General features: G+C 54.7%; 37 protein-coding genes (1 of these 37 running past the window's edge). 25 read left to right on the forward strand and 12 right to left on the reverse strand.

Annotated elements, in window-relative coordinates; translation table 11 throughout:
• The 8 genes from uvrA to AMR42_RS07535 all read left to right on the forward strand — a co-directional run.
• A protein-coding gene (gene uvrA, locus AMR42_RS07495; protein WP_099532834.1) for an excinuclease ABC subunit UvrA crosses the window boundary here: on the forward strand, positions 1-2,405 show its 3' portion. The gene continues 598 nt to the left of window position 1, outside the view; the window shows 2,405 of its 3,003 coding nt (coding positions 599-3,003); its start codon lies beyond the left edge, outside the window; the stop codon is at positions 2,403-2,405.
• A gap of 127 nt (positions 2,406-2,532) precedes the next feature.
• The gene (locus AMR42_RS07500) at positions 2,533-3,468 is read left to right on the forward strand and encodes an N-acetylmuramoyl-L-alanine amidase (RefSeq protein WP_099532835.1); all 936 of its coding nucleotides are present in this window, start codon (positions 2,533-2,535) and stop codon (positions 3,466-3,468) included.
• Between the two features lie 53 nt (positions 3,469-3,521).
• Positions 3,522-4,316, forward strand: coding sequence for a DUF1997 domain-containing protein (locus AMR42_RS07505; protein WP_234406770.1), 795 nt, complete (start codon positions 3,522-3,524; stop codon positions 4,314-4,316).
• Between the two features lie 869 nt (positions 4,317-5,185).
• Complete coding sequence (gene ssuD / locus AMR42_RS07515; RefSeq protein ID WP_099532837.1) at positions 5,186-6,355, forward strand: FMNH2-dependent alkanesulfonate monooxygenase; 1,170 nt, start codon at positions 5,186-5,188, stop codon at positions 6,353-6,355.
• A 102-nt stretch (positions 6,356-6,457) separates the two neighbouring features.
• Complete coding sequence (locus tag AMR42_RS07520) at positions 6,458-7,477, forward strand: aliphatic sulfonate ABC transporter substrate-binding protein (protein ID WP_099532838.1); 1,020 nt, start codon at positions 6,458-6,460, stop codon at positions 7,475-7,477.
• 151 nt (positions 7,478-7,628) lie between these two features.
• Positions 7,629-8,468 carry an ABC transporter permease gene (locus AMR42_RS07525; RefSeq protein WP_199858116.1) on the forward strand — a complete coding sequence of 280 codons (840 nt, stop codon included), beginning with the start codon at positions 7,629-7,631 and terminating at the stop codon, positions 8,466-8,468.
• Between the two features lie 148 nt (positions 8,469-8,616).
• The gene (locus AMR42_RS07530; protein WP_099532840.1) at positions 8,617-9,363 is read left to right on the forward strand and encodes an ABC transporter ATP-binding protein; all 747 of its coding nucleotides are present in this window, start codon (positions 8,617-8,619) and stop codon (positions 9,361-9,363) included.
• A gap of 80 nt (positions 9,364-9,443) precedes the next feature.
• Positions 9,444-10,664, forward strand: coding sequence for an acyl-CoA dehydrogenase family protein (locus AMR42_RS07535; RefSeq protein WP_099532871.1), 1,221 nt, complete (start codon positions 9,444-9,446; stop codon positions 10,662-10,664).
• A gap of 238 nt (positions 10,665-10,902) precedes the next feature.
• On the opposite strand, the gene AMR42_RS07540 is transcribed toward AMR42_RS07535, so the two are convergent.
• Positions 10,903-12,468 carry a mechanosensitive ion channel gene (locus tag AMR42_RS07540; protein ID WP_099532841.1) on the reverse strand — a complete coding sequence of 522 codons (1,566 nt, stop codon included), beginning with the start codon at positions 12,466-12,468 and terminating at the stop codon, positions 10,903-10,905.
• 21 nt (positions 12,469-12,489) lie between these two features.
• Here AMR42_RS07540 and AMR42_RS07545 point away from each other — a divergent pair, with 21 nt between their 5' ends.
• The 3 genes from AMR42_RS07545 to AMR42_RS07555 all read left to right on the forward strand — a co-directional run bounded on the left by AMR42_RS07545 (position 12,490) and on the right by AMR42_RS07555 (position 16,261).
• On the forward strand, positions 12,490-12,681 hold the full coding sequence (locus AMR42_RS07545) for a hypothetical protein (protein ID WP_099532842.1): 192 nt from the start codon (positions 12,490-12,492) through the stop codon (positions 12,679-12,681).
• A gap of 552 nt (positions 12,682-13,233) precedes the next feature.
• Positions 13,234-14,676: a DUF3370 domain-containing protein gene (locus AMR42_RS07550; RefSeq protein WP_099532843.1), complete on the forward strand. Its 1,443-nt coding sequence runs from the start codon at positions 13,234-13,236 to the stop codon at positions 14,674-14,676.
• Positions 14,677-14,758: 82 nt separating this feature from the next.
• Positions 14,759-16,261, forward strand: coding sequence for an MBOAT family protein (locus AMR42_RS07555; protein ID WP_099532872.1), 1,503 nt, complete (start codon positions 14,759-14,761; stop codon positions 16,259-16,261).
• Between the two features lie 76 nt (positions 16,262-16,337).
• On the opposite strand, the gene AMR42_RS07560 is transcribed toward AMR42_RS07555, so the two are convergent.
• Both AMR42_RS07560 and AMR42_RS07565 read right to left on the reverse strand, forming a co-directional pair.
• Positions 16,338-17,336 carry a heme o synthase gene (locus tag AMR42_RS07560; protein ID WP_099532844.1) on the reverse strand — a complete coding sequence of 333 codons (999 nt, stop codon included), beginning with the start codon at positions 17,334-17,336 and terminating at the stop codon, positions 16,338-16,340.
• Positions 17,337-17,445: 109 nt separating this feature from the next.
• Positions 17,446-18,411, reverse strand: a complete 966-nt coding sequence (locus AMR42_RS07565; protein WP_099532845.1) for a heme A synthase — start codon at positions 18,409-18,411, stop codon at positions 17,446-17,448.
• Positions 18,412-18,996: 585 nt separating this feature from the next.
• Here AMR42_RS07565 and AMR42_RS20305 point away from each other — a divergent pair.
• The 9 genes from AMR42_RS20305 to AMR42_RS07605 all read left to right on the forward strand — a co-directional run bounded on the left by AMR42_RS20305 (position 18,997) and on the right by AMR42_RS07605 (position 32,066).
• On the forward strand, positions 18,997-19,146 hold the full coding sequence (locus tag AMR42_RS20305; protein ID WP_158234395.1) for a hypothetical protein: 150 nt from the start codon (positions 18,997-18,999) through the stop codon (positions 19,144-19,146).
• A complete protein-coding gene (locus AMR42_RS07570; RefSeq protein ID WP_099532846.1) occupies positions 19,143-20,144 on the forward strand; it encodes a cytochrome c oxidase subunit II in 1,002 nt (333 codons plus the stop codon). Before AMR42_RS20305 ends, AMR42_RS07570 begins: the two co-directional genes overlap by 4 nt.
• Before the next feature lie 94 nt (positions 20,145-20,238).
• Complete coding sequence (ctaD, locus tag AMR42_RS07575; protein WP_099532847.1) at positions 20,239-21,915, forward strand: cytochrome c oxidase subunit I; 1,677 nt, start codon at positions 20,239-20,241, stop codon at positions 21,913-21,915.
• Positions 21,916-22,289: 374 nt separating this feature from the next.
• On the forward strand, positions 22,290-22,904 hold the full coding sequence (locus tag AMR42_RS07580) for a heme-copper oxidase subunit III (RefSeq protein WP_099532848.1): 615 nt from the start codon (positions 22,290-22,292) through the stop codon (positions 22,902-22,904).
• Between the two features lie 308 nt (positions 22,905-23,212).
• Positions 23,213-24,985, forward strand: a complete 1,773-nt coding sequence (locus AMR42_RS07585; protein ID WP_099532849.1) for a cation:proton antiporter — start codon at positions 23,213-23,215, stop codon at positions 24,983-24,985.
• Positions 24,986-25,124: 139 nt separating this feature from the next.
• Positions 25,125-26,135: an NAD-dependent epimerase/dehydratase family protein gene (locus AMR42_RS07590; protein WP_099532850.1), complete on the forward strand. Its 1,011-nt coding sequence runs from the start codon at positions 25,125-25,127 to the stop codon at positions 26,133-26,135.
• A 685-nt stretch (positions 26,136-26,820) separates the two neighbouring features.
• Positions 26,821-29,112: an ATP-binding protein gene (locus AMR42_RS07595; RefSeq protein ID WP_099532851.1), complete on the forward strand. Its 2,292-nt coding sequence runs from the start codon at positions 26,821-26,823 to the stop codon at positions 29,110-29,112.
• Between the two features lie 262 nt (positions 29,113-29,374).
• Positions 29,375-30,745: a DUF4912 domain-containing protein gene (locus AMR42_RS07600; RefSeq protein WP_099532852.1), complete on the forward strand. Its 1,371-nt coding sequence runs from the start codon at positions 29,375-29,377 to the stop codon at positions 30,743-30,745.
• Positions 30,746-31,643: 898 nt separating this feature from the next.
• Positions 31,644-32,066 carry a hypothetical protein gene (locus tag AMR42_RS07605; RefSeq protein ID WP_099532853.1) on the forward strand — a complete coding sequence of 141 codons (423 nt, stop codon included), beginning with the start codon at positions 31,644-31,646 and terminating at the stop codon, positions 32,064-32,066.
• A 520-nt stretch (positions 32,067-32,586) separates the two neighbouring features.
• Here the strand turns inward: AMR42_RS07605 and AMR42_RS07610 are convergent.
• From AMR42_RS07610 to glmU, 4 genes are all read right to left on the reverse strand, one after another.
• Positions 32,587-32,724 (reverse strand): photosystem II reaction center protein K, encoded by a 138-nt coding sequence (locus AMR42_RS07610; protein ID WP_099532854.1) that lies wholly within the window; start codon positions 32,722-32,724, stop codon positions 32,587-32,589.
• A 462-nt stretch (positions 32,725-33,186) separates the two neighbouring features.
• On the reverse strand, positions 33,187-33,405 hold the full coding sequence (locus AMR42_RS07615; protein ID WP_099532855.1) for a hypothetical protein: 219 nt from the start codon (positions 33,403-33,405) through the stop codon (positions 33,187-33,189).
• A gap of 177 nt (positions 33,406-33,582) precedes the next feature.
• Positions 33,583-33,765 (reverse strand): hypothetical protein, encoded by a 183-nt coding sequence (locus tag AMR42_RS21095; RefSeq protein WP_099532856.1) that lies wholly within the window; start codon positions 33,763-33,765, stop codon positions 33,583-33,585.
• Between the two features lie 75 nt (positions 33,766-33,840).
• Complete coding sequence (gene glmU, locus AMR42_RS07625; RefSeq protein WP_099532873.1) at positions 33,841-35,196, reverse strand: bifunctional UDP-N-acetylglucosamine diphosphorylase/glucosamine-1-phosphate N-acetyltransferase GlmU; 1,356 nt, start codon at positions 35,194-35,196, stop codon at positions 33,841-33,843.
• Positions 35,197-35,794: 598 nt separating this feature from the next.
• On the opposite strand from glmU, the gene AMR42_RS07635 reads away from it, so the two are divergent.
• Positions 35,795-36,172, forward strand: a complete 378-nt coding sequence (locus tag AMR42_RS07635) for a phasin family protein (RefSeq protein ID WP_099532858.1) — start codon at positions 35,795-35,797, stop codon at positions 36,170-36,172.
• Here AMR42_RS07635 and nrtS read toward each other — a convergent pair.
• A complete protein-coding gene (gene nrtS, locus AMR42_RS07640; protein WP_143472977.1) occupies positions 36,169-36,531 on the reverse strand; it encodes a nitrate/nitrite transporter NrtS in 363 nt (120 codons plus the stop codon). The genes AMR42_RS07635 and nrtS overlap by 4 nt on opposite strands.
• A 213-nt stretch (positions 36,532-36,744) precedes the next feature.
• Here nrtS and AMR42_RS07645 point away from each other — a divergent pair, with 213 nt between their 5' ends.
• The gene (locus AMR42_RS07645; protein ID WP_199309156.1) at positions 36,745-38,046 is read left to right on the forward strand and encodes an HhoA/HhoB/HtrA family serine endopeptidase; all 1,302 of its coding nucleotides are present in this window, start codon (positions 36,745-36,747) and stop codon (positions 38,044-38,046) included.
• A gap of 113 nt (positions 38,047-38,159) precedes the next feature.
• Here the strand turns inward: AMR42_RS07645 and glcD are convergent, their stop codons facing one another.
• Positions 38,160-39,647 (reverse strand): glycolate oxidase subunit GlcD, encoded by a 1,488-nt coding sequence (gene glcD, locus AMR42_RS07650; protein ID WP_099532860.1) that lies wholly within the window; start codon positions 39,645-39,647, stop codon positions 38,160-38,162.
• Positions 39,648-40,011: 364 nt separating this feature from the next.
• Here glcD and AMR42_RS07655 point away from each other — a divergent pair, with 364 nt between their 5' ends.
• The gene (locus tag AMR42_RS07655) at positions 40,012-42,531 is read left to right on the forward strand and encodes an NACHT domain-containing protein (protein ID WP_099532861.1); all 2,520 of its coding nucleotides are present in this window, start codon (positions 40,012-40,014) and stop codon (positions 42,529-42,531) included.
• Positions 42,532-42,560: 29 nt separating this feature from the next.
• On the opposite strand, the gene AMR42_RS07660 is transcribed toward AMR42_RS07655, so the two are convergent.
• Positions 42,561-44,501, reverse strand: coding sequence for an ABC-F family ATP-binding cassette domain-containing protein (locus tag AMR42_RS07660; RefSeq protein WP_099532862.1), 1,941 nt, complete (start codon positions 44,499-44,501; stop codon positions 42,561-42,563).
• Here AMR42_RS07660 and AMR42_RS07665 point away from each other — a divergent pair.
• Positions 44,472-45,032 (forward strand): hypothetical protein, encoded by a 561-nt coding sequence (locus AMR42_RS07665; protein ID WP_199858117.1) that lies wholly within the window; start codon positions 44,472-44,474, stop codon positions 45,030-45,032. The genes AMR42_RS07660 and AMR42_RS07665 overlap by 30 nt on opposite strands.
• Positions 45,033-45,120: 88 nt before the next feature.
• Here AMR42_RS07665 and AMR42_RS07670 read toward each other — a convergent pair whose 3' ends face one another.
• Positions 45,121-45,480, reverse strand: coding sequence for a XisI protein (locus tag AMR42_RS07670; protein WP_099532864.1), 360 nt, complete (start codon positions 45,478-45,480; stop codon positions 45,121-45,123).
• On the reverse strand, positions 45,468-45,884 hold the full coding sequence (locus AMR42_RS07675) for an element excision factor XisH family protein (RefSeq protein WP_099532865.1): 417 nt from the start codon (positions 45,882-45,884) through the stop codon (positions 45,468-45,470). Before AMR42_RS07675 ends, AMR42_RS07670 begins: the two co-directional genes overlap by 13 nt.
• Before the next feature lie 218 nt (positions 45,885-46,102).
• Here AMR42_RS07675 and AMR42_RS07680 point away from each other — a divergent pair.
• On the forward strand, positions 46,103-47,866 hold a 1,764-nt coding region (locus AMR42_RS07680), incomplete at its 3' end, for a CHAT domain-containing protein (RefSeq protein ID WP_158234396.1).

Raw genomic sequence — 47,866 nt, forward strand, 5'->3', positions numbered from 1 at the left:
ATGGGGAAGTGCGCGAGCTGAGCGATGCGATCGAACTGGATAAAAACAAATTTCACGACATTGAAATTGTGGTCGATCGCCTAATTAAAAAAGAAGGCATCCAAGAGCGGCTCGTTGACTCCTTGCAAACTTGCCTCAAACATGCGGGCGGGGTGGCTGTGGTGGATATTTTGCCCGCCGCTAATTCGACGGATTCCGGAGCCAATGGCACAACGGCTGCGGATTCGACCAATGGGGAAGCGAATTCCGAAACGGCAACAGAATTGCCCCAATCTTTGGTTTTTTCTGAGAATTTTGCTTGCCCTGAACATGGCGCGGTGATGGAGGAATTGTCGCCGCGACTCTTTTCGTTTAATTCACCCTATGGGGCTTGTCCCGCTTGTCATGGATTGGGATTCTTACGCACCTTTTCCCCAGAATTGGTAATTCCTGATCCCAAGTTGCCGGTCTATGCGGCGGTGGCCCCTTGGTCAGATAAGGACAGTACCTATTACCTATCCTTGCTGCACAGTGTGGGGCAGGCCTTTGGGTTTGAAATTCAAACGCCTTGGAACCAGCTCAGCGAAGAACAGCAACAGATCTTGTTGTACGGCACGGATAAACCAATTTGGATTGAAACGGATTCCCGATTCCGAGAACGCCAGGGCTATCACCGAAAGTATGAAGGGATCTTGCCGATTTTGGATCGACAATATCGCGAATCCACCTCTGATCAATACAAACAAAAGCTAGAGCAATATTTAGTCGATCAAGCTTGCGAGGTTTGCCAGGGTCAACGGTTGAAACCGGAGGCACTGGCCGTGCGCTTGGGGCCCTACCGAATTATTGATTTAACCAATGTGTCGGTACGAGAGGCCTTGGCGCGGGTGCAACAACTCACGGGCAGCGTTGATGGCCGATCGCTCCTGTCAGAACGGCAACAGGCGATCGGGGCCTTGGCGCTGAAGGAGGTGGAATCGCGGTTGAAGTTTTTGATCGATGTGGGGTTGGATTATTTGACCTTGGATCGATCGGCGGCAACCCTTTCCGGCGGCGAGGCCCAGCGGATCCGCCTAGCCACCCAAATTGGCGCAGGCTTGACGGGGGTGCTCTATGTGTTGGATGAACCGAGCATTGGTCTGCACCAGCGGGATAACGATCGGCTGTTGGCCACCCTCACCCGGTTGCGGGACTTGGGCAACACGCTGATTGTGGTGGAGCACGATGAAGACACGATTCGGGCGGCGGATCACTTGGTGGACATTGGCCCCGGCGCGGGCATCCATGGGGGCGAAATTGTGGCCCAAGGTTCCCTGGCGGATTTGCTGAAGGCGGAAACCTCCTTAACGGGGGCCTATCTGTCCGGGCGGCGGCAAATTTGCACCCCGGCCGAGCGTCGATCGGGCAATGGCCTGAGTCTGAAAATCTTGGATGCCTACCGCAATAATTTGCAGCACGTAAGCGTGGAAGTGCCCCTGGGCAAATTTGTTTGCGTGACGGGGGTATCTGGTTCCGGCAAGTCCACCTTGGTGAATGAGCTGCTGTTGCCTGCGCTCTATCACCACCTGGGTCACAAAATTCCGTTTCCGGCGGATTTGGGCGATATTCGCGGCCTGCAACATATCGACAAGGCGATCGCGATCGACCAATCCCCGATCGGGCGCACGCCCCGCTCCAACCCCGCCACCTATACGGGCGCGTTTGACATCATCCGTGACGTGTTCACCCAGACGATCGAGGCCAAAGCGCGGGGCTACAAAGCCGGCCAGTTTTCCTTCAACGTCAAGGGTGGCCGCTGCGAGGCCTGTGGCGGCCAGGGCGTGAACACGATCGAAATGAATTTCTTGCCCGATGTCTATGTGCAGTGCGAAGTCTGCAAAGGCAAGCGCTACAACCGGGAAACGCTCCAGGTGAAATACAAGGGCTACTCGATCGCCGACGTGCTGGAAATGACGATCGATGAGGCCCTGGAGGTGTTCCAAAATGTGCCGAAAGCCGTCAGTCGTCTGCAAACCCTCTCCGATGTGGGTCTGGGTTACATCAAGCTCGGCCAACCGGCCCCCACCCTCTCCGGCGGCGAGGCCCAGCGGGTGAAGCTGGCCACGGAACTATCCCGCCGAGCCACCGGCAAAACCCTGTATCTGATCGACGAGCCGACCACGGGACTTTCGTTCTATGACGTGCATAAGCTGCTGGACGTGGTGCAACGACTGGTGGATAAGGGCAACACGGTGCTGGCGATCGAGCACAACTTGGACTTCATCCGGTGCGCCGATTGGGTGATTGATCTGGGGCCCGAAGGGGGCGATCGGGGTGGGCAAATCATCGCCACCGGCACGCCGGAACAGGTGGCGGTGAATCCGGTTTCCCACACGGGACGCTATCTCAAGCTCGCCCTGGAGCAGCATCCTCCCTGCGGGGAGTGATGTTCAAATTGGGTGGCGATTGCCCCCCCGCCAGACAACCGCCTAGGGGCGATCGCCCAGTCGCCGCTCCCTCAATGCAACGGCTAGACTGATTAGCAGCCTGAGAGACCCGAGGAGACCGAATTCAATGAAATATGGGATTGACATGGGCCACAACGCGGCCCCCGACACTGGCGCAGTGGGCATCAAAAAAGAAGATGACCTCACGATCGCCGTCGGCACAAGGGTGATCAGTCAACTGCAAGCCTTGGGTCATCAGGTGGTGAACTGCACCCCCAAAAGCGCCTCCAGCGTCATGGACTCGCTTTCCAAGCGTTGTTCCACCGCCAATGCCAACAATGTGGATTTATTTGTCTCCATCCACTTCAACAGCTACAACGGCCGCACCAGCGGTTCTGAAGTTTGGTATGCCAGCAATTCTGGGAAGAAATTTGCCCAACCCGTGCTCACGGAAATTCTGAAACTGGGCTATGTCAACCGTGGCATCAAAGAGGGCAACTTCTACGTGCTAGCCCATACGGATATGCCCAGCATTTTGGTGGAATGCTGCTTTGTGGATTCCGTCGATGATATGAAGCGGTTTGACCCAGACCAAATGGCGCGGGCGATCGTGGCGGGCGTGACCGGCGGCCAAACGGCCACCACGCCGCCCCCGGCCACCAGCGACCCAGAAATTGTGAAATTGCAGCAGGCCCTTAACCGGTTGCAGGTTTACGCCACACCCACGGGCCAGCCCTTGGCCGCCGATGGCAAGCTGGGGCCCCAAACCAACCAGGCGAAACAACGCCTCAAAACCATCTTTGCCATTTCGCCTGCGGAAACGGAAGCCAGCAATCGCGCCATGTGGGAAGCGATCACGTCGATCACGGTCGATCGCGTTGTGTTGCGACCCAATCACGGCTATGGCCCGGCAGTGCGCTATTTACAATTCCAATTGAATATTCCGCCCACGGGGTTATACAGCGACGCAACGGTTAGCGCAGTGCTGGCCTATCAAAAAGCCCAAGGGTTGACAGCCGATGGGGTGGTGGGCCCAGCCACCTGGGGCAAATTGGTTCCCTAGGCCAGGACGTTGGGCGATCGAGCAGGCTATAGTCTCCAAGGTGTTGATATTGCATGGCTATGCGTTCTACCCCTGACTGGTCACCGGAATCCGATCCCAACGAGGGGCGATCGGACGATGCGGCCCTTGAGGCGCAAGACCCGTCAATCAATATTCACAACCCGCAGCAGACCGCTCAGAGTAGCAATCCAGACGGTTTCCAGAATGACGCTCAGAAGGGTGCTCAAAACGCCCAACCGGACTCCGATGCCGAGGATGACAGCGATGGGCCCATGCGGTTCTATAACCGCTTTGAGGACTACATGGAAATCGCCGCCGCCCCGGAAACCTTTGCCAACTACCTCGATGGACATCAGGAGTGGTTTCACCGCTGTGCTCATCCAATGCAGGTCAACCCGATCGACCAAAACAGCTATGCCATCACGATCGGGCACTTTGGCGCATTTGACTATTACGTGGAACCGAAAGTGGGCCTCGAACTCCTGCCGCCGGAACAGGGCGTTTATGGCATCCGCACCGTACCCGTGCCCGACTATGACCCACCGGGCTACGCCGTAGACTTCCAGGCCGCCATGAAACTGGTGGCGGTGGACAATCCCGACGAAGCGGCCGAGCAACCCGTGAGTACCCACGTCACTTGGACGCTGGATTTGAATGTGGATGTGTGGTTTCCGCGCTTTATTCGGGTTTTGCCCCAAGGATTGATTCAAAGAACGGGCGATCGACTGCTGGGGCAAATTGTCCGCCAGGTGTCTCGCCGGTTAACGGCTAAGGTACAAACAGATTTTCATGAGTCCCAAAATTTGCCGTTTCCCCAGCAATTGCAACGCAACCGCAGCTTCTTTTAGCAACTTTTTTTAGCAGCTTTTCTAACAGCTCTTCTTCAAGGGTTTTCTCAAGCATTGATTTTCTCAAGCATTGAGAAGAGACCCAGGCAGCAGACCAGAAGCTTAGGCCAGGGATCCGGACAAGGGGTTTAAACCCCTTGTCTTTGTTTTTGATCGTTTCCTAACGCCAGGATCAGCACATTAGGAATTGGCTAACAACCTTTGGCGTTGGCGATCGCGCTGGAAATTACACTAATCGCACTAAAGGTTAGCGGGTTAGCCCGTGGGTGGGCAATGACCACCGAATCGTTGCTTCATGGCATCTGCCATATGGCGTGCCAATTATTTTAGATCAAGGCTGTATCGGCAGAAAGATTATTTTTGTAGCTTGAAATACTAGACAAAAACAGGCAATTAATCTAAAGCGAGTGATGCATTAGCTACTGTACCGATCGAAACGTGAAAGCACCTAGCCCACTTCAGAAAAATACAAAGCACGAGAGATTTTTAGTTTAAATACATTCGCGAAAGCCTTACGGAGCAAGACACACAGCAATTTGATATCGGGAATAAAATTCTGATTTTTCAGGTCTTCACTCGACGCTTGTTCGATCAACTGAAGGAAATATTCGAAACTGAACTTGCATAATTCTTGAGATCTGTGTAATATTCTTTCGAGAAAATACGGTATTCCGATCTGAATATCGTATTTTGTAAAACATGGCTTCAATTCATAGGCATAGACCAAGCATATGAGCCAGCCATATCGGTCAGCCCCATTCACCTGGAGCCGCCAATTAAACCAGCCATGAGATGCACGCTTTTAAAGTTCAAAAGCGTTTGCGCTCCGGCCTCATCCCCACCTTTTGATTGAACGTGAGTAGCCAACTGTGAATGTCCTTTGGTTTATTCCAACCTATGGTGATGGACGCTACTTGGGGACGAATATTGGCGGTCGTCCTTCAGATTTCGCCTATCTCAAACAGCTTGCTCAGGCGATCGATGCCCTACCGTTTTCGGGAGCACTATTGCCCACAGGGCGGGCCTGCGAAGACGCATGGGTTGTTGCCTCGGCGCTCATTGCTGTAACGCAGAGGATGAAATTTTTGGTAGCCGTGCGACCCGGACTCACGCTGCCGGGTGTGGCAGCACGCATGGCCGCCACGTTCGATCGCCTCTCTGGGGGCCGACTACTGATCAATGTTGTTACCGGTGGCGACCCTGTGGAATTAGCAGGCGATGGCCTGCACTTAGCCCACGACGATCGCTACGCCCTCACTGACGAGTTTTTGACAGTTTGGCGAAAGCTGCTGCTTCAGGAAACCGTGAACTTTACCGGTAGCCATATTGATGTGCGCGGTGGACAGCAAGTTTTCCCACCACTGCAAAAACCTTATCCGCCCCTATGGTTTGGCGGCTCATCAACTGCCGCGCACCGGGTCGCAGCCAAACACGCCGATACCTATCTGACTTGGGGCGAACCGCCAGCCGCCGTCGCTCAAAAAATTGCTGATGTTCGACAACAGGCCGAATCCCAAGGGCGATCGGTACGATTTGGAATTCGGCTGCATGTGGTGGTGCGAGAAACAACATCCGAAGCCTGGGCAGCCGCAGAAGACCTACTGCGTTACGTGGACGAGTCAGCAGTTGCTCGCGCACAGGCGGATTTTGCTCGCATGGATTCTGAAGGCCAACGTCGCATGACCCATTTCAATCGCGGCAGTCGAGAGTCCCTGGAAATTTCTCCCAACCTTTGGGCGGGTGTTGGCCTGGTGCGCGGAGGAGCCGGAACAGCGTTGGTTGGCGATCCCGCAACAGTTGCCGAACGCTTACGGGAATACGCGGACTTGGGCATTGATTCCTTCATTCTCTCGGGCTACCCCCACTTGGAAGAAGCCTATCGCACAGCGGAGTTGTTACTGCCTCGACTCCCCCTGGCTCCCGTTGAACAACAATCCACCCAACATCTAGTCAATCCCCTGATGTTTGGCCCCTTTGGCGATGCCTCAGCCCAGAGCTTGCGCGATCGTTTGCCCTCTCCCCAATCAGCACCGGTTTAGTTCATCCGCTGGCAAGCACTAGGAATTCCAGCAAGAAATCGTCATCGCCGTTTAACCAACACTGTCAATCCGTCAAGTTCTCCATATGACCAGGAGCTAAGCATGAGCAGTCAAAGTACAGTTGTTCGTTTCATTGCCAAAACCTTCAAGCTTCCTAAATGGTTGCTAAGTCTTGCCCTGGTTTTCATCGTTTCCGTGGGATGCAGCAATGCAACCAAAGCAGACTTGCCCAAATCCATTCGATTAGATTACGCCTATTACAATCCTGTGAGCCTTGTTCTGAAAGAAAAGGGCTGGGTTGAGTCGGAATTTGCAAAAGACAAAATCCAAGTTGAATGGGTTTTAAGTCAAGGCAGTAACAAAGCCTTGGAGTTCTTGAATGCTCGTAGCTTAGACTTTGGCTCAACGGCTGGAGCTTCCGCCCTGATTGGGAAGGCGAATGGTAATCCCATCAAGTCAATCTATACCTATTCCAAACCCGAGTGGGTGGCCTTGGTCACCAAGGGCGAGTCATCAATTAAAAGTGTTTCGGATCTCAAAGGCAAGAAAGTTGCTGCCACCCGAGGCACTGATGCCTTCATTTTCCTGCTGCGCTCCCTGGATCAAGTGGGACTGAGCGACAAAGACGTGACAATTATCCCGCTGCAACACGCAGATGGTCGTGCTGCCCTTGAAAAGGGTGACGTTGATGCTTGGGCCGGCCTCGACCCGCATATGGCAAAAGCTGAATTGGAAAGTGGCGCTCGTTTGTTTTCCCGCAACCCTGAATTCAATAGCTATGGCGTACTGAATGTTCGGGAGGAATTTGCACAACGCTATCCACAATTGGTTGAACGTGTGCTTCGAATCTACGAACAAGGACGGCAATGGGCACAGGAAAATCCGGAAGAATTGAAAGCAGTTCTTGTCAAGGAATCCAAGCTGAGTCCTGCCGTGGCGGCCAAGCAACTGGAGCGAACTGATCTTTCAAATTCAGCCATTGGCGGGCAACAGAAGAATGCCATTGTAGCAGCGGGGAGCGTCCTCAAGAAAAGTGGCATTATTTCAGAGTCGGTCAACGTCAATCAGGTTGTAGATAGTCTCATCGATCCCCAGTACATTGATCAGATTGTCAAAAAATAATTGACTGATTCCGAGAGTTGGCTTGACTAAGCTATTGAGTAATCATGAGTAGTCATGAGTAATCAATTGGCTGCTGAAAGCAAGTCAACTCTAAAATCAGACTGGTCAGGCAAATCCGGAAATATGAACCTAGTTGAGGCTTGTCAGAACAGTGACCACCACCATCAAAAGGCAATCTGAGATTAGACGACTGCGGCCCAATCAGAAAATTCGCTGGCGGGATTCATCCATCTTCCAAGGAGGAATTTTGCCAGTAGCTCTACTGCTGACTTGGGAAGTTCTTTCGCGACTCAGCATCTTTCCAGAAAACTTGATGCCTGCACCATCAGTTGTTTTGCTAACACTTTGGCAACTGACAGTTGATGGTCAACTTTTTGGGCATATTGGCATCACGCTTTACAGGGTGCTTTTGGGGTTTTTGATTGGTGGTGGTCTCGCAACCATTATTGGTGCTCTGACAGGATATTTTCGAGTTTTTCATCAATTGTGCGATCCCCTGTTGCAGGCACTGCGGAGTATTCCATCCCTGGCTTGGGTTCCTTTATTTATTCTTTGGCTAGGTATTCAGGAGCCTTCAAAAATAGCCCTGATTGCAGTGGGAGTTTTTTTTCCAGTTTATCTAAATCTGATGACGGGAGTTCGAGAGGTCGATCGCAAGCTGGTTGAGGTTGGCAAGGTATATCGATTAAGCGATTGGGAATCTATTGTGCGAGTTTTTATCCCAGCCACACTACCAGCTTATTTAGTTGGGTTACGAAGTGGATTGGGATTGGGATGGATGTTTGTGGTTGCTGCTGAAATTATGGGTGCCAGCCAAGGTTTAGGGTTTTTGTTGGTTGATGGACAGGCCACCGGAAGACCTTCAATTATTTTGGGCAGCATTTTGCTATTCGCAATCATTGGGAAGACCACGGATTTGATTCTTCTGATTTTTGGTAAGCGTCTCTTGTATTGGCAGGATGTTTATGGATCGAGTGAGCAATCTGTTTAGAGCATTGTCCAAGAACGAAAGCATGAAGCATTGTCAAACTATGATGCGGAATTTTTGAAATTTGGGATTCCCAGAGTTTGAATGAATTTGAGCCTCAGTTGGATTGATGAACCTGAATATGACTCGCTGTGAGTGAGGGCTATTGAACATGCTAAAAATTGATGGAGTTGGAAAACAGTTCAGAAATGGTTACATTGCCATTGACAGAATTGATTTGACGCTAGAACCGGGTGAAATTGTTGGATTAGTCGGTGCTAGCGGCTGTGGCAAAAGTACTTTGCTACGAATTATTGCCGGTCTGGAGCATCCGAGCCTGGGGCAAGTTCTGATTGATGATGAAGTGATCCGAAAACCACATCCCAAGGTGAGCACGATCTTTCAGGAACCGCGCTTAATGCCTTGGCTGACAGTTCGTCAAAATATTGCCTTTGGCTTGTCAAAATTACCGCCCCCAGTTCGTGATGAGCTGACCACTGATGCCATTGCACGGGTTGGTTTATGCCAGTTTGCGGATGCACTTCCTCGACAGTTATCAGGTGGGATGGCGCAGCGTGTGGCGATCGCCCGTGCTTTAGTGACTCGTCCATCGATTCTTTTGCTGGATGAACCATTTAGCGCATTGGATGCGTTTACTCGCCTCAAGCAACAAGATCATTTGCTGAATCTGTGGCAAGAGAATCGCCCAACTTTGTTACTCGTAACCCACGATGTTGAAGAGGCGGTGCTACTCAGCGATCGAGTGATTGTTTTGCAATGTCCTGGACGGGTTTATCGAGAGTTCACCATCGATTTACCACGTCCTCGATCGCGCACGAGCCTAGAGTTTCAGCGTTGGAAGATCGAAATTCTAGATGCACTCAACTTTTCTAGGGAGCTACAGTTGGCAAATCGTTAAACCCAAACCTCAGAGCTACTTGAGTTGGCTTGCTGAGTAAATTGCAGTTGATGACCGATTTCCCGATCGCCAAGGACATTATGACGAACTTAAGACCTGAAAGATCTAGTGTTTTGGTTAGCGATTGGACTGAGCAAAACCGGCTTGACCCGTTGGCAGTTGCTCGATCTTTAGCAGAAGATTTTTCGACAACGGTGATTGAGCGAGACGCAGCCGGCGTGACTCCCTTGCTTGAGCGCAATTGCCTACGTCACAGCGGACTCTTGAAGCTAATCATTCCCAGCTCTGCCGGTGGCTGGGGAGAAAGTTGGATTCTGGCAATGCAAATTAGTCGCGAATTTGCCAAGGTAGATAGCTCGATCGCCCATATTTACTCCTACCACAACTTGGGAGTGATCATTCCTTACCTATTTGGAACTGTTCAGCAGCGAGATTATTACTATCAAGAAACTATTCAACAGAATTGGTTTTGGTGTAATGCGCTCAATCCCCTAGACCACAATCTCAAGTTAAGTCGAGAGGGTGGGATCTATCGCCTGAATGGATTTAAAACATTTTGCTCAGGAGCCAAAGACTCGGATATTTTGCCGACCATGGCCACTGAAGAAGCATCCGGCAAGCAGGTCATTGCCATTTTGCCTACGAGACGTGCTGGAATTGAGCTGCAAAATAATTGGGACAATATTGGGCAACGTCAGACCGATAGCGGCAGCGTTGTTTTTAACAATGTTTTGGTGAAGCCGGAAGAAATTTTGGAAGACCAAACTCAAGTCAATCAGCCATTCCGAACCATTCGGGCCTGTTTGACACAACTCAACCTAGCCAATATTTACTTAGGAATTGCACTGGGGGCGTTAGATAGCGCCAAGCTTTACACTCGCCATTGCACTCGTCCTTGGCCCACTGCCGGAGTGCCCACCGCTGGTGACGATCCCTATATCCTTCAACGGTATGGTCAATGGTGGGCTGGGTTGGAGGCGGCTACGGCGCTTTGTGACCGGGCGGCTGAGCGCTTGCAAACCGCTTGGGATCGCAGTTGGGCCCTGTCATCAGAGGAGCGAGCTGCGTGCGCCCTGGCAATTGCCTCGGCTAAGGTGGTTACCCACCAGGTTGGATTGGATGTGACGAGTGGAATTTTTGAGGCGATGGGTGCGCGATCGAGCAGTCGATGCTACGGGTTTGATCAGTTCTGGCGTAACCTCCGAACCTTCACGCTTCATGATCCGATTGATTACAAGATCAAAGCCCTTGGCGATTGGGTTTTGAATGAGCGCTTACCGAAGCCTGACTTTTATCTTTAGGGTTTTTATCTTTAGGTTTTTAGGCTAGGGTTTCGGGTTTCTGAAGACTAACCGCAAGAATGCACCAAGCATTTCTGTCCTAGTTTTGCCGGGTGGGACAAGGGGTTTAAACCCCTTGTCTTTGTTTTTGGTCATTTCCCAACGCCAGGATCAGCACATTGAGAATTGGCTAACAACCTTTGGCGCTGACGATCGCGCTGGAAATCGCACTAATCACACCAAAGGTTAGCGCTTGAGGTTAGCGCTTGAGGTTATTGATCCATTCGCGGAGTTGCTCGCTGGCCACATCACGGCCGCCCAAACCGAAGGCGATCGCGCTGGCCACGGCCACTGCGCCCAAGATCAAACCAAAGGCCAGGTTCACAATATCCGGGGCAATTCCCATCTGTTGCAGCGCCATGGCCCCCACCAACACAATGATCGCCAACCGGGCCACTTGAGCCAGCAGGGTGGCTTGGCGAGAGCCGGGCATGGCAATCACCCGGTAAGCCAAATTAGCCAGATACAGGCCCACGGCAAAAATCAAGGCCCCGACGAGCACTTGACCGAGGATGGTGGTCAGCCCTGCAACGAGGGCCGTCAGTTCCGGCACTTTCAGGCTGTCGATCGCGGCGATCGCGGCAAACAGCATGATGCCCACCAGGGTGATGATCCCGGCAATATCCGAAGGAGACTTGGCCCCCACGGTCATGGGCAGCCCTAAGGCGAGGGGCATGTTATTGAAGCCCACACCACTCAGGAAATTGCTGACCAAATTGGCGACAAACCGCCCGATCGCATAGGCGATCGCCAGAATAATCACGGCCCGCAGAATGTACGGAATTGCCAGCAGAATTTCATTCAGCATGGCCACGGCGGGTTCCGAAATGGCCTGGATTTGCAGCTCTTGCAAAACCGAAATGGCCGTGACGATCAAAATCACCGTGTAGGCAATGGTTCCCGCAATCCAAGACAGACTTTGGGTTCCTGCCAATCCGCTGAGGCCAATGCGGTAACCGAGGCGATCGACCCCTGCCGATCCCAGGAAGTTGGTCAACACCACCCGCACCAGTCGAGCAATGAACCAACCGATCGCCCCCACCAGCACCGCCTTAAAGATTCGTGGCAGCGCTTCTAGCACCTGAGCCACGGCCCCTTGAATTGGCTCCAGCGGCCCTTGCAAGGCCAGGGCATCCAGCACAAAAGGCAGGAACAGCAGCAGAATCAGCCAGTAGAGGATATTGCCAAGGGTTTCGTTCAGCAGAATCGGACTGCTGCCGCCCATTTGACTCGCCAAGCGATCGTCTAGGGAAAAGCGCTGTAGCCCTCGGGTGAGCAGCAGTTTCACCACCGTGGCCACAAGCCAAGCCAGCGCCGTGAGAATTAGGGCGCTAAAGATACGCGGGGCATAGCCCAGAATTTCCCCTAAAAAGCGCTGAAGGGGGGTTGAAGCCGCCTGCAGACCGACCGCATCCAGGAAAACCAAAATGGCAAAGAGCATGATCGTCCAAAAGGCGATCGCCCCGGCCCAGTTTTCGATCGGGACAAGGGTGGCATCGTTAGCCGACTGACCCGACAGCCAACCCGACAGCCGCCGCCCCACATCCAATCGGCTGAGGAGGTGGCGCACCACGCTGGCCACCAAAATAGCCAACAGCCAGCCCACCAACAGGGCCACCAGCCCCCGCACCAAACCATTCAAGAAGGGGGCCACATCCGGACTCGTGCCCGGAATTGGGGGCACTTGGGCCGAATAAAGGGCCGCAGCCCCGGGCAAAGCAAGGGCTGGGGGCATAGAAACGATTTGCCAAATTGCGATTGTCATGGATTGTGATGCTCCAGTGGAATGCACCTGAAGGGATGGAAGGGCCACCACGATCGGGCTGTTACCCTTGGCCCCGCCCCAAATTTGGGGATTGGGGGACGGTTGGCCGATCGCGGCGATCGCTGGGCCCCCATGGGCGAAACCCACTGGGGGCCAATTGGGGCCGCCAGCACCATTCCATCAGGCTTCAAAGCACAGCTAGTAACGGGTTGAGCCGCCTTGGCCGTTGCGATACCGTAAGGCTAACAGATGGATTACGGAAGGTCTCTGGGGAGCCAGCGGTTCAAGGGGCCCGATCGCGCCGTTGGCTGGCGGTGGCCAACAGGCTCAAAACTTGCAAACAGGCGGTTGTTGGCATCCTGGGCGCGGGATCAGGTTTCTGGAGATCCGTCCGGGGGCATTCACCCCCCAATAGAAAATGTTAAAGTTTGGGGCGTTTCTCTCAGGATTTCGATCAACAGAAAACGCCGGCAGTCCACAATTCTCCAACGGTCTCCGCCGTCTTCTGTGGTTCACTGAGGTTTCAGCCCCTTTCACCCCGGGTTTCTCGATCGCTGACCCCCTCAAGCAACCCCGATCCAGGCATACTGGTCAACGGCTTAAAAATAGCCCTTTGCCAGTTAATCCTCCGTCGGCCAGCCGGTGCATGGAATTGGATCCATTAGCGTTTTCCTTTGTTTTTCTGGGCCGAAACAGCGGCTAATGGCCGTCTGTGCCTCAGGCCATGCCCGCACCACTCCATTCCTAGTATTTGCCTTCGAGTCCATGCTCTCTCTGCTCCTTGGCTTGTTTCCGCTCCAGGTGGGGCCCGTCGCTCAACTGCCCCCGATCGAACAGGCCGAACCCGATTCCCCAGGGAACCGGGAGGCCGCAGAAGATGAAATTTTGGCTCCGCAGCCCGTGCGGCGGCGAGAGATTACCCAGCGCCATCAGGTGCGATCGCTCCCCGGGCGGCTGGACAACGTGCCGGTTTTTAACAGCAACAGCCCTGAAGTGGTGCTGACGGAAGGGATTTTGCTGTCCACTTTTCCGGCCAACGGCATGGCCGTGCCTTCCGCGCACCTCAACTATGCCTTTCAGGGGCGGTTTGATATTTTTTCGCATCACATTTCCCGGGCGGCGGCCTATCAGGAAGGACGCACGCTGTTTCAGGGCGTGATGGTCTATAACCCGGGGCCGCGCACCGTTGAGGTGAACATTCGCGAATCCGCTAGCTATATCAGCCGGTTTGAAGCGCCCTTTAAACCCTTGCCGGCCTATCTGGAAGACCCGATCGGGGCAATCTATTCTGGCTCTGGCAGCCGCGTGGTGGGGGATGTGTTGCGCGGTCGGCGGCGGGGCCTGCTGCGATCGAATCTGCGGCTAGGGCCTCGGGAAGCAGAAATGGTGGTGAATTCCCCGATTCCAGTGGGCAAAATCACCCCCTCCTCCAATACTCGATCGACCCTGATTCGGGCCGAGTCCAATGGGCCGGTCTATCTGGCCAGTTTGGCCATGTTCTCGCCCAAGACCCCCGACGGCCGCGAACAAATTCCCAGCCTGCGGGAGTGGCAATACCTGTTGGTGCGCAGCGGTCTTTCGGGCCCACGTGATGTGGCTCCCACCTCCTTGAGCTTGGCGGAAACCAGTGCTCGATTCTTCTATGGCCGAGTGGCCGGCGTGGCCAAAGGGTCGCGCTGGGAGGCCACCCTCACGGATCCGGGGGTGAATGAACTGCGAGTGCCTACCGATGGCGGGGCCATTTCCTACCCGATCGCCACCTTGCCCCGAGGAACGTTGGGCACGCGCCAGGTTCAAAGTGCGCCCATGGTGGCTCGCTATCCCGACACGGCCTATCTGGCCCACGGTAATTACGGGGTGCAATATAGCTTGACCTTGCCCTTAACCAATCGCACCGGCAGCCCGCAACAGGTGGCGATTTTGTTTCAAACTCCTTTGAAGGAGGACGGGCCGAGCGATCAACTACGATTTTTGGAGCCGCCCGAAGAGCGGGTCTTTTTCCGGGGGCCCATTCGGTTGCAGTACCAAGATGATTTGGGCAATCCGATCGATCGCTTCATCCATGTGGTGCAACATCGGGGTGAACAGGGGCAACCCCTCGCCACCTTGAACCTACGACCCGGTTCCAAGCGGGTGGTGCAGGTGAATTTTCTCTATCCGCCCGATGCCACACCGCCCCAAGTGCTGACGGTGCAATCCATCCGTTAGGGGCGATCGTCCCTGAGTCGTCGATTTGGATTTCTGGGCAACGGCCAGCCCTATCATTCGGGGGAAGCAACGGGGGCATTCCATGACATTTCTGTCGCAAGTCTATGGTTGGCTGCTGATTTCAACGGTGGGCCTGTTTTGGCTGCTGCCCTGGCGATCGGGGCGATGGGGCCTGCTGTTGGTTGCCAGTCTGATTTTTTATGGGCTGCGGCAACCCCTCTACGTTCCTCTGTTGTTGGTGGGCACGGCCCTGAACTACAGCTTGGGCTGGATGTTGCGGACCGATCGGCGATCGATTCGACATTACGTGGGCGGGCCAAACCCGGAAGCCCGACAGCGACAGCGAAAACGCCTGCTATGGGTGGGCATTGGCCTCAATTTGCTGTTGTTGTTTGGGTTTAAATATGTGCCCTTTGCCCTCAACTCCCTGGGCTGGGCGTTCCAGAGTCCGCCCCTGTTGGATGCGGCTAATTGGGTCGATCGAATCGAAGCGCCCCTCGGCATTAGCTTTTTTTGCTTTGAATGTATTGCTTATCTTGTGGATGTCTATCGCGGTGCGCCTCCGGCCCGCAATTGGCTGAAATTTTGTACCTATAAGCTCTTTTTCCCAAAGCTCATTTCCGGGCCGATCGTCCGCTATCACGGCTTGGCGAGCCAACTGGAAGAGTTAGACCAGCCGCGCAATCCCCGGGCTGAACAAATCACCGAAGGTCTGTGGCTGATTGCCTGCGGTTCCATCAAAAAGGGACTGATTGCCGATTCCTTGGGCCTATGGGTCCGCACGATCTTCAGCCCCGGAACCCTGGAGCGGGCGGGCAGCGGGGACTTGTGGTTGGCGATCGGGGCCTATGGTTTCCAGCTCTATCTGGACTTCAGTGGCTATGTGGACATCGCCCGAGGCAGCGCGATGTTGCTCGGGATTCAACTGCCCCAAAATTTTGATTTTCCCTACCTCAGCACCAGCATTGCGGACTTTTGGCGACGCTGGCACATCACCCTCGGTGACTGGCTCCGAAACTATCTCTACATTCCTTTGGGGGGTTCCCGCCAAGGCCTGGTTCGCACCTGCATCAACCTGATGATCGTGATGTTATTGGGTGGCCTGTGGCATGGGGACAACTGGGGCTATGTGCTGTGGGGTGGGGCCCATGGGCTGGCTTTGGCGGTGCATCGGTTGGTGGATGCGGCTTCCCACCGTTTCAGTCCCCTGGCGGCCCTGTGGGCCCATCCGGCGGGGGTGGCTCTGGCTTGGGGCCTGACGCAACTGATGGTGTTTTTGAGCTGGGTGCTGATTCGGTTGCCGGACTGGAGCCAGTCGAGCTTGGTGTTTCAACACCTTTGGGGCCGATCGAGCGATGGGGCTTTTCTAGAAAAGGTTTATGACGAAGCGTTGGGGTTGGATCCTTGGCGATTGGGCGCGGCCTTGGGGGCGATCGCGCTGCTGATGGTGGTGGCTTGGTTTGGTCAACGGGGCCTGCGGTTGCAGCTCACACAGCCGGTAAAAATCGCCCTCGTCCCCATCTGCCTTTATCTGGTCTGGATTCTGGGGCCCGAGGGCGTACCGTTTATTTACTTTGACTTCTAGGCCTAACTTCTGGGCCTAACTTCTAGGCCTCGTTGGGTCTCGCTAGATCTAGCGAGACCCTTGGAGCCTTGGGTCACTAGGCGGCGATCGCCAGCCAGAGAGATTGCACTTGGTCAAACAAAGCCAGTTGCAAGCTGTGGGTGACCGGTAACCCAGCCAAAACGGCTCCGGCACAGAGCAGCATCAGGTAGCCGATCGAGTATTTGAACAGATCCCGTGCGACGGCGCGATCGCTCGGTAGGGCCAGCAGTTGCCAGGACTTTTGCACCAAAATGCTCCCCAAAATCAGGGCGATCGCCCCGTAGAGCCAACCGGTTTCGCCCAAGGGCCAAGCCAACGCCAAGGTCAAAGGAACCAGGGCGATCGAGTAACCCAGAATTTGCTTAGCCGTGGCCTCGTCGCCACTCACCACCGGCAGCATGGGCACACCCACGCTGGCGTAGTCATCCCGAATCATCAAAGCCAGCGCCCAGAAGTGTGGCGGAGTCCAAAGGAAAATAATCCAAAACAGCGCCCAGGCGGGCCAATCCAGCGTGCCCGTCACGGCGGCCCAACCCACCAGGGGCGGAATGGCCCCCGCCGCGCCGCCAATCACGATGTTGTGGGGACTGTGGCGCTTCAGCCAGTGGGTATAGACCACCACATAGCAGCCAATTCCCGCCATCGCCAACAGAGCCGCCAGCAGATTAGCCATCCAGGTCAGCAGCCCAAAGGACGCAACGCCCAGGACGATCGCGAATATCAGAGCATCGCGGGGGCGAATTTGCCCGGAGGGAATTGGGCGCTTTTGGGTGCGCACCATGATCGAATCAATGTCGCGATCATAGAAGCAGTTGATCGCATTAGCGGAACCGGCAGCCAAGGCCCCACCGGCCAGGGTTGCCAAAAACAGCACCGGATCCACATCACCCCCGCCAGCCAGGGCCATGGCCGCTGCGGTGGAAATCAGCAGCAACACAATGATCCGGGGCTTGGTGAGCTGAATATAGCTCCGAACGATCGACCCGGCTCGCTGCCAGGGCGACGCAGCCGCTTCCTCGGTCATGTTCGACAGGTTTTGCACAATTTCTTGCATAGCAGCTATTCCGGCAACATCAACAACCAGCGAGTTCTTGGGAGTTTTTGGGGAGTTCTTGGAAATTTTTGGGGAATTCTTGGGGAATTCTGGGCGAGGCCTGAGCTGTTTAGGCTGTCAGACCATCGGGCGACTCCCGCAACCGATCGCGCCCGGCCCAAACCGTGAAGGCCACCAGCGAAGCCAACAGGGCCGCCGCGATCGCCTCATGCAGCACCGTTAGCCCTGCCACCCGCAATTGAAAGTGATAGGTGCTGTAACCAATGGCCAATTGCGCCACCAACAACAGGGCGATCAGGCTCCGGAGGGAACGGAGGCGCGGATTCAAAGCCGGGGTGCGCCAAGCCATGATCAGCAAAATGCCAATGGTCAAGACAGCGGGCACAATGCCCCAAAAGTGGGTGTGGAGAACGCCGCAGAGCTGATCGCCCTCCAGGCATTGGTGTACCGCCCAGCGCGATCCGACAATGCCACCGATCAGGCTTTGGACATCGATCGTGATCGCCGCCAGCAGGGCCCAACCCGCCAAGCCGGCCGCCGTGCCCGAAGCCTGTTGGGGAGTCAGGCCCGCCGCGATCGCCACCAACAGGGCCAAAAATGCCAACGCCGTCCCCAAGTGCGCCGTCACCACGTCAAACCGCAGCAACTCCGTCACCGTCAGGGCCCCCAGCCCCGCTTGCAACACCACCAGGGCCAGGGCCGCCACCGTTGCCGGAACCACCCAACCGGGCAGTTCCCGCCGAAACCGGACTGCCGTACCCGCCAAGCCCAGGGCCCCAAAGGCCACCACTGCTGCATCCAGTCGGTGGAACCATTCCAAAAACACCTGCCAATTCATCTGGGTCCAGGGAACCGCCTGGCCATAGCAGAGGGGCCAATCGGGACAGGCGAGACCCGCATTAGCCACGCGGGTGGCCGAGCCGATCGCCATCAGCAACCAGGCCGCCACCGCCAGCCGCTTGGCCAACCACCGCACTCGATCGCTTCCCAAAGATGAATTGACCTCGGCGATCGCGATCGAGGTCTTCACCGATTCGGAAGAATGCCCCGCCTGATGAAACACGGTTTCCGCCATAGGAATTCTTAAGAAAATCTTGAGTCTAAAAAGCAGCAATGAGGTGCATCGCCACCATAACTCAGTTCCGAAAATTGCGGAAATGTCATGTCAAAGATTGCAACACGTTGCAATGTACAACAATTAGCCGATTCGACCTAAAATTCGCCGTCAACTAACGGTAAGCTCATCAAGAACTGACCATTTGATCAAAATTTGTCCCCAAGAAAGCGTTACATATCAAACGATTTTTGATTTAGTTTGTATTGTAAATAACAGCTTTTCCAGGACTGTCACCCTTCGTCCCCCTAGGGTAATTTTCAGCCCAATCCTCAAATAATCCCTAGATATTGATGTATCAATGGGCGATCGCCCCAAAATTTCAAGATTTTTGGCAACCGATGAGTTCGCACAATCTAGAGCATGTTAATTGTTGATGACAAATCACGGCCAGAATCGCTGAAAATCACCATCGCCAGACTCCAGGAAACCCAAAGATTTCCTAAAGGTTGTTAACGGCAAAGAGAATCCTAAAGATATTTAAAAATATTGACAAACCAAATCAGCTCCCTGAAAAAAACGTCTACCTTTGAAGGCAGTAACGCAGTGGCAAGCGCAATGGGCCGCTGCCCCCGCTCCTTTCCCCTTCGTTGGCCGCCGCCCTCGCTTGGCCGTTGGCCCCCAACGGAGGGGCAGACCTGTCCCGATCGCCTGTTGCCCTTTGCCTTTGCAGTCTTGCGTGACGCACCACCATGAATGTTCCTAGTACGATCCTGACCCTGCTGATGGGCATTGGCTTAACGCTAATCAGCCTTTGGGTTGGGCAAAACTATCATTTCCTGCTGCCGGTGTCGGCTACGGACGTGTCGCCCGAGGTCGATCGCCTGTTTGGGGCCATGTTGACCATTGCCACGGGCCTTTTTCTGCTGGTGCAAGGATGCTTGATTTATGCGATCCTGCGCTTTCGGCGCAAGCCCGGCGATGACACCGACGGCCCGCCCATCCGGGGCAACATTCCCCTAGAGATCCTTTGGACTGCGATCCCCGCCGTGATCTGTTTGGGCATCTCGGTCTTTAGCTTTGATGTGTATAACTCCATGGGAGGCTTGGATCCGATGGCCAGTGGAGCCGGGATGGGCATGGCCCACCACCACGGCCACCACACCGCGATCGCCGCCACGTTGGATGAGGCCCCGGCCATGAATGGTACGGAAGTGGCCCTAGGGCTGGGGGCAGCTCCCGATTCCCAAGGCCAAGCCCCCGACTTGCAAGTCAATGTGCAGGGGCTGCAATACGCCTGGATTTTTAACTACCCTGACTTGAACGTGATGGCAGGGGAACTGCATGTGCCCGTGGGTCAGGATGTGCAGCTCAACATTTCCGCCATGGATGTGTTGCACGCCTTCTGGATTCCGCAGTTTCGGATTAAGCAGGATGCGATCCCCGGTCGCCCCACACAATTACGCTTCCGGGCAACCCAGCCAGGCCGCTACCCGATCGTTTGCGCCGAGCTTTGCGGTTCCTTCCACGGGGCAATGCGCACCGAAGTACTGGTGCAAACACCGGAAGAGTATGAAGCCTGGGTGGCAAGCGTGATGCCCGAGGCGGAAACCACGGAAACGGGCCAAGGATCAGCGGTGACCCTGGCGCAAAATCCTCAAAATTTGACGGATTCGGAATATTTACAGGTTTACAGCGATCGGCTGGGGATCGAGACCCGTTCGATCGCCCAATTGGCCCCCGCTGCGCTGTAGTCAGCGGTCACCCTTGGCCTCAGCATCCGGGCTGGGCTGAATTGACATCCAACTTTTCGGTTTTTGTTGTTTCTTGTTGTCTCTTGTCGTTGCTATGGCTCCAGCAGAACTCAGAACGCCCGGCGCGATCGAACCCGATCCCGAACCCTGGCAACGGTTTTTTAGCTTCAGCGTCGATCACAAAGTCATCGGCATTCAATACCTTGTCACCAGCTTTTTCTTCTTCCTGATTGGTGGAGCCTTGGCCACCGCCGTGCGCGTGGAGTTGGCTACTCCGGAAGTGGATTTCGTGAGCCGCGAACTCTACAACCAACTCTTCACCATCCATGCAACGGTGATGATTTTTCTGTGGATTGTGCCGGCCGGAGCAGGCTTTGGCAACTATCTCATTCCCCTGATGATTGGGGCCAAGGATATGGCCTTTCCTCGGCTCAACGCGATCGCCTTCTGGATGATTCCGCCGGCCGGGCTGCTGCTGATTGCCAGCTTTTTTGTGCCCACCGGAGCCGCCGCCGCCGGTTGGACTTCCTATCCTCCCCTCAGCTTGGTCAGTGGCCAATGGGGTGAACTAATTTGGATCCTCAGCATTTTGCTGTTGGGAACCTCCTCCATTTTGGGCGGGATCAACTTTGCAGCCACCATCCTCAAAATGCGCATCCCCGGCATGACGTTAAATGACATGCCGCTGTTTTGTTGGGCCATGTTGGCCGCTTCCATTTTGATTTTGATGTCCACCCCGGTGCTGGCTGGCGCATTGGTGCTGTTGTCCTTTGATTTGATGGCGGGAACGGCCTTTTTTAACCCCACTGGGGGCGGTGACCCGATCGTCTATCAGCACATGTTTTGGTTCTATTCCCACCCAGCGGTTTACATCATGATCCTGCCGCTGTTTGGAGCCATTTCCGAAATTTTGCCCGTCCATGCTCGCAAACCCATTTTTGGTTACAAGGCGATCGCCTATTCCAGCATTGCCATCAGTTTGTTGGGCTTGATTGTTTGGGCACACCACATGTTCACCAGTGGCACACCGGCATGGTTGCGGATGTTTTTCATGATTGCCACCATGATCATCGCCGTGCCCACCGGAATCAAAGTGTTTGGTTGGGTGGCCACCATTTGGGGTGGCAAATTGCGGCTGAATTCCGCCATGCTGTTTGCGATCGGGTTTGTGTCGATGTTTGTGGTGGGTGGTCTCAGCGGTGTGATGATTGCCTCCGTGCCCTTTGACATCCACGTTCACGACACCTATTTCATCGTTGCCCACCTGCACTACGTGTTGTTTGGCGGCAGTGTGTTTGGTCTCTACGCGGCCCTCTACCACTGGTTCCCCAAAATGACCGGGCGAATGTTAAATGAACCCTGGGGAAAAGTACATTTTGTTTTGACCCTGGTGGGTTTCAATCTTTGCTTTTTGCCCATGCATTACTTGGGCTTGATGGGAATGCCCCGACGGGTGGCGGAATATGATCCGCAATTTTCAACAGTGAATGCAATTTGCAGCATCGGTTCCTATATTTTGGCTGTGTCTACCATTCCGTTTCTGGTGAATGCGGTTTATTCCTGGGTGGCTGGCGAAAAGGCTTCGGCTAATCCTTGGAATGCTCTGACATTGGAGTGGACGGTTTCTTCACCGCCGCCGGAGCACAATTTTGTGGGTCAGCCGGTTTTGAAAACGGGCCCCTATGATTACGGGGTGACGAAACGGGGTGCGAGCCGCAAGCCAATTTCGCAACTGAAGGCTTCTGATATTTTGAGTGGCTCAACACGCTAGGAATTTGGATTTTCATAGCGCGGCAGCCGTGATTCATGGGGTTAACGTTGCGGAGTCGGTCGTGCGGAGTCGGTCGTGATGACAAGGGGCTTAAGACCCTTGCTGCTTAATGATCGAGTCACAGCAACAGGCCATTGAATTAACCGATGAATTAACCGATCAAAATCAACTTGCCGTGCTACTAGGGTGATGAGGCAGTTGTCGTGATCATGCAATTACATGCAGACCCTGTTCAGTTAGGGATCTTTTAGGGATTCTTAGCCAGGCATGATCACTCTCCGGTACTACCGATTTTGGAAGTCTCAACCCTAGAAATCTGCGCAAACTGGATTTCAAGATAGCCGTTCCATTGTCCTTCTTTCTTTTGGGTTTCTATGCAAGGTTCCGCAGTTGACTCTCAACAGTCGATCGCCCTCGAAAGCACTAGCCATGGCAGCGAGGAACATCATCCCGATTTGCGGCTGTTTGGCATTGCTCTGTTTTTGGTGGCGGAGGCGATGATCTTTTTGGGCCTGTTTGCGGCCTATTTAACCTTTCGATCGGTTGCGCCCAGTTGGCCCCCGGAAGGCACGCCAAAGCTGGAACTATTGTTGCCAGGCATTAACACCCTAATTCTGATTTCCAGTAGCTTCGTGATCCACAAGGGTGATGATGCCATTCGGGCCAATGATGTGAAGGGAATGCGCCTATGGTTTGGGATCACAGCCGCCATGGGGGCCATCTTTTTGGTGGGGCAGCTCTATGAATATTTCCACTTGGAATTTAGCCTGACCACCAATCTGTTTGCGAGCACTTTTTATGTGCTAACGGGTTTCCATGGACTGCACGTTTGCTTTGGGCTGTTTTTGATTTTGGCGGTGTTGTGGCGATCGCGCCGTGAAGGTCATTACAGCAACCAAAGTAAGTTTGGGATCGAAGCAGCCGAACTCTACTGGCACTTTGTGGATGTGGTGTGGATTGTGTTGTTTGCGCTGTTGTATTTGCTGTAGCTGTATTGCCTGAAGGCTTATTGGCTGAAGGTTTATTGCCTGAAGGTGTATTGGCTGTAGCTGTACCGGCCACAAAAACGTGGGGCGATCGGGTGAACGTTGGTTAATTGGTTAACCGTTGCCCCCAAACCCATTCCAAGTTGGCGACCCAAATGAGGGCGATCGGGAGGAGATCCCCGATCGCCCTCTGTGCTGAATGGGTGATGCCTGAAGCACTTCGCCGTTTCGTTAAGGAATCTTACATTTTCCGTAAATTCCGTTAATGTAAGAGCAGTACCTTACGCAATCAGCCCGGGATCGCGCTCAGGATGGCTATTGAACACGGCATTGTTCTTGACTTTGCAACCGTCCTTGGAACCTCCGCTATTGGCGGATATATCGCCAATAAGCTCCGACAGCCGGTTATTTTGGGCTATTTGGTGACGGGTCTCATTATTGGTCCCTTCGGCTTGCAATTACTCAGCGATGCAGCCCAAACTGAAGCCCTCGCGGAAATTGGGGTGGCGTTTCTGCTGTTTGCGTTGGGGATGGAATTTTCTCTCTCAGAATTGGGGCGCGTTCGCAAAATTGCGATCGAGGGTAGCCTGCTGCAACTGGGCTTAACCACCGCGATCGTGGCGGCGGCCACCACGCTCACCGGCTGGGCAAAGGATTTGCCCGAGGGGGTGTTTTTGGGGGTGGTGTTGGCCCTGTCGTCAACGGCGGTGGTGCTGAAAACCTTGAGCGATCGGGGCGAAACCAACACCCCCCATGGTCAAGTGATGCTGGCGATTCTGATTGCTCAGGACATCGCTTTGGGATTGATGTTGGCGGTGCTACCCGCCTTGACCCAACCGGAAGACTTGGGGCAGGCGTTGGCGATCGCCTTGCTGAAGGCCTCGGCTTTTTTGGGGGCGGCCATTCTGGCGGGTAAGTGGGTTGTGCCGCGCTTGATGAGCGCAGTGGCGGCCACGGAAAGTAATGAAATTTTCTTGCTGACCACGATCGCCTGGTGTTTGGGCGTGGCTTTCGTGACGGCGGAACTGGGGCTGTCGATCGAGATGGGAGCCTTTGTGGCGGGTGTGACGATTGCCGAACTCGACCAGGCCGATCAGGCGCTCTCGAAAATTTTGCCGTTGCGGGACACCTTCGCCAGCCTCTTTTTTGCCTCGATCGGGATGTTAATTGATCCCCACCTTTTGATCGAAGAAATTTTTCCCATTTTGGGACTGGTGGTGTTAGTGATGATCGGCAAAGCGGCGATCGTCACTCCAGTGGTTTTGCGATTTGGCTATTCCTTTAAAACAGCAGTTTTTGCCGGATTTGGCATTAACCAAATTGGAGAATTTTCCTTCATTTTGGCAGCCCAAGGTTTGGCCATGGGCTTAATTGATAAGAAGCTGTATTTGCTGCTACTAGGAACCACCGCGATCGCCCTAATGCTCACTCCGCTGTCTTTGGCCACCGCGCCTTGGATCGTGGACGTGGCGGGACGTTGGTCTTGGGTTAACAAGTATTTTTCGGGTCTGGGGGAGCCAAAATTAACCTCCATGCCGGACGAACTGGCTGGGCAAGTGGTGGTGGCGGGCTATGGGCGAATTGGTCAAACCATCGTCAAAGTTTTGCGCGATCAAGGCTATCCAGTTTTGGTGATTGACAATAGCGAAGCCGTCATTAACAAACTGCGGGAAGCGAAAATTCCTTACCTATTTGGGGATGCGGATTCGGAGTTGGTGTTAGAAAAAGCCAGGATCGATCGCGCCAAGGCCCTGGCGATTGCGTTACCCGATCCCGCCAGTACCCGCTTGGTGTTGCAACATGCCCTGAAGATTGCCCCGGATTTGGATGCGATCGCCCGGGCCCGCGATGGTGCGGAAATTGAGCGGCTGACCAATTTGGGAGCCAAGGAAGTGGTGCAACCGGAGTTTGAAGCGGCTTTGGAGCTGACTTCTCATCTGCTGCTCACCTTGGGTGAAGATGGCGACGATGTGCGCCAACTGACGGGGACGATTCGCCAAGACTGCTACGGCATCAACCCACCCCCCCAAACCTTAGCCATTGAGCCGCAGGCCGAGCCGGAACCCCAGGAAATGGCGGCCTAATTAAGGTTGTTAAGATCTAAAACACCGTTGAGGGCTACGGCCCAGCGATCGCCCGGGAGCAACCGGCTCGATCGACCCGAGAGCTGTTGATGACCCTCCACAGGCGACGCAGGCCGTTGGTCTAGTACAATCAACGGCTATGCGAATTTTGATCTTGGGCGGAACAACCTTTCTGGGGCGGCATCTGGTGGATGCGGCCGTGGCTCGCGGCCATGAGGTCACCATCCTGACGCGGGGGCGGCGCAACCCGGAACCCTTCCCAGCAGTGGAGCGGCTGGTGGGCGATCGGCTCACGGATGACCTGGCCGCCCTGAGCGATCGCACCTGGGACAGCGCGATCGACACCAGCGCGATCGTACCCCGAGCCGCTCGCTACACGGCCGCCCGGCTCCAGAATGCGGTGGGTCACTACGTTTACCTATCCAGCATTTCCGTTTACGAAGATTTTGGGTTGCCGGGGATCACGGAAAACGATCCCCTGAGATCGCCCCTCTTGGATGACCAAGCCTCGATCGAAACCGGCGATGATTACGGATCCCTGAAAGCAGGTTGCGAGCAACTGTTGGCCGAGACCTTTGGCGATCGATTGTTGGTTGCTCGCCCCAGCTTGATCGTGGGGCCCTATGATCCCACCGATCGCTTCACTTACTGGGTGCGTCGCCTGGCCCAAGGGGGTGACGTGTTAGCCCCATCGCCACCGGAACAGTGGGTACAACTGATCGATGCCCGTGATTTGGCTGCTTGGCTAATCAAAACCTGCGAAACCCAGCGATCGGGGGTCTACAACGTTGGCACTGCCGAAAAATCCCTCACCCTAGACAAAGTGTTGGATGAATGCGCCCGAGTCACCCGCAGCGATGCGCTAATCGATTGGGTGCATGAGGACTTTCTGCTAGAAGCGGGGGTTGCGCCCTGGACAGAGCTGCCCCTTTGGATCCCCAGCAAGGAAGCTCCCATGCGCGGCTTCACCAGCATGGATACTCGCCGGGCGGCGGCCGCTGGTCTGAAATGTCGCCCCCTGGCGGGCACGGTGCGCGATCTGTGGTCTTGGGATCGATCGCGCCAAGCGGATTTAAAGGCGGGTCTTTCGCCGGAACGAGAGCAGCAGCTTTTGGCACAGTGGCGCGTGAACCAAGCTCGCTGGTTGTAGCGGTGTGGATGGGCGGCTGAGTACAATCGGCAGCCAAGGAGCCAGGTATTCGGCCGATTTTGCTGCCAAATCATGAAATTTCGCGATCAAATTTTGCGATCAAATTTCGCGGTGAAATTTCGCGATGCAGTTTTACCGCCCCAACGTTGGCCGGGCTAGGTTTTGGTGTCTACCTGTTGATGGCGCTGCCTGTTGATGGCCTCGGGTTGGCGATCGGTTCGTGACCGTTGACCCGATCGCCCCCCGTAATTTGCCTACCGTGATTTGCCCACCGCGATTCGCTCACTGTGATCTGGATCGCCTTGGGGATCTGGATCAGTCACGCGGGGGCTAGAAAGCAGTCACCCAAAGACCTTGAGCCGATCGCCCCCGCAAAACCAAGGAATCACGACCGGAGGGGAGGGCGATCGCTGAATAGATCGGTAATTCTGGCAATCATAACGAAAAGAATTCACCCACCCGTCTGACCTCCATCGATCGGGCGCGTGAGTTCAACTCCCCGCATGGCCCACGGGGCAGCGGGGTCTAGCGCCACGCCTCTGATCGCTTGTTAATCACTTGCTGATCGCTTGTTGATTGCTTGTTGATCGCTTGGCGTTAGGCGTTTCAAGCAATTGCAAAATTGCCCCTTGATTTAACCGCTGTCGCCGGGGAAGCATCGCCGTCTAGACCCAACTTTGAGCCAATGATTGCGAAAGTCCCCACAACCCCCAATTCCATGGAGCCTTATTTTCGCCCTCCCGATATTTCTGCCCGGGCCAAGCGGCGATCGCTGGCTTGGGTGCTAACGTTTCCGTTTGTGAGCCTTTCCTGTGCGGCGGTGGTGGTGGCCGGGGCCCTGTCCCTGTGGGCGGGAGAGCAATCAGTCCAAGAGCTGTCCGATCGCCTGCATCTGCAACTCCGGGAACGGATTCGCGGTGGCCTAGCCCAATACTTTGAGCAACCCAAGCGGGCCACCCGGCTGTTTCTGATGGCCCTCAACTCGGAGTTGGTCTCTCCCCAGAATTTGCAACAGGTGGGGCAATATAGCTGGCAATTACGCCAGGCCTTCGATGCCAGCTACATCAACTTCGGCTTAGCCACGGGGGAGTTTGCAGGCTCCGGGGTGGGGCGGGATGGGCTGATTGTGGGGGAGCGATCGGCCGCCTTGGGTTGGCGCTATGAGGAATATCGGGCCGATCGGCTGGGTCGTCGCCAGCAACGACTGGGGGTGTATTCCTATGACCACCGCAAAGAACCCTGGTATCAGGCGGCCATTCGGCGCAACCGTCCTGGCTGGAGTGCCATTTACGCTTGGGATAGCACCCCAGAGTTTGTGTCAATTAACTACGCCGTTCCCTTTCGCGATCGCCGTGGCCAACCGATCGGGGCGATCGGGGTTGACCTGTTGTTGGCCCGCATCAGCGCCATGCTCAAGGAGTTGAACGTTCACCCAGAATTAACCATCACCATTCTGGAGCGGAACGGAAACTTGGTGGCCAGCAGCAACGAGCAACCCCTGTTTGTGCTCAAAACGTCCGAACAGGGATCAACCTTGGAGCGGATCACTGCCCGCACCAGCAATGATCTGCGATTGGTCGCCGCTTTCGATCATTTGAATCAAAAAGGCGGTTTGGGGGCCGTGGTTAGTCCCCTATCAGAAACCTTCCAGGTCGATCACCAAACCTATCTCCTCTGGACTTCCCCTTGGCGGGATTCCGATGGACTCGATTGGGTGATTGTGGCCACCGTGCCTCGATCGGCCTTCATGGGGCAAATTGAGGCAAATCGCCGCGTCACAACCCTGCTCTGCGGTTTGGTGATCGTCCTGGCTGTGTTTCTGGGCCTGGTGATGGCGCGTCGTTTGGGGCGGCCCGTGCAGTCTCTGGCCGGAGCGGCTGGCCAGTTGGCAGCCGGTCAGCTTAATCACCGAGCGGAAACCTTTGATATTCGCGAATTGGATGAGCTGGCCCAGGCCTTTAACCGCATGGCCGACCACCTCCGCAATTCCCTGATTGCTCTGGAATCCGCCAATCAAACCCTAGAAAGTCGGGTGACCACCAGAACGGCCGATTTAGCCCAGGCCCTTGAGGATCTCAAAAGTGCCCAAGCCCAACTGATTCAAACTGAAAAGATGTCCAGCTTGGGGCAAATGGTGGCGGGCATTGCCCACGAAATCAATAATCCCGTTGCATTTATCCATGGCAACTTGGGGGTATTGCGGCAATACATTGAAGAACTCACGGATTGTTTAACCCTGTTGGGACTCACGCAATCTGGGGCGGGATCAGGGGCGATCGACCCGGCAGCCAATGCCACCATCGACACCGAGGAATTAACCTTTGTGCTGGATGACTTGCCGAACCTGATCCAATCCATGGAGGAAGGGACTCGACGGATTCAGGAAATCGTGCAGGGCTTGCGTAATTTCTCACGTTTAGATCAGGTAGATCTCAAACCCGTGAGTTTGCACGATGGCCTCGACAGCACGTTGCTAATGTTGTCTCATCGCCTAAAGCGGTATAGCGATCGCCCAGAAATTCGCATCGTTAAGCAATATGGCGACCTACAGCCCGTTTGGTGCTATCCCGGGCAGCTCAACCAGGTGTTCATCAATCTCCTCAGCAACGCGATCGAGGCCCTCGATCAGGCCTGGCAGCAGCAGATGGCTCAACAAAGCTCAGGAGAAACTGCCCGGTGGACACCCACCATCACCCTGCAAACGGTGGCCCTGAAAACCGACCAGGGCCCCCAAGCAGAATTGGTCATCCAAGACAATGGCATCGGCATTTCCGAAACCATTCGCCATCGGTTGTTTGATCCCTTCTTCACCACCAAGCCGGTGGGCAAGGGAACCGGACTAGGGCTAGCGATCGCCTATCAAATCGTGGTCGATCGCCACGGGGGCCAAATCAACTGTGAATCGACCCTGGGGCAGGGAACCACGTTTCGGCTGCGGTTGCCGGTGGGGCAGCCAGCCGCTGACCCGATCGCGTAGGGCCCCTTCTCAATTCGGATAAGTCAAGAAAACCTGACATTTTCTGAAGTGGGTTTTGCACATCCGGATCAATATGTCATGAAATCTTGATATTAAGCTTGATCGCCCTCGACGGGTGGGGATCGAGTTCAGTAGGATAACGGCCATCAAGAGCTGAGATTGGGATCGCCCATCCCAAACCGTGCCCAAGGCATCATTGCTGCTATTGACGTGCGATCGCCCTTTGATGGCCTGCCCTATACGCTGAGGAGCTTTCGAGTTGATGAGCGCGCCCAAAGAACGTCCACCCCTAGAGGAAATGACACTGCGCCAACTGCGCCGTGTTGCCAGCGAGTTAGGTATCTCGCGCTATAGCCGAATGCGGAAAGATCAGCTTTTGGCCTCCATTCAGACCAAATCGGCTGGTCTGCCGGCATCTAGCCCTACGCCACCCACCGCCCCGCCAGCCATCGCCCAAGTTATTCCCGTTCGTACCATTGAGGCCCAAGAAGCTGTGGAAGCTGCAAAATTCGACCTCGGACAACCGAACAACCTCGCCGACCTCTCCGAAGAGCTGATTTTGGATCCGGAAACTCTCTCCGGTGTTGATGAAGGATTGCCCGACCTGCCCGGTGGCTATGGCGAAAGTCGGATTCTTCTGTTGCCTCGCGATCCCCAATGGGCCTACACCTATTGGGACATTCCCAACGAGCACAAAGCTGAGTTGCGGGCCCAAGGGGGTCTTCAGCTTGCGTTACGGGTTTATGACGTGACCGATTTGGACTTGAGTGTCCAACGGGCCCACACGGTTCAAGAGTTCCCCTGCGATGAATTGGCTCGGGAATGGTACTTGCCCATTCCGATCAGCGATCGGGACTACGCGATCGAAATTGGTTACCGCTGCGGCGACGGCCGGTGGCTCGTGCTGGCGCGATCGGCCCCGGTTCGGATTCCGCCCGTGTATCCCTCCGACTGGATCGAAGACGTATTTGTAACCGTTGATTGGGAACAGGATCTGCGCGGCACCACCGTGGCCACCCTGATTCCTCCCGCCCAAAAAGCCGCCCAAGCCGCCGAAAACGCCATTTACCAACAGGTGTTTGGAATGGCCGCCGGAGTCGAAGCCATGCGTGTGGCCGGTTCCCTCTTTGGTTCCATGCAGCATGTGCCCGGTTCCGTTCCCGCAGGCTCGATCCAGCACCTGGGCGAGCAAGCCATCAGCTCCTATGTCTTCCCCTCGGGCGTGGGCATGTGGGCTGGTGCAGTGGGTGCGCCGGGTCTGCCGGGGGCCCTGTCGGCCTCGGGAATGGGCATGTCCGGTGTGGGCATGATGATGTCCGGGATTGGGTTTGGGGCTTCGATGCCGCCCATCCGCCCGCGTCAATTCTGGCTGGTGGCCGATGCGGAACTGATTGTTTACGGAGCCACGGAACCCGATGCCACGGTGACGATCGGCGGACAACCGATCAAACTGAATCCCGATGGGACATTCCGCTTCCAGATGTCCTTCCAAGACGGCATGATCGATTATCCAATCATGGCGGTGGCGGCCGATGGCGAGCAGACGCGATCGATTCACATGAAGTTCGAGCGCCAAACGCCCGCCCGCAACACCAACAGCAAGGAAGAAGCCAAGTTAGAGTGGCTGTCTTAAGGGCAAGCTAATCTTGCGCCAATCTCATGTCCGTTTTGAGCTGGTTTGCATTCTTTGATTCAACCAGTTTCTAAACAGTTGTTACTTGGTGCTGGAGTTCTTGCTCGCGTCCATTAACTCGTTCTAGTTCCTCGGATCGCCCATGACCTCGTTGCAGGTTTGGGCGATTTCTGATGTTTGCCAAATTAGTTGTTCACAAAAATTTAAAAATCCATAAAGAATCTATAGAAAATCCCTGCATGATTCATACAAAGTCATTCATTAATCGTCACTGATCAATGGTCACGACTCAAAAGTCATGACTCAAAACACGATTAGAAACATGATTAGAAACAAATCAAGGCAAACGGAAACAAGGCAATTGTCAACTATGATGCAAAAGCAGGAAAAGCGTAATGATTTTTTATCGTATTTTCACATCATTATTTGATAATTCGTCATCCTTTTGAGTCTAATTAGGTCTGATATTGAAGATTTTTGACAAAACCGGTGTTTCAACGGAAAGCCCTAAAATCAATTCGTATTCTGGAAGTATATTGATGGGCAGAGCAACGGGGCATAGCTAGCGAGGCAATCATCCTCATCACTCACTGCCCGATCGGGTGCATTTTTAAACCGGACTGAAAATTCTGCTCCAACCCCAGGAGACCCTTAGCCAGCGCTCCGATGGCTCAACATCAACTGGATCAACATCAACAAAATCAACAAACGCGATCGGCCCCACGGCCATAGCTCAATCGTCAGGGAACAAACAGCCCAATAACCCCGATTTCAATCGCTGAGTGGAGTTGGTGTTGGATTGGAAAGTGTGCCAAGACCAGTGATGCGGCTTCAGGGTGAATGCTGAGACTATGGAGCGATCGCCTCAGGGAAAGTTTTAGCGGGGAGGATTGGGGCGATGCAAGGATGGGTGGAAATGTATCAACAAATTGCACAGGTTTTGGGGGCGATCGGGGGGCGATCGGGGCGTTGTCCCGGATTGGTCATTGATAGCCAAATGGTGCGCGATCGCCTGAGTTCCGTAAACACAATGCTGATTGATCTATTGCAGTCCTTAATTTTGGCCGCCAGCTTGGGTTTTCTGATTCCCGTGGCGGGTTTGGGCATTTTGCTGCTGGCGATCGGGGTTTGGGTTTACGTGCCGGTTTTGAATATGATTGCGGCCACAACATTGCAGCACATCATTTTATTTTTAACTGTTTTTGGTAATGGCTCCCCCATTCAAGGCACGTTGGTCATTGGGTTGGCCTGTAGCTTTGTTTGCGTTTTATTTGATGCGTTTGTGTTTTATCAATATCGCAACCTGCGCCGAGAAGGATAAGAGCCGAGAAGGATAAGATTTGGGGGCAAGTTTCTCCTAGTTATTTTCCCTAGCAAGATTTCCTGGAAATTTGCCCTAGCTTAATCCTGTGGCTGCCGGACTCTAGGGATCAGAAACCACCGCTTGATACTTTCGTGGTGAGAGCTTCAGCCTGCCAGCGCGATTCCAAAGTGATTCCAGAGCAATTCCAGAGCAATTAACTTGGATCTTGACAGACACAAAAAAAGCGCACGATCGTACGCCTTTTTGGTCAGAAGATAATGAAAATCTGAGTTGATCTAATTCAGGAAAGCTGCGTTGAACTGAGCTGAATCAGTGGGCGATCGCTCCCGATCGCGCGCTCAAATGTCCAGTCGTTGAGCCACAACCTAGACAGGAAATCTCAGGTCATTAAGCTCAGAGCAACTTAGAGAAACTCAGCGAGGCTGGGACAGAATTGGACGCTTTTGGACAATTTTGGATGAGGACGGGGTTCAACAGGCTGGTTTTCAGCCTAGGCCTAGCCGAAAGGTGTCGTGCTTTAGCGGAAACCAACAGCAGCTTGCCACACAAAGGCCAGCGCCAGGAACAGCAAAGGGATAATCGGCAGAACGTCAACCAACGGCGAGAAGGCGGAGTAAGCTTCGGGCAACTTGGCCAACAGCAAGGCGGCTTCCATTGTGGGTATCCTCTCCAACACGAATTTTATTAAAAGCTGCCGAAAATTTTATCAGAAAACAGGGGTTCCAGCCCCGCCCTTTTGGGGCTGCAACGATCGCCGCCTGTCCACCACAATTGACCGCTGGCCGATCGGGATCCGATTCTGAGCCAGGAAAAACCGGAAAAAACACGAAAAAAGCGCCGGCTCTGTCGGACGGCGCTTTAGCTGTGCTGAGTGTGCTTTAAGGGCTTTAGGCATCTCAGGGGTTGCCTAGAAACCGCACTGAGATGCAAAAGCGGTGTGGATTTGACTGGCGCGATCGCGAGGGAATTGTGATGCTTCAGCCCGATTGTTGGAGTTGTTGCCCTTGGGTGGATGGCGGCCAAAGGGGTTGACCGCCGACCCGAAACGATTGCTGTAACTGAGTTTTAGGAGATCAAGGCAGCCTTCAGGACTGAATCCTGTAATCTGCTGACCCCACTACACCAGTGTGGACAAATCGTTCACTATCTCCACCCGCCCACGACGAATCGATCGCAAAAGACGATCAATAGAGGCTCGTTCCTCTTCCGTGATCGAGTCGTCCAGGAGCGCTGCGAGCAAGCCGTAGCGATCGGCGAGGGTGAGGCGACCGGTCGCCGTCACTTGGGCAAATAACTCGGACAATGCAAAGGGCAATAGTCGAACGGGCGGTTGCATAATTCACCCCTGCATCGACATTCGCAGTCGAATCTACGTTTCTAATATGACGCTTTGGGTGCGCTGGCCAGGTGATTCACCCCAGTAAGAAAGCGTGATCATTGCGGAAGATCAAGGCGATCGCAATAGACCGTATTCTGTGATACAAATCTTTACTCGCTGCGATCGAGATCGTCATCAGGCGTGCATTGTGTCACTGAGCTTCTTCAAGTCCGTCAGCGACAGGGCTTGCGCCAAGCTGCTCTCGAAATGGCGATGCTCCAGGTATTTTTTAGAGAAAAAGCCATTCTGAGTCGGTAATTTGGCAGATTTTTCTAAAATTTTCCTTAAATCACTCTGAAAATCATTCTGAAAAAACATCGGGCGCTAGGAACTGCAACAGTTCGATAGCGCCCGATGGGAAGAGGTTCATCAACAGCTATTTGGAATACGAGCCTAGTCGGCACTGGGCAAGCGCCAACCGGGTTTGACGACTTGGCGCGATCGGGCAATCACCAAGGCATCGTCGCTCACGTCTTCGGTGACCGTGGAACCGGCGGCGATCGTCACGTCTTGGCCAATGGTGACGGGAGCCACCAGCACTGTGTTGGCACCGGTTTTGCTGCGATCGCCGATCGCGGTGCGGTGTTTGTTCACGCCGTCGTAGTTCGCCGTGATCGTTCCTGCGCCGATGTTGACCCGATCGCCCAAGGTGGCATCACCCAAATAGGACAGATGGGAGGCTTTGGTGTTGCTGCCCAATTGCGCATTTTTCAGTTCCACAAAGTTCCCCAGGCGACAATCAGGGCCCGTGCTGGCATGGCCGCGCACATGGGCAAAGGGCCCCACTTGGTTATTAGGGCCAATTTCGCTGTCGGTGACCACGGAATAGAGCACTTGGCAGCCGTCCCCGATCGTGGCGTTTTCAATCAGTGAGCCGGGGCCGATTCTGGCTCCGGCTCCGATCGAGCTGTGGCCGCGCAGATGGGTTTGGGGTTCAATGATCGCATCGGGGCCGATGGTGACCGTATCGTCGATCGTGATGCTGCTGGGATCAATCAGGGTCACGCCCGATCGCATCCATTGCTCCTTGGTGCGTCGTTGCAACACCTGGGCCGCCGCCGCCAGTTGCACCCGATCGTTAAATCCCCAAATTTCCTCCGGATCGGCCACATCCAAAGCCATGACCGGATCCAAGGCCCCGATCGCGTCGGTTAAATAATATTCCCCTTGGCTATTGTCATTTTTGAGCTGGGGTAAAAAAGCCGCCAATGCCGACCAGCGAAAACAATAAATTCCGGCATTAATTCGGCAATTTTGGCGTTGCTCGGGGCTGCAATCTCGGTCTTCGATAATTTCTTGGACAATCAAATTCTGATCACAAAAAACGCGACCGTATCCCTGAGGATTCGCCAGTTGTGCTGTCAGGATGGTGGCAGCATTTTGATGAGTTTGATGAACTTTCAGAAGGTTGGCTAGGGTTTCTGGGCGCAAGAGGGGCACATCCCCATTCAGCACCAGCAAATCACCTTCATAGTCCGCTAAAGGAGCGAGTAATTGTTGAACGGCGTGGCCGGTTCCTCGTTGCTCCTGTTGTTCCACAAATTCCATTTGCGGCCAGGCGGCTAAGTGCGATCGCACTAAGTCTGCTCGATGGCCAACAATGGTCAGGCATCGATCGACCGATAATTGAGACAGGCTATCCAAGACTCGGGCGATCGCGCTTTTGCTCCCCAATTCATGTAACACCTTGGGTAAATCAGATTTCATGCGCGTGCCTTTACCGGCCGCAAGAATCGCAACGGCAACCACAGGAATTTCCTCAAAAAACAACAAGAAAGAGCAACAGAAGAAAACAGCGAAAACAAGCAGCAAAAACAAGCCATTTCGCCAGCAAATTGCTCAAGCAAACCGGGCCAGAAAGCGGAGCCAGTGACCAGAGCAAACAGGGCAGACGATCGCCCATTCAGCCGCAAAACCACCGGGCGAACAAGCGTTTTGGCCATCCCTGGCAATTTTGACCAGGAATCGATCGTGTTCAACAACGCTCTACAAGTATCTCTCTACCCGTATCGATACCAGTATCGATGGATGATTTATGGGTGAAGATGATCCTGATGATCCTATAGGTGATTGATCGTGATCTATCGATGAGCCAGACAACAAGCCAGACAGCAAGCCAGACAACCGTTGCCGCTTGCCCAATCTCGACAACACCATAGCCGTTGATTTGCCCTGAATTTACCCGAAATTCGCTGGAAAGAACGGCGCGATCGGGGAACTCCCGCGCTAGGCTGGATGCGAATCCTTGGCGGGTTTGCCCCGGTGCTGGGCCCTTGGGCTTTGGCTCCGGCCGCCGCTCGATTTTGCCCATCCGTTCGATCGACCCGTTTTCTCAGGAGCAAGCAACATGCCTGACTTCGGTAACTTGGTGCAAAAAGCCCTGTATTTGGGTGTTGGCCTTGCCAGCTATGCCGGTGAAAAGGCCAGTGAAACCTTCACCGACTTGCCCAGCAAACTGCAACAACTGGCCGATGAGATGGTGGCAAGAGGCGAGATGTCCACCGAAGAAGCTCGCCGCGCCGTGGAAGCCCTGATTCAACAATCCCAAGACAGCGCCCCCAGCCGCGAGCCATCCGCCGGCCAAGAGCCGCGCCGCATTGAAATTTTGGACGCGGAAGTGAGCGCAGATCCGGCCAATGGTGGGGCCAATCTGGATGCCATGCGCCAAGAAGTGGAACGGCTCCAGGCGGAATTGCGACGACTGCGGGATCAGGCGGGATCCTAGTTACCGTTTTCCTCGCGATCGGCCATGGGCGATCGCCCCAATTCCCGCAGGGTGGAAACGGAAGCAAAGGTGGCCACCAAATAGGGAACCATGTAAGTTAGCCCAATTTTGGCGAGGCGATCGGGCGGACAGTCGCGCCGCAGCAGAGCATCGCCGTGATTAATGCCCACCAAGATCGTGCCCACCAACAGCGAGGTACGCAGGGCCCGCTGCACTACGGAGCGCTGGCGGGCCAACAGCCACCAATCGGGCCCGCTGGCGGGCAGCTTGGGGGAAGCGGGAGCCTGGGGTGGACTCAAGCGGGGCGATCGAGAATGGGCGGATGGTTCAGGTTGCGGGGGAGATACCAAAGGAGCCATAACGTCAGCGGATAAGAACCCAAAGTAGGAGATCTGGACAGCAAGATCCAGCAATCCCCTCGTTATCATGGCCTAAACGTGGCTCTCCGCTGGCTTAGCATGAACCATTTGCCGCGCAAGCGTCATCACCGCGTCATGTCTGTACCATAACCCCGTCAAACAAGCTGACTAGATTGGGGTCAAACAGGCCAGAATGGATAAGGACACAGCCCGATGACGTTTCGACTGCCGAAAGCTGCCATGACATCTCCCAACGATCGCCCCGATCGGGTGCAATTTCAAAATCCCCCCAATCGTTCCGGCGGCGGATCGAAGGCCCTGCTCTACGTTTCCCTAATCCTGTTTGGGGCGGGGGCGGCTTTGGCAGGGGTGCGGATGGTGTCGCCTAATGCTTGGGGAATCTTAGCCAATGGGGGCGAGCCGGCCTCCCTGCCCAACACCAGTTCCGTGCCGGTGTCGCTGCCGTTGGGATCTGCCGCCAATGCCAACAACCCTGGCAACTTCGTCACCACCGTGGTCAATCGCGTGGGGCCAGCCGTGGTGCGCATTGACTCCGCCCGCACCGTTCGGAACGAAATTCCCGGTGAATTTAGCAATCCCTTTTTCCGTCGCTTCTTTGGAGAAGAAGGGCCCGCCCCCCAGGAGCGAGAAACCCGTGGCTCCGGTTCGGGCTTTCTGGTGACCAATGACGGCAAAATTTTCACCAATGCCCACGTGGTGGAGGGAGCCACTTCGGTGACCGTGACCTTGAAGGATGGGCGCAAGTTTGACGGCAAGGTGGTTGGGGCGGATTCGCTGACGGATGTGGCGGTGGTGCAAATCAACGCGAAGGATTTACCGACGGTCAACTTGGGCAACTCTGACCAGTTGCAACCGGGACAATGGGCGATCGCGATCGGGAACCCCCTGGGGCTGGACAACACAGTCACCACCGGAATTATTAGCGCCACCGGGCGATCGAGCAATCAGGTCGGCGTACCGGACAAGCGGGTGAACTTCATCCAAACCGACGCAGCCATTAACCCCGGTAACTCCGGCGGCCCGCTGATCGATGAGCGGGGAGCCGTGATTGGCATGAACACAGCCATCATCCGAGGGGCCCAGGGGATTGGCTTTGCGATTCCGATCAATCGGGCCCGCCAAATTGCCGAGCAACTGGTGGCCAAGGGCCGGGCAGATCACGCCTTCGTGGGGGTGCGGATGGTGAAGCTCACGCCCGAACTGAAGCAGCAGATCAACGAAGACCCGAACAGCAACGCCAAAATCGAACTGGATGCGGGGGTGCTGATTGTGCAAGTGATGCCCCGATCGCCCGCTGCGGAGGCGGGTTTGCGCCCCGGAGACACGGTGTTTCAGATTGATGGCAAGGTGGTGGAAGATCCCAGCGAAGTGCAGCAAATGGTGGAAGCCACGGGCATAACCCGTCCTCTCACCTTTGCCATCAATCGCAACGGTCAAAACCTGTCATTGCAGGTGAAACCCCAGGTCATGAGTCCCGATCGCGCCAATGAGTGATGAGCAAGCGGTGGGATAACGGGCGATCGAGTTCTTGATTCAAGATTGCTCGATCGCCCCATCTCTGCCCCGCTCATGGATTCCCGGCCGGATGGCTCTTTAGAGATGGGTATTTAGAAGCGATCGACTCCCTCAACCAATCGCTGCGCTGGAGCCTGAGCATTCGCCGCTTCCCCACAGGTTTTTGGTGTGGGAAATACCTTGTCGGGATTGGCTAAGCGCAAGGGATCAAAGGCCGATCGTAGCCATTGCATCGTCTCCAGATCCGCCGCCGAAAACATATCGGGCATATAACAGCGCTTCTCAGCACCAATGCCATGCTCGCCGGAGATTGTGCCGCCCGCTTGCACACAGCGCTTGAGGATTTCGCCGCCCATTTCCTCCACCGCTTCCAGTTGTCCCGGCACAGACTTATCGTATAAAACCAATGGGTGCAAATTGCCATCACCCGCATGGAATACGTTGGCAACTTTATAGCCGTATTCCTCACTCAGTTTGGCAATTTCTTGCAAAATCCAAACCAATTTGCCGCGCGGTACTACACCATCCTGCACATAGTAATCGGGGCTGACATGGCCAGCAGCGGCAAAGGCGGACTTACGACCTTTCCAGAGTTTTAAGCGTTCTTGGGGATCTGTGGCGATCGCAATATTTCGCGCCCCATTCTCCCGACAAATTTGGGCCACGCGATCGGTATTGGCTTCCACTTCCACCGCCAAACCGTCTAACTCAACCAATAGAATCGCCTCCGCATCTCGGGGATAGCAATTGGTTTTGGCCACATCCTCCACCGCATTGATACTGAGGTTATCCATGATTTCCATGCCACCAGGAATAATCTTGGCGGCAATGATGTCAGCCACACTCTTGGCCGCCGCGTCCATACTGGTGAAATCCGCTAGCAAAACAGCAATTTCATCGGCGGTTTTCAAAATTCGTAAGGTCACTTCTGTGGCAATGCCTAACGTGCCTTCGGAACCGACAAAGATCCCCGTCAAATCGTAACCGGGCATTTCTGGAACGGCGCTGCCCACTTCCACAATTTCCCCATCGGGCAACACCAATTTCAGACCCAAAACATGGTTGGTGGTTACGCCATATTTGAGGCAGTGAACCCCGCCGGAATTTTCTGCTACATTTCCCCCGATCGAGCAGATAATTTGACTCGATGGATCGGGCGCATAATAAAATCCTGCACCGCTCACCGCCTGCGTCACCCAATTGTTAATCACCCCCGGTTGCACCACCACCCGTTGATTGTCCAAATCCACCTTCAGGATTTGTTTCATCAGCGCCGTGACAATCAGCACCGAATCTTCGATCGGGAGTGCGCCGCCGGAGAGGCCCGTGCCCGCCCCCCGCGCCACAAAAGGCACGCGAAACCGGTTGCAAAGCTTGACCGCCGCCGCCACCTGCTCCGTGGTGCGCGGCAACACCACCAGCGCCGGCCGATGGCGATAGCTGGTTAACCCGTCGCATTCGTAGGTCAGCAGTTCATCTTTGCGGCGAATCACAGCCCGATCGCCCAAGGCGTTCACAAATTCCCGGGCGATCGCCTCCCAATCGGGGCGAGTAGCCGATAGCGACGGTGCAAAAACCATGGTTGGTGATCTTTCCAAAACGGCAGCAAATCTCTGCTTACTATAACAATTTTGGACTGCTGAATTTTAATTGGTTTTAGGTAAGAAGATGGCTGCTATTCAAAAGTCGGAGGCAGACTATTTATAGAATCAAAGTATTTACATCATCAGCAGTCAAGAAAAATCAGGAGCCTATTACTATAAAGTATTGCAATTATTAATTTGCCATTTGATTTTAGTTGATTGACTTGCTTCAATTTGTTGATTTTATTTGAGCTTGCTTGGTATCGATTGGATCATCCAGGCAATCACGTTAGGTGCGACTCTGAAGCGATCGGGCTAGAATTCTCGCAAGTGTGGCGCGCGGGGCGATGTGGGGCTTGTGATGGATTTTGGATCGATTCTCTCGCCCGAGAAATGGTGGTTGGCGGCAGTGACGTTGTTGTTGGGGATCAACACGGGGCTGATTTTGCCGGCCCAGTTTGATCCATCGGCGGCGATGCGTCGCAAGTTGGCCGTGATTGGCATGGCGATTCTGAACGGAATTCCTGCCCTCTTGGCTGGCGTGTTGTTGTCGCAAGAGCAACCGAATTCGCAGCTCTGCCAAGCTTTGACGATCGGGGGTGCGATCGTCGGTGTAGCGACGCTGGCGATTTTCTTTCGGGGGCCCAAGGCTGTCGTCACGGCGCACGATCGCCGATCGGAGTTGTTGGGGGTGCTGAGGGAGGAATATGGCCAGAGGGAAAGGGACTCGGTATTAGGGAACTCGGCTGCCCCTGTGCCTTTGGAGCCGCCGCGATCAAGGCCCTTGGTCTACAAGTTGTTGGGATTGGGGCAGGAGCGATCACTATCAGGACTGAATGACTTGCTCACAGCGTTTGATGAAGCCCAGCGGCAGGTGTTGATTTTGGGGGAGCCGGGGGCGGGCAAAACCACGCTGCTGGTGGCGTTGGCGAATCGATTGGTGCAACGGGCGATCGAGGACGATCGGGAACCGATTCCGGTGATTTTGGAGTTGTCGGCTTGGCGGGCGGGCGAGTCGCTGACCGATTGGGTTGTGGCGGAGGTGGCGGAACGCTATCGGCCGCTGCCGGCCGCGCAGGTGGCGGACTGGCTGGCCACTGGGCAACTGCTGCCGCTGTTGGATGGGTTGGATGAGCTAAAGGATCGCCAGGGCGCGGCGATGGTGGCGATTAATGAGTGGGTGTCGCAGTCGCTGAAGTTGGCGGGGGTGGTGGTCTGCTGTCGGCGAGCAGAGTATGAAGCGGTGGTGGCGGCGGAGAACGTGACCCTGGAGGAGCGGCTCAACAAGCGGATTGAGTTGCAGCCGTTGGATGAGGCAACCATTCGCGCCCATTTGCATGACTGTGAGCGGGATTTTTTGTGGGCAGAAATCCAGCAAGATCGCGCTGGGTTTCGGAAGTTGGCGGAGTCGCCGTTGTTGTTGGATTTGATGGTGGCGGCTTATGACCAGCCGGGGAAATGGCAACTGGAACTGCCACGAAATTCACATGATTTAGAAACCCATTATCTCGATTGTCGAGATCGCCTGCTGGATGATTATTTTGAGGCGAAGTTGCATAGCGTTGCTCATCCCAAATACAAGCCAGCCGATACGCGCCGTTATTTGGAATGGTTGGCGCGATCGATGCGCGATCGCAACCAAACAGAATTTTTGATCGAATATATACAGCCGGACTTATTGGGTGATCGGCGCAGTATGCGCCGATATCGCCTGATTTTTGGGCTGATTTTTGAATCGGACGCAATTCAGCCAACCGAAAGCATTGACCTTTCTCCTCAAAATATTCGATCTGCTTTGAGGCAAGGGCTGATTTATGGGCTGATTGTTGGGCTGATTGTTGGGCTGATTGTTGGGCTGATTGTTGGGCTGATTTTTGGGCTGATTGTTGGGCTGATTTTTGGGCTGATTTTGGGGCTGAGAGGGGGTCGAGTGCGTCGCCGCACTCGCCCTAATGAGGGAATGATTCAAGGCATCCGTAGCGCCCTCATCCTGGGATTCATATCTTGGCCCGGTTGCCTAGTGCTGTGGTTTTCTTTGATTTGGTCTAGGTATACCAGTTCTGCGCTTGATCTCTCTAACCTGAACCTTGATAACACCAATTTTGGCTTGGCTGCTGGTCTGATTTTTGCTACCGGATTGGCTGCATTGTTTGGTTTTTACATTGCTGATGGCTATGTATTAGTGCAACATGGTTGCTTGCGCTGGCTGCTGGAGCGTCAACAGGCCATTCCCCGCAACTATGGAGAGTTTCTGGTTTTTGTGGCCGATGACTTGCAGTTGCTAAAGCGCTCCGGTGGTCAATTTCGCTTCTACCATGACCTGCTTCGAGAACGCATTGCTCACCCCTTCCCTCGTCAGCCCATTGTGGAAATGCCTACTCGTCCTCGATGGCAAACTGCACTAATTGCCACAGTTGGTCTGTCACTCCTTGGAGTCAGCGCATCGAGCCTTGAGTTAAGTCTCAGCCAAAACAATTACTTTCTAATTCAGCCACAGGATGTGATTTGGCAAGATCAAATCTTTTATAGATTTCAATCCAAAAAGCGAAGCGACTTGGTTCGTGCCTGGATGCGATCCTTAGATCAGAAGAATCGTTTTTTTTATAGGTATGACACTGCTCAAATCATTGGGCTTCCGGGCGAAACAATTGCCGTGAAGCAAGGCAAATTGCTGGTCAATGATGTTGCCTATGGCGATCGCTATTCCGCGCTGAAATTTGCCAAAGACTTGCAGCCCAAACGATTACCAGGCGATCGCTACTTGGCGATTCGGCAAATTGATAATCGCGTTGACTATATCTTGCTCGCTCCCGAAGACATCCAAGCCAAAATGCTGTTTCGGATCTACCCGTTCGATCGCTTCGGGCCGATCGAGCCGTAAAGCAGCGATCAGCCCGAAAGTTTTAAACCCTAGGATTCGGCTAGCTCAGATAATTCAAGCCAACGCTCGGTTCCTTGATCAATTTGGTGACTGAGATCTGCCAGCTTTTGCGATAATTTCTCGACCTCGCTGTAGCCACTGGGGGGATTTTCATAGAGGCGCTTTTCAATGGTCGCTTTTTCCTCTTCCCACTGGGGTAAATGGGTTTCCAAATGTTCCAGTTCACGCTTTTCTTTGTAGGACAATTTGCGCGATCGCCCCTTAGGCGCACTACTTTGATCCAGCTCTGGCGTGTTTGCAGCACTAGCCTTCTTCTCAGCCGATCGCCCGTTTTTCTCGGGGGCATCGCTAGACACATCGGGCGATCGCAAATCCAAATACACCGAATAGTTACCGGGATATTGGCGAATCTGACCGGCTTGCTCAAAGGCAAAGATTTTCTCAACGGTGCGATCGAGAAAATAGCGATCGTGCGACACCACAATCACGCAGCCATTAAACTCCTCCAAATATTCTTCCAACACCGCCAAGGTCTGAACATCCACATCGTTGGTCGGCTCATCCAAAATCAGCACATTCGGCGCTTCCAGCAACACCTTCAACAGGAATAAGCGCCGCCGTTCGCCGCCCGAAAGTTTGCTGATCGGCGCATATTGTTGATCGGGCGGAAACAGAAACCGCTCCAACATTTGCGAGGCGGTGATGATTTGCCCGTCGGCGGTCTTCACCAGTTCCGCCGTTTCCTTCAGGTAATTCAGCACTCGCATATCACCCTTATCAGACAAGTCATCGGAGTGCTGATCAAAATAGCCAATTTGGATCGTGCTGCCCCGATCGACCTGGCCCGCTGTGGGTTCCAACTTGCCCATGATCAGGTTCATCAGCGTTGATTTACCCACCCCATTACCGCCGATGATTCCCACGCGATCGTCCGGCAAAAATTGATAGGTGAAATCGCGAATCAAGACCCGATCGCCCACTTCATAGGTCAAATTCTCCAGCTCGATCACCTTCTTACCGATCCGCCGGCCCGCCGTGGCAATTTCCACCTTGCCCGAACTGGCTTTGAATTCCGTTTCGCGCATATCTTGGATCCGATCAATCCGCGCCTTCTGCTTGGTACTGCGAGCCTTTGGCCCCTTCTTCAGCCACTCCAGCTCCCGCCGCAATACCCCTTGAAATTTCCGCTGGCGGCTATTTTCTGCCGTTTCCGCTTCTGCCTTTTTCTCTAGGTAATAGCCATAATTACCGGCATAGCTGAACAGATCACCGCGATCGAGTTCCAAGATCCGATTCGTCACCCGATCGAGAAAGTAGCGATCGTGCGTCACCAACAACAACGCCCCGCGAAACTGTTGGCGCAAATAATCTTGCAACCAGTTCACCGAGTCCGCGTCTAGATGGTTTGTTGGCTCATCCATTAACAACAAATCCGGCTGGGCCAACAACGCCGCCGCCAACGCAATTCGCTTCCGATAGCCCCCGGAAAGCGTCCCCACCTTCGCTTCGAAATCCTCGATTCCTAACTGGGACAGCACAATTTTTGCTTGGGTTTCCAATTCCCAAGCGCCCGCCGCCGCCATCTTGTCGCCCAGGCTGGCCAACTGCGCCATCACCAAATCCAACTCCGGCCCCGTAGTGTGGCCCAGCCGGTGGGACAAGTCCTCGTATTCCCGCACCAGCGCCATTTGCTCGCCACTGTCGGCAAACACCTGCTCCAGCACCGTGCGATCGGGGTCTAGCGGTGGATCCTGGGGCAAATAGACCAGCCGATAGTTGGGGTTCACCAGTCGATCGCCCCGGTCGATCGGTTCCAGCCCCGCCAGCATCTTCAGCAGCGTGGACTTGCCCGAACCATTGGTGCCAATCAAGCCAATTTTGTCCGTCGGCTCAATGCTAAAGGTTCCATCCCGCAGAATTTCTTTGATTCCAAAATCCTTGTGGGCATTCTTCAGAGACAGCAGACTCATGCGATCGGGCAGGGGCTAAACACTACTGTCTATGATTCCACGGCCCGCCGCGATCGCCCCCACGACCTTTGCTACGATCGACCCATTGCCCCGACACCGACTAGCCCCATGACCGCGACCCTCAGCCCCGCCGAGCGCCAAGACTACCAAACCCTGCTGGCCGAATATGGCCCCGGTCTGCGGGCGATCGATGCCCTCGATCAACACGATGGCGACCTGATCAGCGCCGTTGAAACCCTCTGGAATCAGTTAGAAACCCCTAGCACCTTTGGGCGCGGTCAAAAACTGTGGGAAACCCTTTTAAAAGTCTTGCGAAAAGAACTCTGCGGCAATGAAGGTGTGCGCGCCCAGTTTCAGGAATACACCAAAAATCCCGGCAGCGCGCCCCTGTTAACGGGCTTAATTGTGTCAGTGACCACAGCGGCGGGCTTACCGATCGACCCAGCGATTTCCACAATTGTGGTGTTGTATTTGCTCAAGATCGGTCTGAATGTTTTTTGTGAGTACACCGAACCCAAACCTGAATCATAGCCGGTCTATTTCTTCACCACCAATAGGTCAAGTAGGTTGGGTTGAGCAGTGCGAAACCCAACGCGGCCACCGCTAATTCTTGCTGGAATTAATCGATCGCGTAGCCCGTATATTGCCGAACGGTGGGAGCATGGAAAGCCAAGACGATGTGATCTTTCGGAACTCCCAACTCTGTTAGCTCATTGGCAATTCCGCCTTCAATGCCATCGTAGTGAATCCAGATTTTTTGGTTCCGAATTTCGGCATGAACTAGGCAGCCATGCACTCGTCGATTCTCTTCCCAGCCTTCTTGCATGAGCAGGAAATGATTGCGATCTTGGTCAACCACCAAATAGGTCGTCACATCTCCATAGCGATAGGGCAACTTGGCATAATCACTAAGGATTTTTTCTAGGAGCGATCGCCATTGATCGAGTTTAGGAGCTGTCTTGACTTCTAAGGCTTCCATTCTGCAATTTTCTCCGTTTTTGCATCAAAAACAACCAAATGAAAACCCGGTTCTTCTAATAAAAGTTGACCGATCGGCTCTTGAAAAATCGTATTAAAAGTTTCTTGAGTCACGGCCAAATACAGAATCCGATCGGGTTCGCGTTTCTCTAGAGCGCGAGCATACATAAAAAACTGTCCCCAGGCATTTTCGAGATCGCTGACAAGAGAGGCGCTGAGAAAGCTTTTAATCTCGATCGCAATCTTTTCGGAACCGCGTTCAGCCGCAATCAGACGTTCTGCACCCAAATCGACAAACACCGATCGCGCACCAATTTTTAGAATCAAGGGATCATCCGTAATCGTCCAGCCATCATCAATTAGGGCATTGCAAACAGTTTGGTGATAGAGATCTTTAGCAGGCATGACCCTATTTTAGTTGAGTAGTCGAGTAGGTTGGGTTGAGCCTCGCGAAACCCAACGCAAGATCTAGACCATACGATCGATTAGTTTCAGAAAATAGCGTATTGATTGTGTTGGGTCTCGTGCCTCAACCCAACCTACCGATCTTGCCCCTCACGATCGGCTAGTGCCTTGGTGAGGTTGTTAGGATGGGCGGAGTTGCTGGCCCGATCGCCCCACCTATGCCGACTATTCAGATCCGCGAAACTGCCGCCACCGTTGATGGATTCACCGCTGAAGTCACGATCGCCCAGGATCTCAACACCGGCCGCGCCTATCCCGTCACGTTGCGGAACCCTTTTCAGAACGACGAAGAAGCGGATCTGGAATTTTTCTTTGAGGAGTGGTATCAGTTCCCGACACTCGATCGGGAGCGGGCCGATCGCGCTCGGGCGGCGATCGCTCAATACGGTCAAGAGCTGTTCGAGCAACTGCTGAAAGCGAACCCCGATGCCTACGCGGACTATCGGGAACTGAGGCGATCGCACTGCTTTGAGGGGGGCGCGGTGACGATCGAAATCCTCGGCTCGCCGGAATTTCAGGGGTGGCATTGGGAAGCCCTGCGCGATCCGGAGTTGTCGGAACCGCTGTCACTGATGACCCCGATCGTGCGGCGCGATCCGAAGCGATCGGTTGCCAATCCGGCCCGGGTGCAGCCGTCCGGGTGGCTGAATTTGTTGGTGGTGACGGCGCGGCCCGGCTGGAGTCGGGATGTGAACTACCGGACGATTTCCCGGCCCCTGGTGGAGGCGATCGCCAATGCTCAGTTGCCCGTGAAGGTGGCGCTGTTGCGGCCCGGCACTTGGGAAGCGCTCGAACGCCACTTGCAAGCCGTCGGCCCCGGTTTCTATCACGCCGTTCACTTCGATCTGCATGGGTCGGTGCTGACATACAACCAAGCCAGCAAACTGCTCGATCGCCCCGCCCAAGCCAGCGGCCAAACCTTTCGGCGCGGCTATGGTTTGGGGGATTTACCCGAATATGAGGGCTATCGGGCGTTTTTGAGCTTTGAAGGGGAAGCGGCCGGCCAGTCGATTTTGGTGGAAGCGGCGGAAGTGGCAGACCTGCTGCAAACGCGGCAAATTCCCCTTTGCATTTTGAATGCTTGCCAGTCCGCCAAGCAGATCAGCGACGGCGAGGGGCCGGCGGCGGAAACCAGCCTGGGGGCCAAGTTGCTGGAGGCGGGGATGCAGGCGATCGTGGCTATGCGCTATTCGGTGATGGTGCGGGCGGCGGAACTGATGATGACGCGGTTCTATCAGGCGTTGTTTACGGAGCAGCCGGTGATGGAGGCGATTCGGTTGGGGCGGCGGGAGCTGTGGCAAACCAAAACCCGTCCCGGCCGGTTCAACATGCCGATCGAGCTGGAGGATTGGCTGTTGCCGGTGGTCTACAGCGGCGGCACGGTGAATTTGAATTTGCGGCCCCTGACTGCCGATGAAGAGGCGGCCCGGTGGACGGCGGAGGCGGAGCGCGATCGCTTTGAGCCACCGACCTATGGCTTTGTGGGACGGGACACGGACATTTTGGAACTGGAGCGGCGGTTGTTACAGCCGGAGCGCAACGCCCTGTTGTTGCAGGGGATGGGCGGCACGGGCAAAACCACCCTGCTGCGCTACTTGCGGGACTGGTGGCAGCGGACGGGGCTGATTGAGCGATCGTTCTATTTTGGCTATGACGAGCGGGCCCACAGCCTGGAGGAAATCGCCGCCAGCCTTTTTCAGCAACTCGATCCCGAGGGGTGGTTGCAGTTCCAGTCATGGCCCTTGGCGGCGCGGTTGGCCAAGCTGACCCAACTGTTGCGATCGCGCCGCTATGCCTTGATTTTGGACAATTTGGAATCGGTGACGGCGGCGGCCCTGTCGATTCCCAACTGTCTGCCGGAGTCGGAGCAGCGGGCCTTGGCCCAATGGTTGCGCGGGCTGGTGGGGGGCAAAACCCTGATT

The organism is Limnothrix sp. PR1529 (assembly GCF_002742025.1).
GTDB lineage: Bacteria > Cyanobacteriota > Cyanobacteriia > CACIAM-69d > CACIAM-69d > CACIAM-69d.

Excerpts from the sequence above, each read along its gene's own strand:
- AMR42_RS07500 (WP_099532835.1), top strand. The coding sequence starts at position 2,533 with ATGAAATATGGGATTGACATGGGCCACAACGCGGCCCCCGACACTGGC.
- AMR42_RS07505 (WP_234406770.1), top strand. The coding sequence starts at position 3,522 with ATGGCTATGCGTTCTACCCCTGACTGGTCACCGGAATCCGATCCCAAC.
- AMR42_RS07520 (WP_099532838.1), top strand. The coding sequence starts at position 6,458 with ATGAGCAGTCAAAGTACAGTTGTTCGTTTCATTGCCAAAACCTTCAAG.
- AMR42_RS07530 (WP_099532840.1), top strand. The coding sequence starts at position 8,617 with ATGCTAAAAATTGATGGAGTTGGAAAACAGTTCAGAAATGGTTACATT.
- AMR42_RS07535 (WP_099532871.1), top strand. The coding sequence starts at position 9,444 with ATGACGAACTTAAGACCTGAAAGATCTAGTGTTTTGGTTAGCGATTGG.
- AMR42_RS07540 (WP_099532841.1), bottom strand. The coding sequence starts at position 12,468 with ATGACAATCGCAATTTGGCAAATCGTTTCTATGCCCCCAGCCCTTGCT.
- AMR42_RS07545 (WP_099532842.1), top strand. The coding sequence starts at position 12,490 with ATGCACCTGAAGGGATGGAAGGGCCACCACGATCGGGCTGTTACCCTT.
- AMR42_RS07550 (WP_099532843.1), top strand. The coding sequence starts at position 13,234 with ATGCTCTCTCTGCTCCTTGGCTTGTTTCCGCTCCAGGTGGGGCCCGTC.
- AMR42_RS07555 (WP_099532872.1), top strand. The coding sequence starts at position 14,759 with ATGACATTTCTGTCGCAAGTCTATGGTTGGCTGCTGATTTCAACGGTG.
- AMR42_RS07560 (WP_099532844.1), bottom strand. The coding sequence starts at position 17,336 with ATGCAAGAAATTGTGCAAAACCTGTCGAACATGACCGAGGAAGCGGCT.
- AMR42_RS07565 (WP_099532845.1), bottom strand. The coding sequence starts at position 18,411 with ATGGCGGAAACCGTGTTTCATCAGGCGGGGCATTCTTCCGAATCGGTG.
- AMR42_RS07570 (WP_099532846.1), top strand. The coding sequence starts at position 19,143 with ATGAATGTTCCTAGTACGATCCTGACCCTGCTGATGGGCATTGGCTTA.
- ctaD (WP_099532847.1), top strand. The coding sequence starts at position 20,239 with ATGGCTCCAGCAGAACTCAGAACGCCCGGCGCGATCGAACCCGATCCC.
- AMR42_RS07580 (WP_099532848.1), top strand. The coding sequence starts at position 22,290 with ATGCAAGGTTCCGCAGTTGACTCTCAACAGTCGATCGCCCTCGAAAGC.
- AMR42_RS07585 (WP_099532849.1), top strand. The coding sequence starts at position 23,213 with ATGGCTATTGAACACGGCATTGTTCTTGACTTTGCAACCGTCCTTGGA.
- AMR42_RS07590 (WP_099532850.1), top strand. The coding sequence starts at position 25,125 with ATGCGAATTTTGATCTTGGGCGGAACAACCTTTCTGGGGCGGCATCTG.
- AMR42_RS07595 (WP_099532851.1), top strand. The coding sequence starts at position 26,821 with ATGATTGCGAAAGTCCCCACAACCCCCAATTCCATGGAGCCTTATTTT.
- AMR42_RS07600 (WP_099532852.1), top strand. The coding sequence starts at position 29,375 with ATGAGCGCGCCCAAAGAACGTCCACCCCTAGAGGAAATGACACTGCGC.
- AMR42_RS07605 (WP_099532853.1), top strand. The coding sequence starts at position 31,644 with ATGCAAGGATGGGTGGAAATGTATCAACAAATTGCACAGGTTTTGGGG.
- AMR42_RS07610 (WP_099532854.1), bottom strand. The coding sequence starts at position 32,724 with ATGGAAGCCGCCTTGCTGTTGGCCAAGTTGCCCGAAGCTTACTCCGCC.
- AMR42_RS07615 (WP_099532855.1), bottom strand. The coding sequence starts at position 33,405 with ATGCAACCGCCCGTTCGACTATTGCCCTTTGCATTGTCCGAGTTATTT.
- AMR42_RS21095 (WP_099532856.1), bottom strand. The coding sequence starts at position 33,765 with ATGTTTTTTCAGAATGATTTTCAGAGTGATTTAAGGAAAATTTTAGAA.
- AMR42_RS07635 (WP_099532858.1), top strand. The coding sequence starts at position 35,795 with ATGCCTGACTTCGGTAACTTGGTGCAAAAAGCCCTGTATTTGGGTGTT.
- nrtS (WP_143472977.1), bottom strand. The coding sequence starts at position 36,531 with ATGGCTCCTTTGGTATCTCCCCCGCAACCTGAACCATCCGCCCATTCT.
- AMR42_RS07645 (WP_199309156.1), top strand. The coding sequence starts at position 36,745 with ATGACGTTTCGACTGCCGAAAGCTGCCATGACATCTCCCAACGATCGC.
- glcD (WP_099532860.1), bottom strand. The coding sequence starts at position 39,647 with ATGGTTTTTGCACCGTCGCTATCGGCTACTCGCCCCGATTGGGAGGCG.
- AMR42_RS07655 (WP_099532861.1), top strand. The coding sequence starts at position 40,012 with ATGGATTTTGGATCGATTCTCTCGCCCGAGAAATGGTGGTTGGCGGCA.
- AMR42_RS07660 (WP_099532862.1), bottom strand. The coding sequence starts at position 44,501 with ATGAGTCTGCTGTCTCTGAAGAATGCCCACAAGGATTTTGGAATCAAA.
- AMR42_RS07670 (WP_099532864.1), bottom strand. The coding sequence starts at position 45,480 with ATGGAAGCCTTAGAAGTCAAGACAGCTCCTAAACTCGATCAATGGCGA.
- AMR42_RS07675 (WP_099532865.1), bottom strand. The coding sequence starts at position 45,884 with ATGCCTGCTAAAGATCTCTATCACCAAACTGTTTGCAATGCCCTAATT.